Here is a 53655-nt window from a genome sequence, read left to right on the forward strand (position 1 = left end):
TACTTGCCTTCTCTTCTGTTGATGGTTGTTCTGTCGTACTTTCTTCAGTTGCCTTCTCTTCTGTTGATGGTTGTTCTGTTGTACTTTCTTCAATTGCCTTCTCTTCTGTTGTCGGTTGTTCAGCTGTTGCTTGTTCTGTAGTTTCTACTCCTGTGTTTGCTGTTTCAGAAGAAGATTGAGCCGATTCATTTGAGTTACTTGTAACTCCTTCTTCAGTTTTAGTGTCTTCAGCTGCTTTCGCTTCATCATGCGCTACGCCGAAAATTAATGTTGCACCAACTAAAATTGATGCTGTCCCTACTGTAAATTTTCGAATTGAATATTTGTTATTGATATTAGGTAAGAAATCTAATCTTTTATTTTACTTTTTCTTCAAATAACTCACACCCCTATTTTTCAAATTAATTGAACACAACACTCATGTAAAACCTATCATGTTTTATATGTAGTTACAATATAAATTTCCGTTTTTTTTAAATATTTACAATTTTATAATAATTTTTTTATTCAATTATATTTAATTTTCGTTATTCTAATTTACTAAGCATAATAAAAATTGTTCCCTAATTCTATTTAAATAAAATGTCCATAGCATACTCAAATTAAGTATGCTACGGACACATTTTTACTTAAAAATTAATTATTTTTTATTCTTAAATCATGAATAATAAGGTGGTTGTGCTACACTTCTATATTTTTTATAAATGGTTTGCTAAAATATTCTTTTTTTAAACAATAAAAAAAGAACGATAATTATCGTTCTTAAAAAACTAGTTTCTACTATTATATATATGTGTTTTTTTAGGTAATTAAAATTTATTTTAAATGTTCGTACGGACTGTTATTCACAAATGATACAATTTGGTCTACAAATAATTTTGCACGCAACTGAAATTGGTCATCATCAAGATATAATGTACCATCGTCAAGTTTACTGTAGTCTGAGTCATGTGTAGCAATTTGTGTAGGCACAGCGATACCTAATAAACTGCGCACAATAACACGTAAATGTGATAATGGTTCTGAACTTACGATACCTCCGCTATTACCGATTAATCCTACTGGTTTCATTTTGACATAATCCATATTGATATGATCTAATGCATTTTTTAAGATGCCAGAATATGAACCATGATAATTAGGAGTTCCAAGTACTAAGAAGTCTGCTGCCATTACTTTTTCTTGAAAATCTTTAATATTGGTTTTAATTTCATCGATATACGGCGTTGTCCCAGAAAAGTCTAATTGATTTAATGGGCGTTCTGCTAAATCATAAATATCAACATCTAAATCATGTGTATCAAACTGTCCCACTAAATATTTAGCTAACGCATTTGTATGTGAGCCAACTTTGGCACTACCAACAATTATAAGTCCTTTCATTTCTACTATACACCTCTTAATATTAATTATTTTCTTCTTTCAATAACTTCATTATGGCTTTTCCAACACCACTATTTTCATTTGTGTCCGTTATGTATTTAGCAACTGCTTTAACTTCAGGCATAGCGTTTTCTACTGCAACAGGATAACCTACACGCTCTAGCATTGATACGTCATTCAAGTTATCGCCTAAAGCCATAACGTCTTTTAAATCAATATTTAATTGATTAGCAATAGACTCTAACGCTATTCCTTTTTGCGCGTCAAAATGTGTAATCTCAAGATTTCCGCGTGAAGATGATGAAATAGCTAAACTTGGAATAGCTGAAAGTTCTGCTCCAATGGCATTAATTTTCTCTAAATCCGGATTAAAAGCTAACACTTTCATGATTAATTCGCCCGGGATATCTTCAATTTCTTCATAACTATTTACAACTTTTAATGTCCCATTATTTATGCGCTTTTGAATGCCTTGTTTAATCTTTTCAACATCCGCTTCTTGTCCTGCTTGTTTAGCAATATCTAAGTAAATATCTAAATCTTTGGTTGGATCTTCTGTATAAATCCCTCTATTAGTATAAATTTGATAATATACGTCATTTTTATCTAGAATTGATTTAATGCGTTCCACTAATTCATGATTTAAATTAGACGTATTCATAATATTAAATGATTCATCACGTACTTCTGCACCATTTAAACAAATATATGGTACGCTTAAATCTGTCTCAGCTACAGGTGTATTTGCCTCATAAAATGCACGACCTGTCGCAATGGCAACTGTTATCCCTTGTGATTGTGCATATTTTATTGCATCAACATTTTCTTGAGAAATTTCATGTGCAGCATTTAACAATGTGCCATCCATATCTGTTGCTATTAATTTAATCATACAGTTACCTCGTTTCATTCTCTTAATTAATTGCTATTTATCTTAAAAAAACATCTTAAAGTTAAAATTTAAAATCTCAACTTGAACACTTAATTCACGTGTATTATTTTAACAAATATAGCTCAATTTGTACGCTTACATGTTCCCTTTAGACTTCTTTAATCTTAGCTCACGGAAGAAGTTTCGTAATAAATCACCACATTCTTGCTCAAGTACGCCTTTAATAACTTCAGCTCTATGATTAAATCGAGATTCTTCTAATAGATTCATCAAGCTACCACTACATCCACCTTTAGGATCAGTGGCGCCGTATACCACTTTAGGAATTCTACTCATCACAATGGCACCGGCACACATGACGCACGGTTCAAGTGTCACATATAATTTGCATTCTTCTAAACGCCAACTTCCAACTACTTTTGAAGCACGTTCAATAGCGATATGTTCTGCGTGAGCCGTAGTTAGCTGCGCAGTTTCTCTTAAGTTATGTGCGCTTGCTATGACTTCATTGTTTTTAACTATGATTGCGCCTATAGGAACTTCTCCAAGTTTTTGAGCTTTTTTAGCTTCTTCAATCGCTAATTTCATGTAATATTCATCATTTGCCATGTGTGTTATACCTCACTTATGATACAATACTCATTGTCTATTTTAACATTTGGAGATGTGATTATGAACAAACCATTTATCGCAATTGAGGGCCCAATTGGTGTAGGTAAATCCTCCCTAACTCATAAGCTTAGCCAAACATTAAATTACTATGAAGAAAAAGAAATAATTGATGAAAATCCATTTTTATCTGACTTCTACGATGATATTTCTAAATGGAGTTTTCAAACAGAAATGTTTTTCCTCTGTAATCGATATAAACAGGCAAAAGATATCGCTAAAATGACTCAAGGTGTTGTTAGCGATTATCATATTTATAAAAATAAAATTTTCGCTCGTAACACGTTGAGTAATAATGAATTTGATAAATTTGATCGCATTTTCAATATTTTAACTGAAGATCTTGAAATGCCTAACATGATTATTTTCTTAGATGCTGATTTGGATGTTCTGAAACAAAGAATAGCTCAACGTAATCGTAGTTTTGAACATCATATTGAGGATGACTATTTATTGAATCTCAAAGAAGATTATTTAACATTTTATAATGCCATGAAAAGTGAAGGCGCGAATGTCGTCTTAATTAATACAAGTGAAATTGATTTTGTTAAAAATGACTCAGATTATCAATCAATTTTAGAAAAAATAAGACCTATGATAGGAGCAATTGAACATGAATAATTATAAAGTACCTCAAAACGCAATAATCACCATTGCTGGTACCGTTGGTGTTGGGAAATCGACATTGACACAGGCTTTAGCTGACAAATTGAATTTTAAAACCTCTTTTGAAAATGTTGATCATAATCCTTATCTAGATAAATTTTATGATGACTTTGAACGTTGGAGTTTCCACTTACAAATCTACTTTTTAGCAGAACGTTTTAAAGAACAAAAACGTATGTTTGAATATGGTGGTGGATTCATTCAAGATCGCTCTATTTATGAAGATGTTGATATTTTCGCGAAAATGCATGAAGAACAAGGTACTATGAATGAAGATGATTTTAAAACATATTCTGAGTTGTTCAATGCAATGGTAATGACACCTTACTTCCCTAAACCTGATGTATTAATTTATCTTGAGTGCGACTACAATGAAGTAATTGAGCGTATCAAAGCACGTGGTCGTGATATGGAAATTAATACGGATCCTGAGTATTGGCAAAAGTTATTCAAACGTTATGATAACTGGATAAATAACTTTAATGCCTGTCCGGTCGTGCGCGTTAACATCAACGAATATGATATTCATGAAAACCTAGACTCTTTAGACCCAATTATTGATAAAATTGCTCATGTAATTAATACTTATCGCAAGGTAGATAATCGTTAACATAAACAAGCGCTACACATTTCAAACTCATTGTGTAGCGTTTTTACATTTTTTATCTTATTTGTTTTCAATATATTGTTTTAAGACTTCGGGCACACTCACAGCTGTCTCTATTATCACATCAGCATCTACTAACTCTTCTTTTTTAGCTATACCAGTAAGCACACCAATTGCTAAACCTAATTCAGCATTAACCTTTGTTTTCATGTCGTTATTAGTATCTCCTACTATAACTACATCTTCAGGTTTGACATCATAAGAATCAAACAGTGGGTTTAATACTGCTGGATTTGGCTTTTCCGCTGCATGTGATTCTGTAGAGATAACTAAGTCGAAAGCGTCTTTAGAATTGGTATCCTCAAGAAATTGCAATACGCCTTTTCGTGAATCACTTGTAACAATTCCAATTTTATAGCCGTCTTTTTTTAAAGATTGAATCATATCATACACACCATCAATCCAGTTGTTCTCTGGCACACGTGTATCAACAAGTTCCTGGCTCGTATTACGTGTCCAAGTTGAGACATCTTTACCAACAACGTTATTAAAAGCTTTAATCATTTCATCTAGTGATCCTGAACCCATTACAGAATCAGGAATGATTGCATTATCAAGAACACCTAATTGTCGATGCGCAACTTCTTTATTAGCTACTGGGAATTCATCTAAAAGACTATCCACTAATCTTATACCAATTTTCTCCCAACTCTTATCAAATTCTATTAAAGTCCCGTCTTTATCAAATAATATCCATTCCATTTTCATAACACTCCTGTGAATTATGATTATTAACTCTTCTATTGTAATACAAATTTTTATTTTAGACTCAATAGAATGATTTAATATTCCATCTACCAATTATTCAGTATATGTATCTGTTAGGCGTTTATCTTGATATATAACCATACCAGTTTTCAATTTTTTAAATCCAGCCTTTTGATAAAATTCTAAATTATCGATAGTTGAGATTAAATGGATACATGAAAGTGACCCTATTTCCTTAAGAATGTGTTTAAGCATATGCATAGCAATTTGATTATTTTGAAAATCTTTATTAACAATTAAGTCATAAATAGCTGCATTGAATACACCATCTGATAATGCTCTAGCAAAACCAATGACTTTATTATCATAAATTGCTAAGACTACGTGCGTACTATTCTCAAAAATTTTTCGTATCTTATCTTTATCATGTTTTAACCAACCAACTGATTGATATGTTTCGTAAATTGAATCAATGTAGCTTTCATCGAAATAAGTAATTAGTTTAAATTCCATTCAATCCCCCAATCATCTTTATATTTTAGTATACAAACTTATTTAATATCTTTTAAGTTTCAAAAATACGCGAATCAATACCGTTTCATTTATCATTTGCCTACGTTGATTCAATTAAGCTAAATTTATGATTGTGTAATTTAAAAACCGATATAAATAATTCACCCCGAAAATTAGATTTTTAATCTAACACCGGGGTGATTTTTCATTATAAAAATAATTATTTAGGTTCACCGTGTACTAAAATGCTGCTAATAAAGTCAATCGCTTTGTTTATGAAACCGAATACGTCTGTCATTTGATTCCACTCCTTTATTAATATTTAAATTACACTTTTATTGTAAGCACCTGAGGATAAATTTGGCGTTTATTGCGTAATTGCCCATTAATATTGCGTATTTGTATGCTTAAATATTTCAATTTATATTGTTTTGCATAGAAAGCAATTCTTGTGCGTAACTATCCTTCACCTCGTAAACAACAGGATTACTTTTTAACTTAATTAATTTGCTTTCATATTTTTTATTATTTCATTAACTTTATTTCTTGAATATCCTGCGATATCTTTAACTCCTTTAATAGTAATTCTAGAATATTTACTTCCAAAAATTTTATGTTGAAGTAATATAAAGAGAACATCTGAATCTTATTTATTCAATTCTTGTTGATCAAGTGCCATTGCAAGTCTTTTAATGATTTCTGTATTATTTTCAAAAGTTTCTATCTATTTCTAATAATAAATCAGCAATCTTATATTTAATCCTTCGCAATAAAACAAAAAAACTAGAAACCTCGATTCCTCAGGATTTCTAGTTCTTTAAACTTACCTTATTTATATTCTGGGACAACTACACGCCAACCATGTGTATCTTCTAATTTACCACTTTGGATACCAGTATATGTGTCGTATAATTTTTTAGTAATTTCTCCTGGCTCGTTATTGTTAATAACGATTTCTCTATCTTCATACTTTAATGTACCGACTGGAGAAATAACTGCTGCTGTACCTGAACCGAATACTTCAGTTAATTCACCTTTGTCGTAAGCTTCGAATAATTCATCGATTGACACTTTACGTTCTTCAACCTCATAGCCTAACTCTTTAGCTAATTCAATGATTGATTTACGTGTAATACCTGGTAAGATACTTCCATTTAAAGCAGGTGTAACTAATTTACCATTTTCAACGAAGAAGATGTTCATACTACCAACTTCTTCAACATATTTTTGTTCTACACCGTCTAACCATAATACTTGATCATAGCCTAAATTATTAGCATTTGTTTGTGCTAATAAGCTTGCAGCATAGTTACCTGCTACTTTAGCGAATCCTACACCACCGCGTACGGCACGAACATATTCATCTTCAACGTAAATTTTAGTTGTTTTTAAAGTGTCTCCGCCATAATATGCGCCTGATGGAGATAAAATAATTAATAATTTGTATTGATGAGATGCTCTTACTCCTAAAATGCCTTCAGTCGCAAATACAAACGGACGGATATATAATGATTGTCCTTCTCCCTCCGGTACCCAATCACGTTCAACGTCTACTAATTGTTTTAAACCTTCTAGTAATAATTCTTCATCTACTTTAGGCATTTCCAATCGTGCTAATGAATCATTAATACGTTTGAAGTTTTGGTCTGGTCTAAATAATACAACTTCTCCTTCATGTTTGTATGCTTTTAAACCTTCAAATACCGCTTGTCCATAGTGAAGACCTTGTGCAGCTGGTGAAACTTCAAATGGTGCGTAAGGAACAATTTTTAAATCATGCCAACCTTTATCTACATCATAATCAAAACTTAACATATAATCTGTAAAGTATTGACCGAATCCTAAATTACCTTCTGGTTTTTCTTTAAGCGAGTCGCTTTGTTCAAATTTAACTTTTTCTGACATGATGAAAGCCTCCTAAATAAATCTTAGTTAGTAATAGTATATTAAATTATAGCAATCTCGTAATGTTGATTCAATGAATTTTCTAAAAATTCAAACTAAACACTAATTGTAAACCCTTTCTTTAAAAATAACATACTTTAGTAAATTTTTAATGGCCGTTACTAACTAATTTCGGATAAAAAAGAAAACCTCAAACATTTCGTCTGAGGTTCTGTGTTATATGACTTGTATGACAGTCAAATTTTATTTATTTTGTTCTTTTTCTTCAATTGCTTTTAACATTAATTCAGTCATACCAGCTAAATCGTATTTAGGGTTAAAGCCCCACTCTTTACGAGAATAACTTGTATCAATATTATCTGGCCAGCTATCAGCAATTGCTTGACGTACTGGATCTACTTCATAATCTAATGCGAAGTCAGGATAATGTTTTTGGATTTCAGCTTTAATTTGCTCAGGTTCAAAACTCATAGCACTTAAGTTATAGCCATTACGTGTTACAAGTTTGTCGCTATCTGCTTCCATTAATTTAATAATTGCATCAATTGCATCATCCATATACATCATATCCATGTATGTGTCTTTAGCAATATAGCTTGTGTAACGACCTTTTCTAACCGCTTCAAAATAAATTTCAACAGCATAATCAGTAGTACCGCCACCTGGTTCTTTAACATGAGAGATAAGTCCTGGGAATCTCACACTACGCGTATCGACACCAAATTTTGTGAAATAGTATTGGCATAATAACTCACCAGCAACTTTGTTCACACCATACATTGTAGTAGGTTGTTGAATTGTATTTTGTGGCGTATCTTTCTTAGGCGTTGAATCACCAAATGCACCAATTGAACTTGGTGTGAAGAAATGTAATTCATACGTTCTAGCTGTTTCTAATGCGTTCATTAGACCGCCCATATTTAAATCCCATGCTAATAAAGGATTTTTCTCTGCAGTCGCTGATAATAATGCAGCCATATGCATTAACGTATCTGCTTTAAAGTTCTCAACGATTGCCATCATAGCTTCACGATTTGTAACATCTAATACTTCAAACGGACCATTGTTAACTGGTGAATCTTCTTCCGGCTCTCTAATATCCGTAGCTAATACATTGTCATTTCCGTAAATTTCTCTGCATTTTAATACCAACTCAGTACCAATTTGACCAAGTGCTCCTGTAATTACGATTCTTTCCATAAATAAAAAACTCCCTTTGTGTGTTTACCACGAATAATTGTCCTTCTAGGGTGTACATACTCCCTATTTACATGCTTATTATAATATAAAAGCGCTTTCTTGTATACTCACAAAGTACACTCTTTTAAATTCATTTTATTTTTGAAAAGTCAGAGATACATACTCTTCATAACGTTATATTTATTAATTGTTTTTAAAATTATTGTAAATAATTTAATGAGTAAGCTTAAGGCTTTGCGACTTATGCTAATATGAGAATGTAAATTTCATCTAATAAAGGAGGCAAATATGAAGCGATATCTTATTCCACTTTTAGTTTTATGTTTTATCGTATTTAGTATTACCACTGGTATCTCTTATGCAGCTGAATCACAGACAACTCAAGCCACTAACACAACAGCTACCGCAGAAGTACCACAATCTGCTTCAAAAGAAGCATCATCAGCTAACATTGAATCTACTAATAAACCTTTATCTCTTGAGTCAAACAACGTTTCACATAATTACCAAGCCACACCTTCGTCTGAAACAACTTCACATCTTAATGTTGAAACGTCTACAACACAAAACACTATTTCAGAGAAGCATAATAATTCATCTCAAGGTTCTGTCTTTTCACAAGAAAAAGCTACACCTGAACCTGCTACAAGCGAAAATAATACATCTTCACAAGAAAAAGCATCGTCTGAATCCACTTCAAATGAAAATAATACATCGCAATCCCATGATACGGAGGTGAAACATTCTCCTTCGACGTCGGAGCAAAGCAAGTCTATGCAAGTAGAAACTACAAAAGAATCTACTTCCACTAAAGTTAAACAAACACCTCAAGAATCAACTCAACAACAGCAAAAGCGTAATGTTCCAGAATCACAACAATCTACACCTGCTTCAAAGCAAGTATCTAAAAATAGCAATATTACATCAGAACAAGCAGCACCGAAATCTCAACATGTGACTGTCAACAAAAGAATGGCAACTACTTCTGACAGCACAAATGAACATACAATTTTACATACAAATGATATTCATGGCCGATTTGTAGAGGATGATGGAAGAGTCATCGGTATGGCTAAAGTAAAAGGTCTTAAAGACAAATATAATCCGGATTTAATGGTGGATTCAGGAGATGCTTTTCAAGGTTTACCTGTTTCTAACAATTCAAAGGGAGAAGAAATGGCCAAAGCTATGAATAGCGTTGGCTATGATGCAATGACTGTCGGAAACCATGAATTTGACTTTGGTTATGACCAATTACTTAAATTGCAGAAACAATTAAACTTTCCCATTGTTTCTTCTAATATCTACAAAAATGGTAAACGCGTATTTGATCCTTCAACTACAGTAACTAAAAACAATGTCCGTTATGGTATTGTAGGTGTCACGACACCTGAAACAAAAACTAAAACGTCGCCTACTGCTGTTGAAGGTGTTGAATATAAAGACCCATTATCTAGTGTCAAACAAGCCATGAATGAGATTAAAAACAATGTCGATGCATTCGTTATCTTATCGCACTTAGGTGTAGATAAATCGACGCAAAAAACTTGGCGTGGAGATTATTTAATTGATCAACTTACGAAAGACGGTTCATTTAAACAACCTATCTTCGTATTAGATGGTCACTCACATACCGTGATTGATAACGGTGAACATTATGGTACCAATAATCTACTCGCTCAAACTGGTACTGCACTAGCAAATGTAGGACGTGTGGATTTTACTTTTCAAAATCAAAAAGCGTCTGATATCAAAGCATCATTAATCAATGTAGCGGACGCCAAAGATATCACACCTGACTCACAAATTGATGCACAAACTAAAAAGGCAAATGACGACTTCTTAAAAGAAACATCAACAGTTGTTATACCTAATAATACAGTGACGTTAAATGGTGAACGTGCTCAAGCGCGCACGCAAGAAACAAACCTAGGTAACCTAATTACGGATGCTATGGAAGCATATGCCTCTAAGAACTTCTCACACCAACCTGATTTCGCAATCACTAACGGTGGTGGTATTCGAGCTTCAATTGAAAAAGGTGAGGTTACTGAAAATGACATCATAACAGTGTTACCATTCGGTAATTTAATTTCTCAAATTCAAGTGAAAGGTTCAGATGTTGAAAAAGCATTTGAACACAGTTTAAGTGCTGATACTGAAACTCATGACGGTAATAGGGTCTTAGGTGCAAATGGAGGATTCTTACAAGTATCTGACTCACTCAGAGTGTATTATGATATCAATAAAGCATCTGGCCAACGCATTAATGCAATCAAGGTACTGAATAAAGAGAATGGAGAATATGAAAATCTAGATCCTAACCGTACTTACTATGTAACTACCAATGACTTCACAGCTAATCAAGGAGATGGCTATGATATGTTTGGTGGACAACGTGAGGAAGGCATTTCTTTAGATGCAGTTGTCGCTCAATATATTAAGAATACAGATTTAAATCAATACAATACCGAAGAACCTGTACGTATCATTAATGGTCTACCGGAAAGTAATGAACAACCAAATACTGGTAAAGAAGATAATGATAATAATCATTCAACTAATGGACAAAATGGCCAACAACAAACACCAGATTCAAGCAATGATGACAAAGACAATACTGGTCATATTAATGATAATGATGACAATACTAAAGACGATAAACAAGCTGATTCTTCTAATAAAGATAATGTCATTGAATTCCCTAATAAAGACCATCAAAAAGATAATGACAACGTAATTGAAATCCCAGCTAACAATAATCAAACTCATAATAGCACTGATGATAATATTGTCATTCCAAGCGCTACCGACAAGATGCATACTAACAACATAAAAGGAAATGCAATCGAACATCACCCTACTTCAAACTTAGTGAGTATTTCTAATAACAACAAAGGAACACGAGACCAATTGACTGGTAATGCAAGTCATTCACAACATTGTAAAGATGTCATTAAATTCCCAGTTCAAATGAATCCTAAAGATAATTTTTATAATGAGACACTAATAACTACTAATAGTAATGCTTCTAAAAATTCAAATCTTATGTTTACACAAGAACATGACGCCATCACATCATTACCAAATGCAGGTATGAAAGATAATAGTTTAGAACATGGTATCGCTATTATATTAGTAGTAACAGGAACAGGATTAATTTACATCCGAACTCGTAAAAAATCAGCATAATTACAAATTTAAAACCGTGTAGATGACAATTAACAATATGTCATTTACATGGTTTATTCATAATTTTTAAAAAGTGTAGGTACTCACAGTAAGTTATTTAATGTGAATACTTTAATTTTTAGTGGCCCGGCAGCCTATTTATTTAAAATTACATACTTACACTTGCAATTTCCTTACAATATTAAAACTACTTCTGCATTATACTTCTTTATTTGCTACTGCTTTTTTATAGAAATAATTAGCAACAACGATATCTACAATTGCTAACCCTACTGATTTAAACAGCGTTACTTCCTTATCATCTTCACGTCCTGAAACTTTACCAGCTACGATATCCCCTAATTCTCCATGTAATGAATCTTTCGTTATAATGCCTTCTTCTTGAGGTACCTTTAAATCGCCAGTTTCTTCCATCGCAGCTTCTACTGACTCAACAACAATTTTATTAGCTACTAACATAGACTCTGATGGTAATTCCTGCATATCTGGTTTAAATGAGCCTACTGCGTTTAAATGAACGCCGGGGTGTAATGAATGTGAATATACCGGATGATTAGAATTTGTCGCAGTTACAACAACGTCAGCCTCTTCCATCGCATCATCCGCTTCTTCAAAGACTTTCGTCGATACATTATAATTATTAGCTACTTCTTGAGCTAAACGTTCTGCATTTTCCTTAGTACGACTCGAAAAGTGAATTGTATCGATATGTCTAACTGCCATTAGTGCAGCAATTAGTCCTTGTGCTTGATCACCAGAACCAATAACACATAGTGTTTTAGCATCTTCTCGTGCTAAGTATTTAGTTGCTACTCCAGAGATAGCACCTGTACGAATCTTAGTTAAATAACTGCCATCTAATACAGCTAATGTTTCCCCAGTTTCATAATCACTTAATAACACTGATCCTGTAATTGTCTTTTTACCTTTTTTAGGATTATCTGGCGCAAATGTAACTGTTTTAATACCAACCACTTTAAGATCATCAGATAATGCTGGCATAACTAAATATCTATTACTTTCATTAAACGGTAAGACATACCTTAACGGTGTGTCTGTCTTCCCCTCTGAAAACGCCTTTAATGAATTCGCAACCTCATCAATGACTTCTTTCATGTCTAATAATGATTGCTGGTCTTGTTCATTCAAAACTAACATGTCTGATACCTCCACTTTATATTTAATATCTATTTATCTTTTACCCATCAAAACCCCAAATTGTCATTGTTAAATGGCATTATTAATACAATTATTTCAAAAATATGTATATGTTAAGTTAGTTTGATTAAAGTATTAATTTAGTATTGTGCTTATATGTTAATGGTGCTATCTTATTACTATAAATAAAAGGTTTGCACAGAAGTGTAGCCTTGAGATTTCATGCTTATTATGAAACTATTTATAAACTTTTGACGCCTAGAGTGGCACGACGAAATCGTTGTGCCACTCTAATTTGCTTTATTCATTAATCTTTTAAATTCTTTAGCTAGATTTCACTCTTAAATGTACTAAAAATTTTGATGTGTTTGATTTAAGTGTCTTTTCAGTTGAGTTAGCTTCTGCAAATGTACTATGAATGATTAAAATATTATATTTGGCTCATCCTCTTTTTCACATTTCAATCCACGAAACCCTCATCATAATAAGTAGCCTTATTATTTAAAAACGCATTCAAACTATGATGATAATAGATTAACTTTTCATCAGCTTCTGGAACCGAGAACCAACCTAATGTCGAAATTTCATCTTTCATTTGTATGTCTGTTGTATAATCTTGAACCTGTGCTTTGAACATGATAAAAAGTGTATGAACATTCATCTGTGTCGATTTACCCTCATTAACACTTACTATGTCGTTAACTTCAACGAATAATCCTGTTTCTTCTCTAACTTCACGCTTTAGCGCTTCAACTAAAGTTTCACCGTATTCAACTTTGCCACCTGGTAATGACCATCCGCCACCATCTGTATTATGAACTAATAACACGTTTCCCTCTTCATTTTGTATCAATGCATATACTACTTTTAAATCCTTCATTCATCTAACCTTCAATCATTAGGAATTTCAAACCGACTGACCAAATTTCCATTCTTTTTAACGTAAGATTCAATTTCATAACCACCACTATGTTTGATCACTTTTTGAGAGGCAACGTTTTTGGGATTTGTAGTCATTAACACTTTATCTACGCCTATTTCTTTTAAAAAAGCTTTAGCCTCTTGCAGCATCAACGAAGCAATACCTTGTCCTCTACGTGACTTACACACTCCGTAACCTACATGACCACCTATGTTTACTAAGCGTTGATTCAAGTAATGACGAATATCGACTGCACCAACAATCATCTCATCCTCGAAGCAAAATAATGTTGTCGTCGGTACCCAGTCTTCATCAACTTCAGTACTGTTTAGACGGTCTACCATACTCTCAAATGATTCATACCTTGACATGTCAGTGTTTGAAGGCACTATTGGTTCACCATTCACATACCATTCTTGGAGGTACTTCGTTAAAGCATCTTTATCTGCATAACTCAATTGTCTTAAACGTAACACGAGTATCCCTCCTTCTGCACTATAAGCTTATATTGTTTTAGTTTCTCACTTCATATTTTAAAATTATTTGTTATAAATCAATTTTACCAAAATACTAATCTGTTCCTCACATAAAAACAAAGCATAAATTTCAAAATCAGCTTTTTGTCACAATAAAAAGACTGGGACAATGAATATCATCCCAGTCTAAAAATTCTATCTTCCATTTTAATTTATTTAATAGTACCTAATTCTTTACCAACTTTTTCATAAGCAGCAATTGCTTTATCTAACATTTCTTTTGTATGCGCTGCTGTAGGCATGTTTCTTACACGACCTGTACCACGAGGTACTGTTGGGAATACGATAGATTTTACATACACACCTTCATCTTTAAGACGTTTACTAAATTCTTGAGTTTCTTTTTCATCACCAATAATAACTGGTGTAATTGGTGTTTCTGATTCACCAGTATTGAATCCAAGTTTTTCTAAGCCATCTTTTAAATATTTAGCGTTATCCCATAATTGATCGTGTAATTCAGTAGAAGCCATTAATTTCTTCACAGCTTCTGTAATTGCTTTTGTATCTCCAGGTGCTAAAGAAGTTGAAAATAAGAATGGACGTGATTGAGCTTTTAACCAATCAATTAATTCTTTAGTTCCTGCTACGTAACCTCCAACTACACCGATAGCTTTAGAAAGTGTACCGATTTGGAAGTCAATTTTATCTTGTAGGCCAAAATGTTTAACCGTACCTGCACCTTTACCCATAACGCCTGAACCATGTGCATCATCAACATAAGTAATCAAACCGAATTCTTCAGCAATTTCAACTATTTCTGGTAATTTAGCAACATCTCCATCCATACTGAATACACCATCAGTAATGTACATTACTTTATTATATTGACCAGATTCTACAGCTTCTTTTGCTTTAGCTCTTAAGTCATCCATATCAGAGTGATTAACACGGATGATTTTAGCTTTAGATAGACGACAACCATCAATAATTGAAGCATGGTTTAATTCATCTGAAAGAATCGCATCGTTTTTGTTCATTACTGCTGAAATAGCTGCCATGTTACAGTTGAAACCTGATTGATAAGCGATAGCTGCTTCAGTACCTTTGAATTTAGCTAAAGTCTCTTCTAATTCATCGTGTAGGTCTAATGTACCGTTGATTGAACGTACGGCACCAGCACCAACACCGTGTGAATCGATAGCATGTTTAGCAGCAGTTTTTAAATCTTCATTTGTCGCTAGTCCTAAGTAGTTGTTTGATGATAAGTTAATATATTGTTTCCCATTGATTGTGATTTCTGGACCATTAGCACCTTCGATAGAATCGATTTCGTTATATAATCCATTATCTTTTAAATATTGAATATTTTCTTCTAAGAAATTGTGTAGTGATTGAACCATATTCATATCCCCTTTGTATTTTTTATATCAACATAATCATAACTGATTTTCCTCCAACATGAAAGCACTATCATTCCAGTAAATTCAATATATTGCATATTCTTCACCTCATGTACAATTGTTCATACAACATGTAATTTTCACTTCATTTTTCAAAAAATAAATAATTAAACTATTGAGTTGTATTAGAATTTGGTATACTAAAATTCATAATAATTAGGAAGAAGTGGTTAATGTGTTAGATTGGTTTCAATTAGCCAGTAATAAGGAAAATAGAATGATACAGATGCGCAGATATATGCATCAATATCCTGAACCTTCTTTCGAGGAAACTTGGACGCATAATTATATTCTAAATCAGCTCAGTCATCTTGATTGCGAGATCGAATCACCTATTGGGCGTAATGGTATTAAAGCAACGTTTAAAGGAAAAGAAAATGGCCCTACTGTGGCCTTTCGCGCTGACTTTGATGCTTTGCCGGTACAAGAACTTAACGATGTACCCTATAAATCTAAAAATGATGGATTAATGCATGCATGTGGTCATGACGGACATACAGCAATTTTATTAGGTGTCGCTGAAATTGTGCATGAACACCGTCATTTATTAAAAGGAAATGTGGTCTTTATCTTCCAATATGGTGAGGAAATTATGCCTGGTGGTTCTCAAGAAATGATTGATGATGGTTGCTTAAATGGTGTAGACAAAATTTATGGTACACATTTATGGAGTGGTTATCGTACTGGTACAATATATTCCAGACCTGGTGCTATTATGGCATCACCAGATGAGTTCTCAGTTACAATTAAAGGTAAAGGTGGACATGGTGCTAAGCCACATGAAACCATTGACCCTATCGTCATCATGGCAGAGTTTATCCTAAGTGCGCAAAAGATCATCTCTAGAACAATTGATCCTGTAAAAGAAGCAGTGCTCACATTCGGAATGATTCAAGCAGGATCATCGGATAGTGTTATTCCTGATAGTGCCTTTTGTAAAGGAACTGTGCGAACATTCGACACAGAACTTCAAACTCATATACACAATAAAATGGATAAGTTATTACAAGGACTTGCGTTAGCAAACGACATAACTTATGACTTGGAATACATTCGTGGTTATTTACCTGTACATAATCATGTAAATGCATATGAAGTTGTTAAACAAGCAGCGAATGATTTACATTTACGTTTTAATGAATCTGAATTAATGATGATTGGTGAGGATTTCTCTCACTATTTAAAAGTACGTCCAGGTGCGTTTTTCTTAACTGGCTGTGGTAATCCAGACAAAGGCATAACAGCGCCACATCATAACCCTCACTTTGACATCGATGAGTCTGCATTTAAGTATGCGGCTAGTGAGTTTTTAAAAATTTTAGAAATTGAACAAGTATTTTAAAATTGAATAAATTTATTTAGATTCTGTATGTCTATGATTACTTTTATATTGAGTTGATCATAGGCATTTTTTATTATTATTAAAAATGAGATTGAAAAAGTATAATCTGAAAACTAGAAATGAGATTAAAATGTAAATATGACATTTACAAAAATAAAAAAAGACTCCCAATAGGGAGTCTCATTTAGAAATAAGGAATAATTAAAATTATTCGAAGATTTCAGTTACAACGCCTGATCCTACAGTACGTCCACCTTCACGGATTGAGAAACGAGTACCGTCTTCAATCGCGATAGGAGCGATTAATTCTACTGTCATTTCAACGTTGTCGCCAGGCATAACCATTTCTGTACCTTCTGGTAAGTTAACAACACCAGTTACGTCAGTAGTACGGAAATAGAATTGTGGACGATAGTTTGTGAAGAATGGAGTGTGACGTCCACCTTCGTCTTTAGATAAAACGTATACGTCTGCTTTGAATTTTGTGTGTGGTGTGATTGAACCTGGAGCAGCTAATACTTGACCACGTTGTACGTCTTCACGAGCAACACCACGTAATAATGCACCGATGTTGTCACCAGCTTCAGCGTAGTCTAATAATTTACGGAACATTTCTACACCAGTAACAGTTGTTTTAGAAGTGTCATGGATACCAATGATTTCAACTTCTTCACCAACTTTGATTTGACCACGTTCAACACGGCCTGTAGCAACAGTACCACGACCAGTGATTGAGAATACGTCCTCAACTGGCATCATGAATGGTTTGTCAGAATCACGTTCTGGAGTTGGAATGTAATCATCAACTGCTTGCATTAATTCTAAGATTTTTTCTTCGTATTGAGCATCGCCTTCTAAAGCTTTTAATGCTGAACCAGCGATTACAGGTACATCGTCACCTGGGAAGTCGTATTCAGATAATAAGTCACGTACTTCCATTTCAACTAATTCTAATAATTCTTCATCGTCAACCATGTCAACTTTGTTTAAGAATACTACTAATGCCGGTACACCAACGTTACGTGATAAAAGAATGTGTTCACGAGTTTGTGGCATTGGACCGTCAGCAGCAGATACTACTAAGATACCGCCGTCCATTTGGGCAGCACCAGTGATCATGTTTTTAACATAGTCAGCGTGTCCTGGGCAGTCAACGTGAGCATAGTGACGTTTGTCAGTTTGATACTCGATGTGTGCAGTATTGATTGTGATACCACGTTCTTTTTCTTCTGGAGCGTTGTCAATCATGTCATATGATTGTGCTACAGTGTCACCATTTTTTGCTAATACAGTTGCGATAGCAGCTGTTAAAGTAGTTTTACCATGGTCAACGTGACCGATAGTACCAATATTGGCATGTTCTTTTGAGCGATCAAATTTTTCTTTTGCCATTATTAAATCTCTCCTATTCTAGTAAAAGTTATTTCAATATTATCTCTCATGATAGTTTCTCACCATCATGAGACATAATGATTGTTAGAATTCATAATTCATTTATAATGCATTTTCAGTAAAAAATCAATTCATAAAGATGTTCACTTAATTAATAAGCTTACGCTGTATTTTACCTAGAAATTCTAGCTAAAACAAGTTTAATTATTCACCTTTATTTTTTTTGATGATATCATCAGCAATTGATTTTGGAACTTCTGCATAGTGATCAAAGTACATAGTGTAAGTACCGCGACCTTGAGTGTTAGAACGTAATGAAGTTGCGTAACCGAACATTTCTGAAAGTGGTACATAAGCGTTAACAACTTGTGCATTACCACGAGGTTCCATACCATCAACACGTCCACGACGAGCTGTTACGTCACCCATGATATCGCCCATGTATTCTTCAGGCATTTCGATTGTTACTTTCATCATTGGTTCTAAGATAACTGGATCACATTTTTTAGCAGCTTCTTTAAGTGCTAATGATGCAGCAATTTTGAAGGCCATTTCAGATGAATCGACATCATGGTATGAACCATCAAATAATTTAGCTTTAACATCGATTAATGGATAACCAGCTAATACACCGTTTTCCATAGCATCTTTAAGACCAGCTTCAACTGATGGAATGTATTCACGAGGAACTACACCACCAACGATAGCGTTTTCGAATTCGAAACCTGCGCCAGTTTCGTTTGGAGTGAATTCAATGTGAACATCACCGTATTGACCACGACCACCAGATTGACGAGAGAATTTACCTTGAACTTGTGCAGATTGCTTGAATGTTTCACGATATGAAACCATTGGCGCACCTACATTACATTCAACGTTGAATTCTTTCTTCATACGGTCAACTAAGATGTCTAAGTGTAACTCACCCATACCACCGATGATAACTTGTCCAGTTTCTTCATCTGTGTGTGCATGGAAAGTAGGGTCTTCTTCTTGTAATTTAACTAAAGCTTGAGTCATTTTATCTTGGTCAGCTTTAGATTTTGGTTCTACTGATAAGTGGATAACTGGTTCAGGGAATTCCATTGATTCTAAGATAATGTCATTCTTTTCACCACATAATGTGTCACCAGTACCTGTATCTTTAAGACCAACTGCAGCAGCGATATCGCCTGAGTAAACAGTGTCGATTTCTTGACGTGAGTTAGCATGCATTTGTAATAAACGACCTACACGTTCACGTTTGTCTTTAGTTGAGTTCTTAATGTAAGAACCTGATGTTAAAGTACCTGAATATACACGGAAGAAAGTTAATTTACCAACGTAAGGGTCAGTCATAACTTTGAATGCTAATGCAGCAAATTCAGCTGAATCGTCTGGTTTAGCAATTACTTCTTCTTCAGGATTTTCAGCACGATGGCCTACGATTGGTTTAACATCTAAAGGTGATGGTAAGTAGTCAATTACTGCGTTAAGCATTAATTGAACACCTTTGTTTTTGAATGCTGTACCGCAAAGTACTGGGTAGAATTCTACGTCAGTAGTTGCTTGACGAATTGCATCTTTTAATTCTGGTACTGAAATTTCTTCATCACCAAGATATTTTTCCATTAATTCATCGTTAGTTTCTGCAACTGCTTCGATTAAATTAGAACGAGCTTCTTCTGCTCTTTCTTTGTGATCTTCAGGAATTTCAATTTCTTCAATTTCAGTACCTAAGTCATTAGTATATTTGAAGCATTTCATTTCTACTAAGTCGATGATAGCTTCAAATTCGTCTTCGGCACCAATTGGTAATTGGATAGGTGCAGCGTTAGCATCTAAACGATCATGTAATGTACTTACAGAATAGTCGAAGTTAGCGCCTAATTTATCCATTTTGTTTACGAATACGATACGAGGTACACCATAAGTTGTAGCTTGACGCCAAACTGTTTCAGTTTGAGGTTCTACACCTGATTGAGCATCAAGTACAGTAACCGCACCATCAAGTACACGTAAAGAACGTTCAACCTCAACAGTGAAGTCTACGTGTCCTGGAGTATCGATAATGTTTACACGGTGGCCATCCCATTGAGCTGTTGTAGCAGCTGATGTGATTGTAATACCACGGTCTTGTTCTTGTTCCATCCAGTCCATTTGTGAAGCACCTTCGTGTGTTTCACCAATTTTGTGGATACGACCTGTATAGTAAAGAATACGTTCAGTCGTAGTTGTTTTACCAGCATCAATGTGAGCCATGATACCGATGTTACGAGTGTTTTTCAAAGAAAAGTCTCTAGCCATTGTTTTTCTCCTTCCAGTAATTACTGAATAAGTACTATTGAATATGGCGATGCCCTAAGCATGAGCCATCTTATTTGGTAAACCAATGTGACGGAACACACTCAGGGTTAAAGCTTTAATCTTACCAGCGGTAGTGAGCGAATGCTTTATTCGCTTCAGCCATTTTGTGAGTGTCCTCACGTTTCTTAACGGCACCACCTGTATTATTAGCAGCATCTAAGATTTCGTTAGCTAAACGATCTTCCATAGTTTTTTCACCACGAAGACGAGCGTAGTTAACTAACCAACGTAATCCTAGAGTAGTACGACGTTCTGGGCGAACCTCAACTGGTACTTGGTAGTTTGAACCACCCACACGACGAGCTTTTACTTCTAATACTGGCATAATGTTGTTGATTGCTTCTTCAAATACTTCTAAAGCATCACGACCACTGCGTTTGTTCTACAAGGTCAAATGCTGAATAAAGAATTCTTTGTGCTGTTCCACGTTTACCATCTAACATGATTTTGTTGATCAATTTTGTAACTAATTTAGAGTTATGAATTGGATCTGGTAATACGTCTCTTTTAGGTACTGATCCTTTACGAGGCATAATTAAAATCCTCCCTTCCTATTATAGTATATTATTAAAAATTGAAATTAAAATTTACACAATCTTAAACTTAATTTTTAGGTTTTTTAGTTCCGTATAATGAACGGCCTTGTCTACGTCCGTCGACACCTGAAGTATCAAGTGCACCACGTACGATGTGGTAACGCACACCAGGTAAGTCTTTTACACGTCCACCACGTACAAGTACTACACTGTGTTCTTGTAAGTTATGGCCGATACCAGGGATGTATGCGTTGATTTCAATATTGTTTGATAAACGCACACGTGCATATTTACGTAACGCTGAGTTAGGTTTTTTAGGTGTCATAGTACCTACACGAGTACAAACACCACGTTTTTGAGGTGAATTTAAGTTAGTAAATTGTTTCTTTTTACTATTAAAACCTCTGTTTAAAGCTGGTGAATCTGATTTTTTAGATTTGCTTTGTCTAGGTTTACGTACTAATTGGTTAATAGTTGGCATTGAAATGTCCTCCTCTCTTCACTTTTTAATTCCACACATCCAGGTGGTTCATTTTTAGGTTAAATAAAATTTAGTAAGCAATATACTTACTAATTCTCATTCAATAATGCAACAATTGTCGCATTAACGTTAATACCTACATAACTTCCTAAAGCATGCTTGCTTTGAAAATAAATAATAGGTATATTTTTATGATTGATTAAACTAAATACGTGAGCTAACAAATGTACCTCAACGTCTTGAGCAATAATCAAAGATGCAACTTGATCTCTATTTAACGCTTTAAGCGTTTCTTTAAGACCAACTACATAGTGTTGTTTGTTAAAGCGTGCAACTTTTTCATTAGACATTAAAATATCCTCCAAAGTTCTGCTTGCATCAACCTTTACAATAATAACACTTAAATCAGTATTAAGTCAACATATTTTGCAGGCTTTTTACTAATTATAAAAAATAAAGAACGAGAGCGAGACTATCGTCTTAAAAGATTGATAAGTCCCGTCTCGTAGATATTGAAATGAATATGAATTCAGTATTATTTCATTTATTATTCAATGATTTCTGCTTCTTCAGTTTCAGTAACTGGTGTTTCAGCTTTATCATATTTAACGTCACTATAACGTCTCATACCAGTACCAGCTGGAATTAACTTACCAATAATAACGTTTTCTTTAAGTCCAAGTAAGTCGTCACGTTTACCTTTGATTGCTGCATCTGTAAGTACACGAGTTGTTTCTTGGAATGATGCTGCTGATAAGAAGCTTTCAGTTTCAAGAGAAGCTTTTGTAATACCAAGCAATACTGGTTTAGCAGTTGCTGGACGTTTACGTTCTTTAAACGCTTCTCTGTTTGCATCTGTAAAGCTATGAATGTCAACCAATGAACCAGGTAATAACTTAGTATCACCAGCTTCGATGATTCTAACTTTACGTAACATTTGTCTTACCATTACTTCAACGTGTTTATCGTCAATTTCTACACCTTGCATACGATAAACTTTTTGAACTTCTTTAAGTAAGTAGCTTTCAGTCGCATTTAAACCAGCAACAGCTAGGAAGTTCTTAGGTTCGATTGAACCTTCAGTTAATACTTCACCACGTTCAACTGATTGACCGACTTCTACTTTTAATCTAGAAGTACCTGAAGCTAAGTAAGATCTTGTTTCATTAGCACCTTTAACAACAATTTCTTGTTGGCGATCTTTTGCTAATTTAATATCTTCAACGACACCTTCGATTTCAGTAATCACAGCTTGACCTTTTGGATTACGTGCTTCGAAGATCTCTTGGATACGTGGAAGACCTTGAGTGATATCGCTACCTGCTACACCACCTGTATGGAATGTACGCATTGTAAGTTGGGTACCAGGTTCACCGATTGATTGGGCAGCGATTGTACCAACTGCTTCACCCACTTCAACTTTTTCACCAGTAGCAAGGTTCTTACCGTAACATTTTTCACATACACCGTGACGTGTGTTACATGTAAATGCTGATCGGATGTACATTTGTTCAATACCGGCATCAGTAATTTTTTTAGCGATTTCAGCAGTGATTAATTCGTCTGGACGGATGATGATTTCATCAGTTTCAGGATGACGAATTGTTTCTTTAGAATAACGTCCTTCAATACGTTCGATGAATGGTTCGATCATTTCTGTACCTTCTTTGATATCAGAAACTAGTAAGCCGCGGTCTGTGCCACAGTCTTCTTCACGAACAATAACGTCTTGAGCAACGTCAACAAGACGACGAGTAAGGTAACCAGAGTCAGCTGTTTTAAGGGCTGTATCGGCAAGACCTTTACGCGCACCGTGTGTAGAGATGAAGTATTCTAACACTGTTAAACCTTCACGGAATGAAGATGTGATTGGTAACTCAATAATTTTACCTGATGGTGCGGCCATTAAACCACGCATACCAGCTAATTGTGTAAAGTTAGATGCATTACCACGTGCACCAGAATCACTCATCATGAAGATTGGGTTTGTTTTCTCAAGAGATTGCATTAATTCGCCTTGAATTTGATCTTTGGCATCTGTCCAAATTTCAACAACGGCATTATAACGTTCATCTTCAGTAATTAAACCACGATTAAATTGTTTAGATACACGTTCTACTAATTTTTCGTGCTTATCTAAAATGTCTTGTTTATCTGGAAGTACCACAATATCTGCTACACCAACAGTGATACCAGCTTTAGATGAGAATTTGAAACCTAAATCTTTCATACGATCAAGCATCATAGATGTATCAGTGATACTGAATCTATTGAAGACTTCGGCAATAATATTACCTAAGAATTTTTTATTGAACGGTTCAATAAGTTCTTGTTCTTCAAAGTATGCTTTAAGTCCACCTTCACCTAATTGAGTTGGATCAATAAAGTATTTGTCAGGTGTTTTACCTTCAAGATTTGTTTGACTAGGTTCATTGATGAATGCGAATGAATCAGGAATGATTTCATTGAAAATTATTTTACCTACTGAAGTAGCTAAAATTTTGTTGTTTTGAGCTTCTGTGAATGTAGGGTTGTTAAATGATTTCGCGTGTACACCAATACGAGTGTGTAAATGAACATAGCCATTTGCATAAGCTTTAAGCACTTCGTTTGTATCATTAAAGATAGTACCAGTGTTCACTGCATCTTTACGTTCTAATGTTAAGTAATAGTTACCTAATACCATATCTTGTGATGGTGTTACGACAGGTTTACCATCTTTAGGGTTCAAGATGTTTTGAGCAGCTAACATTAACATACGTGCTTCAGCTTGTGCTTCTTTAGATAAAGGAACGTGAACGGCCATTTGGTCACCGTCAAAGTCCGCGTTGTAAGCTGTTGTTACAAGTGGATGTAGACGGATAGCACGACCTTCAACTAATGTAGGTTCGAATGCTTGGATACCTAATCTGTGAAGTGTAGGTGCACGGTTAAGTAATACAGGGTGTTCTCTAATTACATCTTCCAATACGTCCCATACTTCATCGTCCATACGCTCAATTTTACTTTTAGCATTTTTGATGTTAGTAGCAATTTCACGTTGAACTAATTCCTTCATTACGAATGGCTTGAACAATTCAAGTGCCATTTCTTTAGGTAATCCACATTGATACATTTTTAAGCTTGGACCAACAGCGATAACTGAACGACCTGAATAGTCAACACGTTTACCAAGTAAGTTTTGACGGAAACGACCTTGTTTACCTTTCAACATATGTGAAAGTGATTTCAATGGTCTGTTACCTGGACCAGTAACTGGACGACCACGACGACCGTTATCGATTAAAGCATCAACTGCTTCTTGCAACATACGTTTTTCGTTTTGAACGATGATGCCAGGAGCACCTAAGTCTAATAAACGCTTTAAACGATTATTACGGTTAATAACACGACGGTATAAATCATTTAAATCACTTGTTGCGAAACGTCCTCCATCTAACTGAACCATTGGACGGATTTCAGGTGGAATAATTGGAAGTACGTCTAAAATCATCCATGCTGGATTATTACCAGAGTTTCTGAATGATTCAACAACTTCTAAACGTTTAATCGCACGTGTCAATCTTTGACCAGTTGCAGATTCTAATTCGTCACGTAATGATTTTAATTCTTCGTCTAAGTTAATTTCTTCTAATAGGTCTTTAATACCTTCAGCACCCATTTTAGCTACAAATTGACCTGGGTATTTATCATAATATTCTCTGAATTCAGCTTCAGATAATAATGATTTTTTCTCTAAGCCTGTTGGACCTGGATCTACTACAACATATGAAGCGAAATAAATAACTTCTTCTAATGCTCTAGGAGACATGTCTAATAAAAGACCCATACGACTTGGAATACCTTTGAAATACCAAATATGTGAAACTGGAGCAGCTAATTCAATGTGTCCCATTCTTTCACGACGTACTTTAGATTTAGTTACTTCTACACCACATCTGTCACAAACCATGCCTTTGTAGCGTACACGTTTGTACTTACCACAACTACATTCCCAGTCTTTTGTAGGTCCAAAAATTCTTTCACAGAAAAGACCATCTTTTTCTGGTTTCAATGTACGATAGTTGATTGTTTCTGGTTTTTTTACTTCACCGTATGACCATGAACGGATTTTTTCAGGTGAGGCTAAACCGATTTTCATATAATGGAAATTATTTACATCAATCAAGGAGCCTACCTCCTTCAATTTAGATTAGCTGTGCTATTTGATTGATTTACATCTATTGAAACTAAAACAAGTCATATGATTGTAGGGAAGAAATCAGCACGATTAGCTTATTTTAAGTTTAAATCGAACTGAGTTTCTAATCCCTTACTTTTTTTATAACTTCAAATTCTAATTAGTCAGTAGTTTCTTTTTGAGTTTCAGGAACATCTTTTTGTTGTAAATCTACTTTGCGCTCAGTTGCATCTTCATCATCAACATCAGCCATTTCGATTTCATTATCTTGTTCATCCATAACTTTGACATCTAAACCTAAACTTTGTAATTCTTTCATCAATACGCGGAATGATTCTGGAACACTTGGTCTAGAGATGTTTTCACCTTTAACGATAGCTTCGTAAGTTTTAACACGTCCTACTGTATCGTCAGATTTGTAAGTTAAGATTTCTTGTAATGTGTAAGCAGCACCATATGCTTCTAGTGCCCATACCTCCATCTCACCGAAACGTTGTCCACCGAATTGTGCTTTACCACCAAGCGGTTGTTGTGTAACTAGTGAGTATGGACCAGTTGAACGAGCGTGTAATTTATCGTCAACCATATGTGCAAGTTTAAGCATGTACATAACACCAACAGAAATACGATTATCGAATGGTTCACCAGTTCTACCATCGTATAAGACTGTTTTACCGTCACGAGCCATACCTGCTTCTTCGATTGTTGACCATACATCATCATCGTTCGCACCATCGAATACTGGAGATGCAACATGGATGCCTAAGTTTTTAGCAGCCATACCTAAGTGTAATTCTAATACTTGTCCGATGTTCATACGAGATGGTACACCAAGTGGGTTTAACATGATATCAATTGGACGTCCATCTGGTAAGTAAGGCATATCTTCTTCAGGTACAATCTTAGAGATAACCCCTTTGTTACCATGACGACCACACATTTTGTCCCCAACATGGATTTTACGTTTTTGTACGATGTATACACGTACTAATTGGTTAACGCCTGGAGATAAAGTATCATCGCCTTCTTCACGGTTAAACACTTTAACATCTAGAACGATACCACCAGCTCCGTGAGGTACACGTAATGATGTATCACGTACTTCACGTGCTTTTTCACCGAAGATAGCGTGTAATAATCTTTCTTCAGCTGTTAATTCAGTCACACCTTTAGGCGTTACTTTACCTACTAAGATGTCACCGTCTTTAACTTCAGCACCAACGTAGACAATACCACGATCATCTAAGTTTTTAAGTGCATTTTCTGAAACGTTTGGAATATCACGAGTGATTTCTTCAGGTCCTAGTTTAGTATCACGAGCTTCAGATTCATATTCTTCAATATGAATTGAAGTATAAACGTCATCTTTAACTAGACGTTCACTCATAATAACAGCATCCTCATAGTTGTAACCGTCCCAAGTCATGAAACCAACGACAACGTTACGACCTAATGCCATTTCACCTAATTCCATTGATGGTCCGTCAGCTAAAATTTCATTATATTCAACGACATCGCCAACTGAAACAATTGGACGTTGGTTGTAACAAGTACCAGTGTTTGAACGTTTGAATTTAGCTAATGGATAACGATCTAATTCACCTTCATGTTCAGTACCGTTTTCTTCTACTAAACGACGAACTAAGATTTCTTTAGATTCAACATGTTCAACGCGACCTCTATATTTAGCTGTAATTGCAGCGCCTGAGTCACGTGCAGCAACATGTTCCATACCTGTACCAACAAATGGTGCTTCTGTGTTCATCAATGGTACTGCTTGACGTTGCATGTTTGCACCCATTAATGCACGGTTAGAGTCATCATTTTCAAGGAAAGGAATACATGCTGTCGCAGCTGAAACTACTTGTTTAGGAGATACGTCCATGTAGTCCATTTTCTCTTTAGCCATAACTGTGTTATTACCACGGAAACGACATACGACTTCATCATCTAAGAAACGACCATTTTCATCTAAGCGAGAGTTCGCTTGAGCAACTACATAGCTATCTTCTTCATCAGCTGTTAAGTAGTCGATTTGATCTGTAATAGAGTTAGTGTCTAAGTCTACTTTACGATATGGTGTTTCAATGAAACCAAATTCATTCACACGTGCATAACTTGATAATGAGTTAATCAAACCAATGTTTGGTCCCTCTGGAGTCTCGATTGGACACATACGACCATAGTGAGAGTAGTGAACGTCACGTACTTCCATTTGAGCACGTTCACGTGTTAAACCACCAGGTCCTAATGCAGAAAGACGACGTTTATGCGTTAACTCAGCTAATGGATTGGCTTGGTCCATGAATTGTGATAATTGAGAGCTACCGAAGAACTCTTTAATTGACGCAATAACTGGACGGATATTAATTAATTGTTGTGGTGTGATAGAGTCTGTGTCTTGAATTGACATTCTTTCACGTACAACACGTTCCATTCTTGACAAACCGATACGGAATTGGTTTTGTAATAATTCACCAACTGAACGTAAACGACGGTTTCCTAAGTGGTCAATATCATCTGTATAACCAATGCCATTTAACAAGTTAAAGAAATAACTCATTGAAGCAATAATATCTGCTGGTGTAATACATTTAACTTCTGAATCTGGTAATGCATTACCAATTACAGTAGTCGTACGACCTTCTTCATCATTTGGTACGTAAACTTTGATTGATTGAATCTCAACAGGTTCATCAATAACTGTACCTTCTAATTCAAACACTTCACTATTAGCATTTGTTTCTAAAACTTCCATAATTTCGTCTAATTTACGACGGTCTAAAACTGTACCTTCTTCGGCAACAATTTCACCAGTTTCGCTATTAACGATTGGTTCTGCTAATTTTTGGTTAAATAAGCGGTGTTTTAAGTGTAATTTTTTATTAGCTTTGTAACGACCAACACTTGCTAAATCATAACGTTTAGGGTCGAAAAAGCGTGAATAAAGTAAACTTTTCGCATTTTCAACTGTTGGTGGCTCACCAGGACGTAAACGTTCGTATATTTCTAATAATGCTTGCTCAGTATTTTCAGTGCCATCTTTTTCAAGCGTATTACGTAAATATTCACTGTCTCCTAATAAATCAATAATTTCTTGATCATTTGAGAAGCCTAAAGCACGTAATAATACTGTTAATGGTAATTTACGCGTTCTATCAATACGTACATAAACTACATCTTTAGCATCTGTTTCATATTCTAACCATGCACCACGGTTAGGGATAATTGTCGCATCATAATTTTCACGACCGTTTTTGTCAATTTTCTCATTGAAATAAACGGATGGTGAACGTACTAATTGAGACACGATTACACGTTCTGCACCATTGATTACGAATGTACCTGTATCTGTCATTAATGGGAAGTCACCCATAAATACTTCTTGTTCTTTAACTTCGCCAGTTTCTTTGATTATTAGACGTACTTTAACACGAAGAGGTGCAGCATAAGTAGCGTCACGGTTTTTTGATTCTTCTAAATCATATTTTGGTTCACCTAATCGATAATCTACAAACTCTAAAGAAAGGTTACCTGTGAAATCTTCAATTGGAGAAATATCACGGAACATTTCTAATAAACCTTCTTTTAGGAACCAGTCGTAAGATTTAGTTTGAATTTCTATTAAGTTTGGTAATTCTAATACTTCTGAAATTCTCGCATAATTTCTACGTTTACGATGTCTTCCATATTGGACAACTTGACCTGCCAAACAGATTCACCCCTCAAATATTGTGTGATGAACCAATACGCGTAAAAATCGTATAACAAGACAAAAAGAAAACGGCAACACAGTTGATGACACCATTTTCGATTCTACATTTATTCTTGTTTATCGTACTCTTTTCGCGTAAAAGTACACACTTATTGAACATAATTTTTTACATTTTATAACTATATCAGAATACAACTTTGAAATCAACCTTTTCGGCTTTTCAATATATAGTATCCTTTATTCTTGTTAACAACTTCGACATTATTGAAAATTTCTTCCATTTTCTTTTTAGCAGAAGGCATACCTTGTTTCTTTTGAATCACAACGTACAACTCACCTTGTGAATTTAACTGTTGATATGCTTCTTCAAAAATACGATGAACAACTTCTTTGCCAGCTCTAATGGGAGGATTGGTTAGTACATAATTAAAATGACTATCCTTTAGTTGTGATAAACCATCACTTTCTTTGATAATGACGTTATCAATTTGATTTGCTTTTTTATTCTTTTCAGCAAGATTTAAGGCACGATGATTCACATCAACCATAGTAATTTGATGATGTGGCGAAACTTTTGCAATCATTAATCCTATCGGACCATACCCGCATCCGACATCAGCAATCGTCTTACTTGGTCCAGGAGGATGCTCGTTTAAAAATGTTTGTACTAACGTATCTGATCCAAAATCTACTTGTGCTTTTGAGAACACACCTGCATCTGTAGTTAAATTTAATTGATGGGAATGATAATGATATTGAATAACTCTTTCATCACTTTGTACATTTGGATTTTCATCATAATAGTGTCCCATAACGTCACCTCTTTTTTCATTGTTCATCTTTATTTTACTAGAAAATGAAGTAAAAACCCCGTTATCGTGATAACGGGGTTTTAATTTCTCAAAGAATTCGGGTTAGTTCTGATAATGCATTATTAATACATCAAAAACACATAACCTTCGATATTAAGTTAAGATACTAGAATTATTTTAATTCTACAGTAGCTCCAACTTCTTCTAATTGTTCTTTAAGTTTTTCAGCTTCTTCTTTAGCAACGCCTTCTTTGATTACTTTAGGTGCGTTATCTACTAATTCTTTAGCATCTTTTAAGCCTAAGCCAGTTGCTTCTTTAACTGCTTTAACAACTTTGATTTTTGAAGATCCAGCTGAAGTTAACTCAACGTCAAATTCAGTTTTTTCTGCTGCTGCGTCTCCGCCACCAGCTGCACCAGCTGCTGCTACAGGAGCTGCTGCTGTTACACCAAATTCTTCTTCAATTGCTTTTACTAAATCGTTTAATTCTAATACTGACATTTCTTTAATTGCTTCAATGATTTGTTCTTGATTAGCCATTTTATATTTCCTCCAATTATTTTAATTTTTTATGCGCAATTATTCAGCGCTTTCTTCTTTTTGTTCTCCAACAGCTTTAACCGCATAAGCGAAGTTGCGTACTGGAGCTTGTAATACTGATAAAAGCATAGAAACAAGACCATCGTGTGAAGGTAATGAACCAACAGTTTTAACTTCTTCTGCTGAAATAACGCTACCTTCCATAACGCCTGTTTTGATTTCTAAAGCTTCATGTTCTTTAGCAAATCCTGCGATAACTTTCGCTGGTGCTACTACATCTTCAGTTGAAGTTGCAACAGCTGTAGGACCTGTTAAGAATTCATCTAAGCCTTTGATACCTGCTTGTTCAGCTGCACGACGAACCATAGTGTTTTTGTAAACTTTGTACTCAACACCAGCTTCACGTAATTGTGAACGTAGTTCAGTTACTTCTGCAACTGTTAAGCCACGGTAGTCAACGATAACAGTTGAAACTGAATTTTTAAGTTGTTCAGCAATAACATCAACTTGTTGTTTTTTAGCTTCGATAATAGCAGACATTCAGACACCTCCATTTTTATTTTTGGTGCTTTTTAAATTTCTCAATAAAAAAAGCACTTTCTACCCACGGCAAAAAGCGCTTGAAAGATCATTTTTATGATCACACGTTCAAGTCAATTTTAGCCTCGGCAGGATAATTTTTAAGTTATACTATAACTCCTACTGTCTTAGGTAAAATAATCACAATAAATAATATAACCTCATTATTGTAATATGTCAATCACTTTTCCAATTTTTTCTATAAAATGAGATAAAGTTATTACTTCTCTATCGACTACTTGTTTCTTCGCCATCATATATAAAGACATAGACTTCAATATGCTCGGAATAAATAAATCCCATTTATAGATAACATCATGTTCACACAAAAGTTATTTCTGTATATACATAACAATAACCTGTGACATTCGAAAGTCACAGGTTCTATAATTAAATAAGTTTACACTTAATTATAATTTGAATGATGAAGTATCAATTTTAACTCCAGGACCCATTGTTGTAGTTACAGCAACAGATTTGAAGTAAGTACCTTTAGCAGATGATGGTTTAGCTTTAGCTAATACATCTTGTAAAGTTTTGAAGTTTTCAACTAATTTTTCATCGCTGAATGAAACTTTACCGATTGAAGCATGTACAATACCTGCTTTTTCAGCACGGTATTCAACTTTACCAGCTTTGATTTCTTCAACAGCTTTTTTAACGTCCATAGTTACTGTACCAGTTTTAGGGTTTGGCATTAAACCTTTAGGTCCTAATACACGACCTAATTTACCTACTTCGCCCATCATGTCTGGTGTAGCTACTACTACGTCAAAGTCGAACCAACCTTGTTGGATTTTTTGTACGTATTCAGATTCACCTACGTAATCTGCGCCTGCTTCTTCTGCTTCAGTGATTTTGTCACCTTTAGCAAATACTAATACACGTTGTGATTTACCAGTTCCGTTTGGTAATACTACTGCACCACGGATTTGTTGGTCATTTTTACGTGTATCAATTCCTAAACGGAAAGCAACTTCAACTGATGCGTCAAAGTTAGCAATGCTTGTTTCTTTAGCTAAGCTGATTGCTTCTTCAACACTATAATGTTTAGTACGATCAACTTTATTAGCTGCTTCTTGATACTTTTTACCTTTTTTAGCCATTTATTGTTCCTCCTTTAGTGGTTTTAGCGGAATTTCCTCCCACGCTTACTTGTGCCTAACACAAGTTAAGAGCAGATAACAGATGAATGTCTAATGTTTGAGTAATCTTAAGAAAGATTACTAGTCACCCAGACTAATCATAGACAATATTGTCGTTGTCATTTCTGTTACCTGCTATCGTCTATCAGTTTATTTCAAAATTAAACTAACTTTGTATTCATTAATTATTGTACAGTGATACCCATACTACGAGCAGTACCTTCGATAATACGCATAGCTGCTTCTTCGTCTGCAGCGTTTAAGTCTTGCATTTTAGTTTGAGCAATTTCACGTACTTGATCTTTAGTTACTGTAGCAACTTTAGTTTTGTTAGGTTCACCAGAACCTTTTTCTACGCCAGCTGCTTTTTTAAGTAGTACTGGAGCCGGTGGAGTTTTAGTAATGAATGTAAATGAACGATCTTCATAAACACTGATTTCTACCGGAATGATTAAACCTGCTTGTTCTTGTGTACGTGCGTTGAATTCTTTACAGAATCCCATGATGTTCACACCTGCTTGACCTAATGCTGGACCAACTGGTGGTGCTGGGTTCGCTTTACCTGCAGGAATTTGTAATTTAACTACTTTTTCTACTTTTTTAGCCACGATGTGCACCTCCTTGATATCGTGATGTGGTCACAGGGCTCAGTTTTGCCCTCCCACTCATAAACATTTCGTGACGAAATGAGCGCTATAAAAACGCGACCACATTATTTTAACACTGAACCAACTTAAAAAGCAATAGTAAAATTTCATCTTTTTTGTTGTTCGATGTTTTTAAAATTTAATTGATTATAGTTTTTCTATTTGATCAAATTCAACTTCAACTGGTGTTTCTCTTCCAAACATATCAACTAATACTGTTAATTTAAATTTATCAGGTTCGATTTCTTGAACTTCTCCAACTTGATTAGCGAACGGTCCAAATTTAATACGAACTTGTTCTCCGACTTCTAATTCTACGTCGATTGTTTTTTCTTTAAGTCCCATTTGTTTTAAAATGAATCGCATTTCTTCAGGTAATAATGGGTTTGGTTTAGAACCTGCTCCAGCTGAACCAACGAAGCCTGTAACACCAGGTGTGTTACGTACTACATACCAAGATTCATCAGTCATCACTAGTTCTACAAGTACATAACCAGGGAACGTTTTTTTAAGTTGCTTTTTAGCTTTACCATCTTTAACTTGTGTTTCTTCCTCTTCAGGTATGACAACTCTAAAAATCTGTTCTGTCATATTCATTGATTCTACTCTTTTTTCTAAATTCTTCTTAACTTTATTCTCATATCCAGAATACGTATGCACAGCATACCAACGCTTTGCGCCAACCTCTTCAGACATGTTGTCACTCCTTATTCTTATCTAAATAGTTCAATTAAATTCCCAATACCTATATCTAATACCCAGAAAAAGACCATAAAGAAGATTACTGTAGAAACTACAATTACAGTATATTTAAAAAGTTCTTCTTTTGTTGGCCAACTCGTTTTTTCCATTTCACTTTTAACGCCTTGGAAGAAACTATCTTTTTCTTTGTTTGTGCCCTTATCTTTAGCCATCAAAATTACCTCCATACTCACAGTTAGTTAACCGTTAACTCTAATAGCAGTACTTTCACTATTATTTAGACTCTTTATGAATCGTATGTGCATTACATCTCGAACAATATTTTTTTATTTCTAGTCTCGTTGCAGAAGTTTCTTTTTTCGGTACGTTATAATTTCTAGTACCACAAACCTCACAAATTAAAGGTACTTTTTTCAAATCAGTTCACCTTTGCTCATTTTAATACCAGTATACTATACATAAACCTAACATTAAATGTCAAACAAGCGCCGTTATGTATGAGTTGATACAACTTAATAAAGACGCCTCAATAAATAGTACTTCATTTTCATTTTACAACGTTGAATACTATTGTAAACCACTTTATCTTTAATACCTAGCTGTTTTGCAATTTCATTAGGTGAATAATCAGACATTAGTAATTCAGCTACGCTTCGCTCGAATCGACTTAATACTGTTAAACTACTCGCTAGCAATTCTCGCTTCTCTTTTATCATACAGATATCTTCAATATGTTTACTTGATTGATTCAATTTGTAGTCAATAACATAGTCATTAATGATGCTTTCGTGCTTATCAGTCTCAATGTATTTTCTTCTCCAAAAATCATTTCGCATCGATCGTACGATACAATTCAAATAATGTTCGAAGGGAACGTCTGTACTAAAATCAAATGTATGAAGTGCTAAATAAATCCTGATTAAAGTTTCTTGTACTAAATCTTCAATATCTTCATTTTTCATTCCATAATTTTTAAATTTTATAAAAAGTTTAGGTTGTATGTGGTTTACTATATCTATAAATAATCTCTCTTGTTCGTGACTACTACGACTATTTTGGAATGCTTTAAAGATCTTCTCTAGTTGTATAAATTGATGCGCCATAAACCTTACCTTTCAAATTAAGTTAGGCAAAGTTTATATGAAGTCATTTTCAAAAGACAAGTGGACGATTTTAATCTTTGTTATGATTTCCACGTCTAATCTTTTCAAATTCTGCTAATACATCATTTGATAACGAAATGCGAGTTCTCGGTTTACTTTCTGTGAAATCATCTAATGACTTACTCACAGTGATTTCATTTTCTCTTAAATCACGCCACATCTCTCTCGAAGATAAACGATATGCGCCAGCACCAAATATTGCATGTTGCTCGCTCATATCACTGGTTACAACGGTAATATGTGTCGTGTGCTTGTTATATAAGTTATAAACATAACGTTCTATATAGCTATCCGCAGTCTCTTTTTCTTTTGTAAATACTGTTTTTACACCATGATAAATGTATTCTCTTTCTATACCTGTTTGTTCATACGCATCAAACACACATACAATTTCATCAGCTACAACAGCATTATAGTTTGCTATAGCATCTAATAATTGCTCTCGTGCTTCTTGCAAATTATCTTTTGCAATTTTACCGAGTTCAGGTGACTGTCCAATCATATTGTAGCCATCAATTATCAAATATTTATCTTTCATGCGTTATCTCCGATTTGATGACGTTTACGATATACTTCATACATCATTAAACTAGCAGCTACCGATGCATTGAGGCTATTAACATGTCCAACCATAGGTATTTTAATGTAAAAATCACATTTATCTTTCACTAATCTACTCATGCCTTGTCCTTCACTACCGATAACGATAGCTAATGGCATATCCGCCGCCATTTCTCTATAGTCTGTTGCATTATCCGCTTCAGCACCTGCTACCCAGTAGCCATGTTCTTTTAATTCGTCAATTGTTTTTGCTAAATTCGTAACACGCATAACTGGAACATGTTGTATCGCACCTGTTGACGCTTTAGCAACTGTTTGCGTTAATGCTACTGAACGTCTTTTAGGAATAATAACACCATCAACACCGCTAGCATCTGCCGTTCTCAATATAGAGCCTAAGTTATGCGGATCTTCAAGGCCATCTAAAATCACTACAGTTGATAAACCTTCTTTATCCTTTTGAGATTGAATAAATTGATCGAAATCAGCATATTCATATGGTGCAATAAGTGCAGCAACACCTTGATGAGGTGCATTTGCTAAATTATCTAATTTGGATTTTGGAACTGTTTGCACAATCAATTTTTGCTCTTTAGCATTTTGTAAAATATCATTGATTTGTTGCTTTCTGATTCCCTCTTGTATCCAAATTTTATTAATTGTATGGCCAGAAACAATCGCTTCTTTAACAGCATGCCTACCGACAATAACGATATCTTCCACTGTTTTCACTACCTTTCATTGACTGTTTGAACAATCATATCAAGTAAATTTTCCAATCTTTCTTCTTGATGATCTAAATATAAATATCCAATGACTGCTTCTAAACCAGAACTTTTACGATAAGTTTGAATATCCGTATTTTTAGCCTTAGTGTGACTTTTAGCATTACGACCTCTTTTAACAATATCTAATTCTTCATCCGTGAACCAACCCATTTCAAATAATGTTTCTAAAGTTTGCGCCTGACTTTTCGCAGACACATAACTTTTCGAAACTTGATGCAATCGATTAGGCTTACTTTGTAATTTAAGAACGATATATTCTCGCACGTGCTGGTCCAACACTGCGTCACCCATGTAGGCTAATGTTAACGGGTTTAACAATTTAATATCCATATTATCCACGTTTAAAGCGTACACCTTGTGGCGTATCCTCTAATATAATGTTTTGTTCTTTAAGCATATCTCTTATTTCATCTGCACGTGCAAAGTCTTTATTTTTACGCGCTTCATTACGTTCTTCGATAAGCTTTTCAATATCTTCATCAAGTAACATATCTGATTTATTACCTTTTAGTGGAACTCCAAGTACATCACTAAATATCTGATAAACTTCTTTGAATCGAGAAATGACTTGAGTAGATGTATTGTTCTCTAAAACATATTTATTCGCAAGTTTAGATAAATCGTACCAAGCCGTAACAGCATTAGCAGTGTTGAAATCATCATCCATTACTGTCTCAAATTGCTCTAAAATAGCATCGATTTGTTCGATATATTTAGATTGGTCAACGATGTCTGTCGCGATTGTTTCACGTTCTTCTATCAATTGATAGCTATTACGAATGCGTTCTAAACCACTCTTAGCTGCATTAACAAGTTCTAGATTATAGTTAATAGGACTTCTATAATGTACGCTAATCATGAAGAATCGTAGTACGTCAGGATCTACTTCTTTTATGATGTCATGAACTAGTATAAAGTTACCTAACGATTTACTCATTTTCTCGTTATCTATATTTATAAAACCATTATGCATCCAGTAATTAGCAAATGGGGCATGATTATGCGCTTCTGATTGCGCAATTTCGTTTTCGTGATGAGGGAATTGTAAGTCAGAACCACCAGCATGAATATCAATTGTTTTGCCTAGTTCATGAAACGCCATTACTGAACATTCAATATGCCAACCTGGACGCCCTTCACCAAAAGGACTTTCCCAACTAATTTCACCTGGTTTTGCTTTTTTCCATAAAGTAAAGTCTAAAGCATCTTCTTTTTGTTCCCCAGCTTCTATTCTTGCTCCTACCTTTAAATCATCTAATGACTGATGGCTTAATTTACCGTAACCTTCAAATTTGCGTGTTCTAAAGTAGACATCGCCGTCACTCTCATAAGCGTAACCTTCATCAACTAGCTCTTTAATAAAATCAATAATCTCATCCATATGATTCATTACACGTGGATTCGAAGTCGCTTTCTTAACGTTTAATGCACCAACATCTTCATAAAATGCTTTAATGTATCTATCTGCAATATCCGGTACACTCTCATTCAATTCCTTAGAACGGTTTATTAATTTATCGTCTACATCTGTGAAGTTTGAAACATAAATCACTTCGTATCCTTTATATTCAAAATATCTACGTACAACATCATAATTTATGGCAGGACGTGCATTACCAATGTGAATATAATTGTATACTGTCGGACCACAGACATACATTTTCACCTTACCTGGTTCGATAGGTTCAAATGTCTCTTTTTGACGCGTTAATGTATTATATAATGTAATCATCTTTAATCTCTCCGTTCTTCGCTTTTTCAAGTTGTTTTTCTAGTTGCTTAATTTGTTCATATAAAGGGTCAGGTAAATTACGGTGATCAAATGTTTTACCGATACGTTTACCCTCTTGTTTAATAATATGTCCAGGAATACCGACTACAGTCGTGTAACTTGGAACTGATTGTAATACCACTGAATTCGCACCAATATTCACATTCGAATCAATTTGAATATTACCTAACACTTTTGACCCAGCTGCGATTAATACATTATCGCCAATATCAGGGTGACGCTTTCCTTTTTCTTTACCCGTACCACCCAGTGTTACACCTTGATAAATAGTCACATTATCACCAATTGTACAAGTCTCACCAATTACTACACCCATACCATGGTCTATAAATAAGCGTTTGCCAATTTTCGCGCCTGGATGTATTTCAATACCTGTAAAGAAACGTGATACTTGAGATATAATTCTCGCCAATACGTAGCGTTTCTTATTATATAGTTTGTGTGCAATAAGGTGACTCCAAACTGCATGTAATCCAGCATATGTTGTAATAACCTCAAATGTTGTACGAGCTGCTGGGTCTTGTTCGAATACCATTTTCACATCGTCTCTCATTCTTTTTATCAAGACTGTCGCCCCCCTCATTTTTTTGAAAAGTTGAAAAATTTCCAAATTTAATAACAAAATACTTAAATACACTCTAAATAAAATAATTAGCGCCCCTAACACTTAAGATGCTAGAGGCGCTATTGCACGGTTCCACTCTGTATTCTAGATAAATGCAAGCTAGTATATCTATATAACTATAGGTTACTAGATTCACTTTATCATACTCATTTACTATATTTAGTTGGTTATACAAAGGTGCATTCAACATCGTCTATGGCGTACTCACAGCAACCGTACACTCTCTGAAATCATAGTCCAATATTTACTAATCCTTCGCCTTTAAATACTCATACCAAAATGGCTTCGCCATCTTTAACATTATCATATTTGCTTTAATGTGAAATTTCAAGTGTTAGATAAGTTAAATTAGCATCTCATTCGTGCAACTTGCCTGATGTCCTTTACACGAATTTTTTCAATCGTAAAAGTACTTTATCTTTACCTAATACTTCAATTGTATTAGGTAACTCAGGACCATGCATTTGACCAGTTACGGCAACACGAACAGGCATGAATAATTGTTTACCTTTAATACCTGTTTCCTTTTGTACTTCTTTAATTGTTTTCTTAATGTCAGCCGCTTCAAATGGCTCTAAAGCTTCTAATTTACCATATAAATGTGTCATCAATTCAGGAACTTGTTCTCCATTAATGACTTCTTGTTCTTCTTCTCCTAATTCAGGCATTTCATGGAAGAACATTTCAGATAAAGGTACAATTTCGCCAGCATAGCTCATTTCTTTTTGATATAGTGCCACTAATTTGCGACCCCATTCTTTATCATCTTCACTTGGAGATTCTGGGATTAAATTAGCTTTAATAAGATGAGGCAATGCAAGTTCAAATACTGTGTCAGTATCTTTTGTTTTCATATATTGGTTATTAACCCATGCTAATTTTTGTCTATCGAACATCGCTGGTGATTTAGAGAGACGTTTTTCATCAAAGATCTTAATAAATTCTTCTTTAGAAAAGATTTCTTCCTCTCCTTCTGGAGACCAACCTAATAATGTAATAAAGTTAAATAACGCTTCTGGCAAGTAACCTAAATCACGGTATTGCTCAATAAATTGTAAAATTTGGCCATCACGTTTACTTAATTTTTTACGTTCTTCATTAACAATTAGCGACATATGACCAAAGCGTGGCGCTTCCCAACCAAATGCTTCATAAATCATAAGTTGTTTTGGTGTGTTAGAAACGTGGTCGTCACCACGAATAACATCGGAAATTTCCATGTAATGATCATCGATAGCTACAGCAAAGTTATAGGTAGGGATTCCATCTTTTTTAACGATAACCCAGTCACCTATATTGTTTGAATCGAATGAAATTTCACCTTTAACCATATCATTAAACGTATACATTTGATCTTGAGGCACACGGAATCTAATTGATGGGCGACGACCTTCAGCTTCAAATTGTTGACGTTCTTCTTCAGTTAAATGTGCATGTTGACCACCGTAACGAGGCATTTCACCACGTGTGATTTGATCTTCACGTTCTTTTTCAAGCTCTTCTTCAGTCATGTAACATTTGTACGCTTTATCTTCGTCCAATAATTGTTGAATAAGTGGATTATAGATATCACCACGTTCTGATTGGCGATAAGGTCCATAACCTTTGTCTTTATCGATTGATTCGTCCCAATCTAATCCTAACCATTTTAAGTTATCAAATTGAGATGACTCACCATCTTCAAGATTACGTTTACTATCCGTATCTTCAATACGCACTACGAAATCACCATCATAATGCTTAGCAAATAAATAATTAAATAATGCAGTTCTTGCATTACCAATGTGTAAATATCCAGTTGGACTTGGCGCATATCTCACTCTAATGCGTTCACTCATCGTATTCACTCCTATAAATATTAGTTATGTTTTAACTTCGAATTTATACGCTTTATCTAATACAGGCTACAAACTTTACACTCTAACCGAGTCGTTCTACGCCAGTAAGAAACACCTTCAAACCATTAGAAAAAAGCTATTCTAAACTATCATTTTAGACATGTTCCCGAATAACTTTCCACTTTACATTAACCTTAGATAAAAGTTCGCATTTCTTCATTATTGTAGCACTAAATCAACACTTTGATAAGTCACTTGTTTGCGCTATAGATTATCATTAATTCATAAATCTACTTTATGTAAATAGGTTCCATGCTTCGCTTCTTGAAAAGAGTGCCCTCCACATTTAGCGTTTCACATGAAACCTAATCACCTACAATAATTTAATTTTTTTATAATTGAACATATCTTCTTAATCTCTAAGTTTAAAGATCATATTTATCATTACTCTGAATCGTCTATTTTTTTAGCGAAAATAATACGTCCTGATGATGTTTGTAATAAACTGATGACTTCTAAATCTACATATTTACCTACAAGTGATTTCGCATTGTCAACGACTACCATTGTGCCGTCATCTAAATAGCCTACACCTTGACCAGGCTCTTTACCCATTTTAGTCAATAGAATATTAATGCAGTCACCTTGATGAACATTCGGTTTAATTGCTTCAGATAAGTCGTTTACATTTAAAGCTTTAATTCCTTGAACGTGACATACTTTATTTAAATTAAAATCGGTAGTAATCACATGCGCATGATAAGTCTGTGCTAACTTTACCAATAGTTCATCAATATCACTGTGAGACTTTTGTGGATGTATCACACGTGTAGGATACTCTAAGTCATACAATTCATTTAATATATCTAAACCGCGTTGTCCTTTCTCACGTTTCACACTATCATTCGCGTCAGCTACAACTTGAAGTTCATTAATAACACCTTGCGGGATAAGGATTTCACCATCTATAAAACCACAACGAATGACATCTAAAATACGTCCATCGATAATTGCACTTGTATCTAAAAGTTTAGGTACAGCACTAATATTACTTTTAGACATAGAGCGTGCCATATTTTCCGGCAAGAACATTAACATTTCGTCACGCTTTTTCAAACCAAATTGGAAACCTAAATAACATAGCAATAATGTAATAATAAGTGGTACTAGATGATTTAATATCGTGTTTCCAATCATTTCTAGAATAAACGAAGCCATAACTGATATAAATAATCCAATGATAAGTCCAAGTGTTGCAAATAAAATTTCAACAGCACTGCGTTGCATAATCCAATGTTCAATGGCTTTAAAAGTTTTCGTAACTTTATTAATAAAGATGCCAAAAATCAAGAAAAATACTACTATTCCAATTAAGCCATCAATATAATAGTTATGTAAAAATGGGTAACCATCAATATTAAAATCCTTGAGTATTTCAGGTATTAACAAAATACCAAGTGCGGCACCTAGAATAATATATATGATGATTACAATTCCTTTTAATACTTTCATAAGTCTCACCTCTTTTTCACTTTATTTACGATTTGAATGCATATTTTAGTGCATCATGTACTGTAGACACTCCTACTACTTTAATGCCCTCAGGAAATTGCCATCCACCGATATTTGTCTGTGGAATAATAACACGTTCAAAGCCTAATTTAGCTGCTTCTTGAACACGTTGTTCAATTCGAGAAACACGTCTCACTTCACCGGTCAAACCTACTTCTCCAATATAACAATCAAGCCCATCTACTGCTTTATCTTTAAAACTTGAAGCTGTTGCTACTATAACACTTAAATCAACTGCCGGCTCTGTCAATCGAACGCCACCAGCTACTTTAATATATGCATCTTGTTGTTGTAATAAATAGTTTTCTTTTTTCTCTAATACAGCCATTAATAAACTCAAACGATTATGATCTATACCTGTTGCCATACGTCTAGGGTTATTAAATGTTGTAGGCGTCACTAAGGCCTGAACTTCTATTAATAGAGGTCGTGTACCTTCCATAGTTGCTACAATCGTTGATCCCGGCACATTGGTAGAACGTTCCTCTAAGAACATTTCAGAAGGATTATGAACGCCTTTTAACCCGCTTTGTTTCATCTCAAAAATGCCCATTTCATTAGTAGAACCAAAACGGTTCTTAACCGCTCTCAAGATACGATAAGCATGATGCTCATCTCCCTCAAAGTACAGTACAGTATCAACCATATGTTCTAATAGACGCGGTCCTGCAATTTGACCTTCTTTTGTAACATGTCCGACGATAAATGTTGCAATATTCATTTGTTTAGCAATATTCATTAAACTCTGTGTACTTTCTCTAACTTGAGACACAGAACCAGGTGCCGAACTAATTTCAGGATGATATATTGTTTGAATGGAATCCACAACTAAAATATCAGGTTGTGCTTGTTGAACTGTTTGATGTATTACCTCTAAATCTGTTTCTGCTAACACATTTAAATTACTCGAATCTTCATCTAGTCGATCGGCGCGTAATTTAGTTTGATTTAGTGATTCTTCACCTGTAATATACAGTACATTTAATTTTTGTGACAATGATGCACAAATTTGCAGTAATAACGTTGATTTACCGATACCAGGATCTCCACCTATTAACACTAAAGAACCACTCACAATGCCACCACCTAAAACGCGGTTGAACTCTTTTGATTCTGTCTGAACTCTCGGTGTTACTTCATTCTTGATATCATTTAATTTCTGGACTTTTGCGCTAGACGTTGATGTCTTTACGCCGTGTTTAGGATTTGAAGCTTTTTCAACAATTTCCTCCATTTGATTCCATGACCCACAATTAGGACACTTTCCCATCCATTTTGGAGATTGATAGCCGCAAGCCATACACTCAAAAATTACTTTCTTTTTGGCCAAAATTGCACCCCCGATTTTTCTTTGAACAAATCTATTTTATATGTAACGTTGCACAATGACAAATGTAAACTTAAGCAAATTAGTATAAATTTGATTATATTTATTTTAGTGATAATTAATACTTATAATGATTAAAATTGATTCATTGAAATCAAAAAAATATAAGCTGAGACATTCGAATATGATATGTCTCAGCTTATATTTAACATTAATTTTATTGTATTATGCTTCAGTTTCAGTTACTTCGTTGTCTTCATCTGAAATACCATTATTTTTTTCATTGATATTATATTTAAATTCATCACCATCATGGTCGATGACAACTTCTTTACCTTCAATTTGGTTACCGTCTAAAATTAATTCACTCAAGTTATCTTCAACTGTTTTTTGAATAGCTCTGATTAATGGACGGGCACCGTATTCTGGATCATAGCCTTCTTCAGCAATTTTTTCTTTTGCTTTATTAGTTACAACAATATTAATATCTTGCTCAGATAGTCGTTGTGTTAGTTTATTAACCATCATTGTAACGATTTCTTTCAATTCATCTTTAGAAAGTTTGTGGAATACGATGATGTCGTCAACACGGTTTAAGAACTCTGGGCGGAATGAATTTTTCAATTCTTTCATCATTGTCTTGCGAATTGTTTCATAGTCATGACCTTCAGAACTGCCACCGAAACCAGCAAAGCGTTGATCTTGTAATTCTTGAGCACCAACATTTGAAGTCATGATAATCACTGTATTTCGGAAATCAACTTGACGTCCTTTTGTATCAGTTAAATGACCATCGTCTAGAACTTGCAATAGAATATTAAATACATCTGGATGCGCCTTTTCGATTTCATCAAATAAGATAACTGAGTATGGTTTACGTCTTACTTTCTCAGTTAATTGGCCACCTTCATCATGACCTACATAGCCTGGAGGCGCTCCAACTAAACGACTCACAGCATGTTTTTCCATAAACTCACTCATATCAACGCGAATCATTGCATCTTCTTCACCAAACATTGATTCTGCTAATGCTCTAGCTAATTCTGTTTTACCTACACCTGTTGGACCTAAGAAGATAAAACTACCGATTGGACGTTTAGGATCTTTCAATCCTGCACGAGCACGGCGTACCGCTTTACTAATAGAAGTTACAGCATCATTTTGGCCTATAACTCTATCATGTAACGTTTGTTCAAGATTTAATAATCGATCTGATTCAGTTTCATTAATTTTTGTAAGCGGGATACCTGTCCAACCTGCAATGACTTCACCAATATCTTCTTTAGATAGAGAAGTGGATTGATCGCCTTGAGTTGTTTTCCACTCATTTTTGGCATCTTCATATTGTTTTTCAAGTTTAGTTTGTTTATCACGTAAATTAGCAGCATTTTCGAATTCTTGAGCATGAACTGCTGCGTCTTTTTCATTTTTTACTTTTTCAATTTCTTGCTCAATTTCTTTCAAGTTGTTAGGTGTTGTATGACTTTTCAGTCTTACTTTTGAACTTGCTTCATCAATTAAATCAATTGCTTTATCGGGTAAGAAACGATCTGATACATAACGATCACTTAATTTAGCAGCCGCTTCAAGTGCTTCATCTGAAATATTGATGCGGTGATGTGCTTCATAACGGTCACGTAATCCTTTTAAAATTGCAATTGTGTCTTCAACTGTTGGTTCATCAACTTGAATAGGTTGGAAACGACGTTCTAACGCTGCATCTTTCTCGATGTTTTTACGATATTCATCTAATGTTGTCGCACCGATACATTGTAATTCACCACGTGCTAATGCTGGTTTTAATATGTTTGACGCATCGATTGCGCCTTCAGCTCCACCAGCACCAACTAATGTGTGTAATTCATCAATGAATAAGATTACGTTACCAGCTTGATGAATTTCTTCCATTACTTTTTTCAAACGTTCTTCAAATTCACCACGATATTTAGTACCAGCTACAACTGTTCCCATATCAAGTGACATCACGCGTTTACCTTTAAGAGTCTCAGGTACTTCATTATTAACAATAGCTTGAGCAAGGCCTTCTGCAATTGCAGTTTTACCTACACCGGGTTCACCAATTAGTACAGGATTGTTTTTAGTACGACGACTTAACACTTCAATTACACGAGTAATTTCTTTATCTCTACCAACAACTGGATCTAACGTTCCATCTTTGGCAATGACAGTTAAATCACGTGCTAATCCATCTAATGTAGGGGTATTATTTGATTTATTTGCTGTAGCATTTTTATTGCTCATTTCAGGACTACCTAGTGCTTTGACGACTTGGGCACGCGCTTTTGTAATATTTAAATCAAGATTAGCAAATACGCGAGCAGCTACGCCTTCATTTTCACGAATTAAACCTAGTAATATGTGTTCTGTACCTACAAAGTTATGGTGTAACTTTCTTGCTTCATCCATTGAAAGTTCAATTACTTTCTTAGCTCTTGGTGTATAATGTAATGTTCCTGTTTGATCTTGTCCGTGACCGATTAATTTTTCGACTTCTTCAATCACTTTATCTTCGGTAATATTAAAGCTTTCTAATACTTTAGCAGCAATACCTTCTGGTTCTTTCATTAAACCTAATAACAAATGTTCTGTACCTATATTAGAATGATTTAAACGTATTGCTTCTTCTTGTGCGTGTGCTAGGACACGTTGTGCACGTTCAGTTAATCTACCAAATAGCATATATTTTTGTACCTCCTATTGAGTATATTCTCTTAATATATTTGCTCTCTTTTCATTTACAGAGATTGTTTCATCTTCATCGTTATAGATAAACGCTGATTGAATACTTACCATTAATTCATTAAATTTAAAATCACTCAATGTTAAATACCCTAAATCGATACCTAATTTCACTTCACTTAAACGATAAGAAGCTTCTTCCATTGAAATGATTCGACTATTTTGTAAAATACCCAATGACCGATAAATACGGTCTAGCGTTTCTAATTCATTGTATTGAGTTAAACGTTCACGAATTTGCATTTCTTCATTTATGATTTGTTGAACAACTTCAGTTAAATTATCTATGATTTCATCTTCAGTCTTACCAAGTGTTAATTGATTTGAGATTTGATAAATATGGCCATACACTTGCGAGCCTTCTCCATATATACCTCGAATTGTAAAACCGAAACGATTAATTGTCTGTGCAATACGATTCATACGTTTCATAATGGATAATCCTGGCAAGTGTAACATCACACTTGCTCGCATACCTGTACCAATATTTGTTGGACACGTAGTTAAATATCCTAAATGTTCATCATAACTAATGTCTAGTGATTGATCTAAAGTATCATCAATCTCACTAGCTTTGTTATATAAGTCGTGTAAAGATAAATCGGTGCCCATTGCTTGTATGCGTATATGATCTTCTTCATTAATCATAATACTTATTGATTCATCTTTATTCAATAACACTGCTGATGCGGGTTGTTTAATCAGTTCAGGACTAATTAAATGTTTTGCAACAAGTTTCATTTTGTTTTGTTGATCCATTGTATCCAAACGCATTAAATCTAAATCAGGCAATACATCTTGTACTTCATTTATAACTCTGAAGCCATCTTGTTCTGATGGAAACATGAGTGGGTGAACGTGATTTTCTAAATTTCTAGCCAATCGAACTCTTGATGACATAACAATTGGAGATTCTTCAGTTTCCTTCATCCATTCACTGATATGTGCATTCATATCACTCATTGCGTTCCACCCCGCTCTCGTCTTTCAATGCTTTTATTTCGTCTCTAACGATAGCAGCCTCTTCAAAGTTTTGTTCATCTATTAGTACATTGAGATATTTTGTTTTTTCCTCAATTTGTTTCTTGATGGCAAGTTTCTTATGAGACGAACGAGGCGTTTTACCTACGTGTTCAAATTGTCCACCTTGAACGCGTCTTACTATATCTACGATGTCATCTTTGAAAGTGGCATAACAATTTGCACACCCGAATTTCCCTACATGCGCAATATCTTTTAATGTCATCTTACACGTTGGACATCGCTTCTCTTCTTGAAAAGCTACTTCATGGAAATTAATACCATGTTTCGTTGCCAAATGTTGCAATATTTGTTTGACGACAAATGCTTCTTCAATATCGTCTTGAAACTGAGAATGCGGGGATGGCGTTTCATTTTGTTGCCAAGGGTTTTCACCTTGAGCACATATAGAACATACCCATTTCTCAGAAGTGCCTTCTTTACTTTTTACTGTAAGTTTAACCTCTGCTTCATTTAAATGGCAGTTTTCGCAAAGCACACATAGACACCTCGCTTTTCTATTAATAAAAACTAATGATTGGTAACAAACGTTTTAAAATATTCGCTCTAATAATATCTCGAGCAACAACATCCATTTTCAAAGTCTCTCGATCAACTATAACTTGAATCATTCTTGCTTCTCTTTCACTAATGAGACCTTTATCTAGCAAACCATCTAAAATATAGTAAGCTTGTTGCTGGGAAATGGATGGCCCAATGATTTGCAACAGATGATTAATATACCCCGTTACATCTTTATTTTCAATTTTGGTGATTCGGATATAACCTCCACCACCTCGTTTACTTTCTATTTCATAACCATGTTCGTTTGTGAATCTAGTTTTAATGACATAATTTAATTGAGAAGGTACACAGTCGAACCGTTGAGCAATATTTGCTCGTTGAATTTCTACCACGTCTTCATTACTTTCTTCGAATAACTTTTTAATGTATTGTTCTATGATGTCAGACATGTTGTGCATGATTTACCACCTCTTTTGACCTTCTTTGACTATATTATATGAGCATCTTTGACCTTTTTCAACCAATTTGTTTTTTAATTTTCTAAAATTATTGATGTTACATGTAAGAATTTATTGTATTATATTAGTTAAGTAAATTTAAAGGAGTAGAATTATGCATATTCTTATTGGGATTATAGGGATAATTTTCTTTTTGGCACTTGCATTTTTGTTTAGCTCTGACAGAAAAAATATCCGCTGGCAATATGTTGGTATTTTATTAGTTATCCAACTTGTGTTCGCGTTTATTTTATTGAAAACGACAGCAGGTATTACAGTTATTGGGGGCATTTCGGAAGGATTTAACTACTTATTACAAAAAGCTGCAGAAGGGGTTAACTTCGTGTTTGGCGGATTTAAGTTCGTAGATCCTAAAAACCCACCATTCTTCTTCAGTGTGTTACTACCAATTGTATTTATTTCAGCATTAATTGGTATCTTACAATATACTCGAATCTTACCATGGATTATTAATGTTTTAGGATTCTTAATTTCTAAAATTAATGGTATGGGACGTTTAGAATCATACAATGCAGTTGCTGCTGCAATCTTAGGTCAATCTGAAGTATTCATTTCATTGAAACAACAGTTACCTTACATACCTAAACAACGTTTGTACACATTAACAGCTTCAGCAATGTCTACAGTATCAGCGTCAATTATTGGTGCATACTTCACATTGATTGAACCTAAATATGTTGTTACAGCTGTTGTATTAAACTTATTTGGTGGTTTCATTATTGCTTCAATCATTAACCCTTATAAAGTTAATGAAGAAGACGATAAACTATTAGTAGACGAAAGCGAAACTAAAAAACAGTCATTCTTCGAAATGTTAGGAGAATACATTTTAGATGGTTTCAAAGTAGCAGTAATCGTAGGCGCAATGTTAATTGGTTATATTGCAATCATCGCATTATTAAACGGTTTAGTAAGTGGTGCATTTAGCTTAGTATCAGGTGGCGCAATTAAATGGGACTTCCAAACATTAATCGGATTTGTCTTTGCACCATTAGCATTCTTAGCTGGTGTACCTTGGGAAGACGCTGTTAAATCAGGTTCCGTTATGGCAACTAAATTATTATCTAATGAATTTGTTGCAATGCAATCATTAGGTAACTTAAAAGATATATCTGAACATACGAAAGGTGTAACGTCTGTATTCTTAGTATCATTCGCAAACTTCAGTTCAATCGGTATTATCTCAGGTGCCATTAAATCACTTAACTCTGAAAAAGGTGATGTCGTAGCGCGCTTTGGACTTAAGTTATTATTTGGTGCAACATTAGTATCATTCATTTCAGCTGCAATTGCTGGTTTCTTTATCTAATATCGAAATTAAATAACCTAGAACTTCCAATTTATAAAGAAGTTCTAGGTTGTTTTTTTTGCAAATTGAAGACTTTTAAAACGTCCCTAAAATTGCCATTATTCATTTATTTAACCATATGATCAATAAAGTATTGCGTTACTCTGTAATCATCTGTTAATTCCGGATGGAATGATACGCCCAAATATTTGCCTTGCTTTACTGCTACAATCTTATCGCCAACTGTGCTTAATATTTCTACGCCCTCTTCAACACTAGCGATATGAGGTGCTCTAATAAATACACCTTCAATGTCTTCAGCAATACCTTTAATGTCTAACTCTGCTTCAAAACTATCTACTTGTCGTCCAAATGAATTACGTTCAACAGTTATGTCTAATTTCTTCAAATAGCCAGTTTCACCTTCGACATCTTTCGCTAGTACGATAAGACCTGCACATGTGCCAAACATTGGTAAATCAGATTGTTGTAATTTTTCTTTAAATCCATATAAATCCATTAATCTTCGCAATGTAGTAGATTCGCCACCTGGAAGAATTAACCCATCTATCTCATCTAATTGTTCAACCTTTTTAACTGCAATACCTTCGTGACCACTAAGTTCAATATGACGGATGTGTTCACGTACGGCACCTTGCAATGCTAATACACCAATCTTCATATATTACCAACCACGCTCTTGCATACGTTCTTCTAATGAGATTTGATTAATATCTAAACCTTTCATTGCTGTGCCTAATTCTGAAGCTAATTTGCCAATAAGCTCATAATCTTGGTAATGCGTTGTAGCTTGAACAATTGCTTTAGCAAATTTCTCAGGATCTTCAGATTTGAAAATACCTGAACCAACAAATACACCATCAGCACCTAATTCCATCATTAAAGCAGCATCTTGAGGTGTAGCAACACCACCAGCTGCAAAGTTAACTACTGGTAAACGTCCGTGATCTTTGATTTGTTTTAAAACTTCATAAGGTGCACCAAGTTCTTTAGCATAAGTCATAATTTCATCGTCATTCATCACAACTAAGCGACTAACTTCTGAATTAACTTTTCTCATATGTCTAACTGCTTCTACAATGTTACCAGTACCAGGTTCACCTTTAGTACGTAACATTGCAGCACCTTCACCAATACGACGCGCAGCTTCACCTAAGTTACGACAACCACATACAAAAGGAACCGTAAATTGATCTTTTCTTAAATGATATTCTTCATCAGCAGGTGTTAACACTTCTGATTCATCAATATAATCTACGCCCATAGCTTCTAACACACGCGCTTCAGTAATATGACCAATACGTGCTTTCGCCATAACTGGAATTGATACAGCATTCATTACTTCTTCAACAATTTTAGGATTAGCGCTACGTGCTACCCCACCAGCTGCTCTGATGTCAGATGGTACACGTTCTAAAGCCATAACCGCAACTGCGCCAGCTTCTTCTGCAATTTTAGCTTGTTCTGCATTAACAACGTCCATAATAACGCCGCCTTTTTGCATCTCAGCCATTCCTCGTTTAACTCGATCTGATCCTACGATTTTTGACATAAAATTAACCCCTTTTCCAATTTGATTAAATTCATTTTAAGTTATAAACTGATATTTAAAAAGGTACAATTTATTTATAAAATTAGGGGTCAGTTATTAAAATGAAAAAGCAAAAATTATATATATCACTTTATGAACAATTAAAAAACCAAATTATAGAAGGTCAATACCAAGCACAAGACAAATTTCCATCGAAACGCCAGTTAAGTGAACATTTATCTCTTAGTCATACAACGATTGAACACGCCTATCAACTCCTACTTGATGAAGGTTTTATATACTCTAAACCACGTTCTGGCTATTATGTTTCCGATATTCAGTCATTACCTGTCATCAATATTAATAATCAATTTATAGAAACCGAACCTAAGACACCTGAGAGTAAACAATACAAGTATGCTTTTAATTTAGCTGAAATTGATGCAGAATACTTCCCCCTCAACCTTTTCCGAAAGTATGCAAAAGAAGCCTTTGAAGATAATGAATTAGCACTTTTAGAAAAAGGGGATATCCAAGGAGAATTAAATTTACGTCAACAAATTGCCCATTATCTATTTAATAGTAGAGGGGTTTCGTGCCATCCCAATCAAATCGTCATTGGATCTTCTACAGAGCAACTGCTAAACATGATTACAGATTTACTTAAAACATCATCTTTTATAATAGAAAAACCAAGTTATCCGCCCATAAAACATGTTTTAGATAAAAACAAGCATGATTATATACAGGCAACAGTTGAAAAAGATGGAATTAATATGATTGACATTATAAATTCTAATAACGATATTGTTTATATAACACCGTCACATCAGTTTCCTACAGGATATGTCATGAATTTAAAGAAACGAACACAGTTAATTAAATGGGCACATCAACAAAATAGCCGATATATAATTGAGGACGATTATGATTCAGAATTTAGATATTACGGTAAACCTATTCCAGCTTTACAAAGTTTAGATAAAAATGACAAAGTGATTTATATTAGTACATTTTCAAAGTCACTTTACCCGAGTTGCCGTATTGCTTATATTGTTTTACCTCAAAAATTATTACAATCTTATCTGTCAATGCCTTATAAAGAAAGCAACACAGTACCTGTGCATATCCAACAAATTATTGCTAACTTCATGTCATCTGGAAGTTTTGAGCGTCATTTAAATAAAATGAGAAAGATTTATAGAGAGAAACTAAATTATATATTAGAACGTTTGAAGCCACATGAAGATCAACTAAAAATCGAAGGTGCTTTAACAGGAATGCATTTTACTATAACTGTTGATAATGGACTTACAATGTCTCAATGCCTTCACAATGCTGAGAAACTGAAATTAAAATTAAACGTTTACAATTATGCGGAAGAAAATGAACTACTTCCAAAATTTATTATTGGATTTGGTGGTATTCCGAATCATAAACTTAAAGAGCATACTGACGTTTTAATAAAATCATTAACTGTATAGCAAAAAAAGCACGTCGATAAGTTACAAACTTATCGACGTGCCATCGTTTATATTAAGTAATAATTAGTCATTAATAGTTTCTTAATACAGTTCAAGTGCTTTCTTCCAATTATAAGAAATCAATACGGCTACACTCATCACCAATAGTATAATCACAAGTTCAGATGTCATATAATCTTGTGACAGATGGACAGTAAATTAAAGCTCCAAGCATAATTACGATAAAGCCGGCAGCTACATAATTAGCAAATAAACCAATGTCATTAAAATGCCTCCGATGAATTCAAATAATCCTAAAATAACGCCGAAGAAGGCAGGGAAACCTAAATCAGACCTCATTGCCATTGGCTCTTTAAAGCCACCAAATACTTTTTGAGCACCATGTATTGTAAATGTAATACCTAACATAAGCCTTATTAATAATAAACCAATATTCTTAATTCATCGACTTCAAATGCTTGCTCTTCGTAAAGCTATAACACTTTTATTTGTTGTTATCTTATTAAACCTTCGGTTTTTTTTATGCATAAAAAAAGAGACCTTCCGGTCTCGATATCGGCTCATCGCATCCATACGATTTGCCTGGCAACGTCCTACTCTAGCGGAACGT

46 protein-coding genes, 3 pseudogenes and 1 other annotated feature are annotated in these 53655 nt (G+C 34.5%); of the genes and pseudogenes, 6 read left to right on the forward strand and 43 right to left on the reverse strand.

What is annotated here, in order from left to right; genetic code table 11:
• Window positions 1-226: 226 nt before the first annotated feature.
• From HMPREF2737_RS11955 to tadA, 4 genes and pseudogenes are all read right to left on the reverse strand, one after another.
• A pseudogene (locus HMPREF2737_RS11955) lies at window positions 227-334 on the reverse strand (YSIRK-type signal peptide-containing protein); the annotation flags it as partial.
• Between the two features lie 482 nt (window positions 335-816).
• Complete coding sequence (locus tag HMPREF2737_RS02885) at window positions 817-1383, reverse strand: NADPH-dependent FMN reductase (protein ID WP_037552044.1); 567 nt, start codon at window positions 1381-1383, stop codon at window positions 817-819.
• 22 nt (window positions 1384-1405) lie between these two features.
• Window positions 1406-2275: a Cof-type HAD-IIB family hydrolase gene (locus HMPREF2737_RS02890; protein ID WP_037552046.1), complete on the reverse strand. Its 870-nt coding sequence runs from the start codon at window positions 2273-2275 to the stop codon at window positions 1406-1408.
• A 135-nt stretch (window positions 2276-2410) separates the two neighbouring features.
• Window positions 2411-2884, reverse strand: coding sequence for a tRNA adenosine(34) deaminase TadA (tadA, locus tag HMPREF2737_RS02895; protein WP_037552048.1), 474 nt, complete (start codon window positions 2882-2884; stop codon window positions 2411-2413).
• Between the two features lie 63 nt (window positions 2885-2947).
• On the opposite strand from tadA, the gene HMPREF2737_RS02900 reads away from it, so the two are divergent.
• Both HMPREF2737_RS02900 and HMPREF2737_RS02905 read left to right on the forward strand, forming a co-directional pair.
• Window positions 2948-3565 (forward strand): deoxynucleoside kinase, encoded by a 618-nt coding sequence (locus tag HMPREF2737_RS02900; protein WP_037552050.1) that lies wholly within the window; start codon window positions 2948-2950, stop codon window positions 3563-3565.
• Entirely contained in the window at window positions 3558-4220 is a 663-nt protein-coding gene (locus tag HMPREF2737_RS02905) for a deoxynucleoside kinase (RefSeq protein ID WP_037552052.1), read from the forward strand. Before HMPREF2737_RS02900 ends, HMPREF2737_RS02905 begins: the two co-directional genes overlap by 8 nt.
• Window positions 4221-4277: 57 nt before the next feature.
• Here HMPREF2737_RS02905 and HMPREF2737_RS02910 read toward each other — a convergent pair whose 3' ends face one another.
• From HMPREF2737_RS02910 to HMPREF2737_RS02925, 4 genes are all read right to left on the reverse strand, one after another.
• Complete coding sequence (locus HMPREF2737_RS02910) at window positions 4278-4979, reverse strand: HAD family hydrolase (protein ID WP_037552054.1); 702 nt, start codon at window positions 4977-4979, stop codon at window positions 4278-4280.
• Window positions 4980-5078: 99 nt separating this feature from the next.
• Complete coding sequence (locus HMPREF2737_RS02915) at window positions 5079-5498, reverse strand: GNAT family N-acetyltransferase (RefSeq protein WP_037552057.1); 420 nt, start codon at window positions 5496-5498, stop codon at window positions 5079-5081.
• Between the two features lie 828 nt (window positions 5499-6326).
• A complete protein-coding gene (locus HMPREF2737_RS02920) occupies window positions 6327-7403 on the reverse strand; it encodes a branched-chain amino acid aminotransferase (protein WP_037552059.1) in 1077 nt (358 codons plus the stop codon).
• 243 nt (window positions 7404-7646) lie between these two features.
• Window positions 7647-8603: an L-threonine 3-dehydrogenase gene (locus HMPREF2737_RS02925; RefSeq protein WP_033079552.1), complete on the reverse strand. Its 957-nt coding sequence runs from the start codon at window positions 8601-8603 to the stop codon at window positions 7647-7649.
• Window positions 8604-8891: 288 nt separating this feature from the next.
• On the opposite strand from HMPREF2737_RS02925, the gene HMPREF2737_RS02930 reads away from it, so the two are divergent.
• Window positions 8892-11795 carry a 5'-nucleotidase C-terminal domain-containing protein gene (locus tag HMPREF2737_RS02930; protein ID WP_037552061.1) on the forward strand — a complete coding sequence of 968 codons (2904 nt, stop codon included), beginning with the start codon at window positions 8892-8894 and terminating at the stop codon, window positions 11793-11795.
• Window positions 11796-11993: 198 nt separating this feature from the next.
• Here HMPREF2737_RS02930 and HMPREF2737_RS02935 read toward each other — a convergent pair whose 3' ends face one another.
• From HMPREF2737_RS02935 to HMPREF2737_RS02950, 4 genes are all read right to left on the reverse strand, one after another.
• Window positions 11994-12953 carry an ornithine cyclodeaminase family protein gene (locus HMPREF2737_RS02935; protein WP_037552063.1) on the reverse strand — a complete coding sequence of 320 codons (960 nt, stop codon included), beginning with the start codon at window positions 12951-12953 and terminating at the stop codon, window positions 11994-11996.
• A gap of 460 nt (window positions 12954-13413) precedes the next feature.
• Window positions 13414-13833: an NUDIX hydrolase gene (locus HMPREF2737_RS02940; RefSeq protein ID WP_037552065.1), complete on the reverse strand. Its 420-nt coding sequence runs from the start codon at window positions 13831-13833 to the stop codon at window positions 13414-13416.
• 11 nt (window positions 13834-13844) lie between these two features.
• Entirely contained in the window at window positions 13845-14351 is a 507-nt protein-coding gene (locus HMPREF2737_RS02945) for a GNAT family N-acetyltransferase (RefSeq protein ID WP_011276710.1), read from the reverse strand.
• A gap of 212 nt (window positions 14352-14563) precedes the next feature.
• Window positions 14564-15754, reverse strand: coding sequence for a glycine C-acetyltransferase (locus HMPREF2737_RS02950; RefSeq protein ID WP_037552067.1), 1191 nt, complete (start codon window positions 15752-15754; stop codon window positions 14564-14566).
• 235 nt (window positions 15755-15989) lie between these two features.
• Between HMPREF2737_RS02950 and HMPREF2737_RS02955 the strand changes: the two genes are divergently transcribed.
• Entirely contained in the window at window positions 15990-17156 is a 1167-nt protein-coding gene (locus HMPREF2737_RS02955; RefSeq protein WP_037552069.1) for a M20 family metallopeptidase, read from the forward strand.
• A gap of 207 nt (window positions 17157-17363) precedes the next feature.
• On the opposite strand, the gene tuf is transcribed toward HMPREF2737_RS02955, so the two are convergent.
• The 28 genes and pseudogenes from tuf to HMPREF2737_RS03090 all read right to left on the reverse strand — a co-directional run bounded on the left by tuf (window position 17364) and on the right by HMPREF2737_RS03090 (window position 48661).
• Complete coding sequence (tuf, locus tag HMPREF2737_RS02960; protein WP_037552072.1) at window positions 17364-18548, reverse strand: elongation factor Tu; 1185 nt, start codon at window positions 18546-18548, stop codon at window positions 17364-17366.
• A gap of 204 nt (window positions 18549-18752) precedes the next feature.
• A complete protein-coding gene (gene fusA / locus HMPREF2737_RS02965) occupies window positions 18753-20834 on the reverse strand; it encodes an elongation factor G (RefSeq protein WP_037552074.1) in 2082 nt (693 codons plus the stop codon).
• A gap of 121 nt (window positions 20835-20955) precedes the next feature.
• A pseudogene (rpsG, locus tag HMPREF2737_RS02970) lies at window positions 20956-21427 on the reverse strand (30S ribosomal protein S7).
• A 70-nt stretch (window positions 21428-21497) separates the two neighbouring features.
• A complete protein-coding gene (rpsL, locus tag HMPREF2737_RS02975; RefSeq protein WP_016931318.1) occupies window positions 21498-21911 on the reverse strand; it encodes a 30S ribosomal protein S12 in 414 nt (137 codons plus the stop codon).
• 89 nt (window positions 21912-22000) lie between these two features.
• Complete coding sequence (locus HMPREF2737_RS02980; protein ID WP_037552077.1) at window positions 22001-22261, reverse strand: ribosomal L7Ae/L30e/S12e/Gadd45 family protein; 261 nt, start codon at window positions 22259-22261, stop codon at window positions 22001-22003.
• Between the two features lie 197 nt (window positions 22262-22458).
• Window positions 22459-26052 (reverse strand): DNA-directed RNA polymerase subunit beta', encoded by a 3594-nt coding sequence (rpoC, locus tag HMPREF2737_RS02985; RefSeq protein WP_161510996.1) that lies wholly within the window; start codon window positions 26050-26052, stop codon window positions 22459-22461.
• 199 nt (window positions 26053-26251) lie between these two features.
• Window positions 26252-29803, reverse strand: a complete 3552-nt coding sequence (rpoB, locus tag HMPREF2737_RS02990) for a DNA-directed RNA polymerase subunit beta (protein WP_037552082.1) — start codon at window positions 29801-29803, stop codon at window positions 26252-26254.
• 206 nt (window positions 29804-30009) lie between these two features.
• Window positions 30010-30618, reverse strand: coding sequence for a class I SAM-dependent methyltransferase (locus HMPREF2737_RS02995; protein WP_037552083.1), 609 nt, complete (start codon window positions 30616-30618; stop codon window positions 30010-30012).
• 172 nt (window positions 30619-30790) lie between these two features.
• On the reverse strand, window positions 30791-31159 hold the full coding sequence (gene rplL, locus HMPREF2737_RS03000) for a 50S ribosomal protein L7/L12 (RefSeq protein WP_011276720.1): 369 nt from the start codon (window positions 31157-31159) through the stop codon (window positions 30791-30793).
• 39 nt (window positions 31160-31198) lie between these two features.
• On the reverse strand, window positions 31199-31699 hold the full coding sequence (rplJ, locus tag HMPREF2737_RS03005; protein WP_037552084.1) for a 50S ribosomal protein L10: 501 nt from the start codon (window positions 31697-31699) through the stop codon (window positions 31199-31201).
• 38 nt (window positions 31700-31737) lie between these two features.
• Window positions 31738-31889, reverse strand: a sequence feature (ribosomal protein L10 leader region).
• A 259-nt stretch (window positions 31890-32148) separates the two neighbouring features.
• A complete protein-coding gene (rplA, locus tag HMPREF2737_RS03010) occupies window positions 32149-32844 on the reverse strand; it encodes a 50S ribosomal protein L1 (RefSeq protein ID WP_011276724.1) in 696 nt (231 codons plus the stop codon).
• A 224-nt stretch (window positions 32845-33068) separates the two neighbouring features.
• Window positions 33069-33491: a 50S ribosomal protein L11 gene (rplK, locus tag HMPREF2737_RS03015; RefSeq protein WP_001832298.1), complete on the reverse strand. Its 423-nt coding sequence runs from the start codon at window positions 33489-33491 to the stop codon at window positions 33069-33071.
• A gap of 186 nt (window positions 33492-33677) precedes the next feature.
• Window positions 33678-34226, reverse strand: a complete 549-nt coding sequence (nusG, locus tag HMPREF2737_RS03020; RefSeq protein WP_037552085.1) for a transcription termination/antitermination protein NusG — start codon at window positions 34224-34226, stop codon at window positions 33678-33680.
• A 17-nt stretch (window positions 34227-34243) separates the two neighbouring features.
• On the reverse strand, window positions 34244-34444 hold the full coding sequence (gene secE, locus HMPREF2737_RS03025; RefSeq protein WP_011276726.1) for a preprotein translocase subunit SecE: 201 nt from the start codon (window positions 34442-34444) through the stop codon (window positions 34244-34246).
• Between the two features lie 61 nt (window positions 34445-34505).
• Window positions 34506-34649, reverse strand: a complete 144-nt coding sequence (gene rpmG, locus HMPREF2737_RS11180; RefSeq protein ID WP_016931334.1) for a 50S ribosomal protein L33 — start codon at window positions 34647-34649, stop codon at window positions 34506-34508.
• 95 nt (window positions 34650-34744) lie between these two features.
• Window positions 34745-35335 (reverse strand): sigma-70 family RNA polymerase sigma factor, encoded by a 591-nt coding sequence (locus HMPREF2737_RS03030; RefSeq protein ID WP_037552086.1) that lies wholly within the window; start codon window positions 35333-35335, stop codon window positions 34745-34747.
• A 70-nt stretch (window positions 35336-35405) separates the two neighbouring features.
• Window positions 35406-35933 carry an NYN domain-containing protein gene (locus HMPREF2737_RS03035; protein WP_037552087.1) on the reverse strand — a complete coding sequence of 176 codons (528 nt, stop codon included), beginning with the start codon at window positions 35931-35933 and terminating at the stop codon, window positions 35406-35408.
• Window positions 35930-36679: a 23S rRNA (guanosine(2251)-2'-O)-methyltransferase RlmB gene (rlmB, locus tag HMPREF2737_RS03040; protein ID WP_037552088.1), complete on the reverse strand. Its 750-nt coding sequence runs from the start codon at window positions 36677-36679 to the stop codon at window positions 35930-35932. The genes HMPREF2737_RS03035 and rlmB overlap by 4 nt, the downstream gene beginning before the upstream one ends.
• 8 nt (window positions 36680-36687) lie before the next feature.
• The gene (locus tag HMPREF2737_RS03045) at window positions 36688-37074 is read right to left on the reverse strand and encodes a Mini-ribonuclease 3 (protein WP_029376688.1); all 387 of its coding nucleotides are present in this window, start codon (window positions 37072-37074) and stop codon (window positions 36688-36690) included.
• A gap of 1 nt (window position 37075) precedes the next feature.
• Window positions 37076-38476, reverse strand: a complete 1401-nt coding sequence (gene cysS, locus HMPREF2737_RS03050) for a cysteine--tRNA ligase (protein ID WP_033079759.1) — start codon at window positions 38474-38476, stop codon at window positions 37076-37078.
• Window positions 38460-39119 carry a serine O-acetyltransferase gene (cysE, locus tag HMPREF2737_RS03055; RefSeq protein WP_176744055.1) on the reverse strand — a complete coding sequence of 220 codons (660 nt, stop codon included), beginning with the start codon at window positions 39117-39119 and terminating at the stop codon, window positions 38460-38462. The genes cysS and cysE overlap by 17 nt, the downstream gene beginning before the upstream one ends.
• 425 nt (window positions 39120-39544) lie before the next feature.
• Window positions 39545-40999 carry a glutamate--tRNA ligase gene (gene gltX, locus HMPREF2737_RS03060; RefSeq protein WP_037552090.1) on the reverse strand — a complete coding sequence of 485 codons (1455 nt, stop codon included), beginning with the start codon at window positions 40997-40999 and terminating at the stop codon, window positions 39545-39547.
• Window positions 41000-41443: 444 nt separating this feature from the next.
• Window positions 41444-42511: a PIN/TRAM domain-containing protein gene (locus HMPREF2737_RS03065; RefSeq protein WP_037552092.1), complete on the reverse strand. Its 1068-nt coding sequence runs from the start codon at window positions 42509-42511 to the stop codon at window positions 41444-41446.
• 25 nt (window positions 42512-42536) lie between these two features.
• Entirely contained in the window at window positions 42537-43901 is a 1365-nt protein-coding gene (radA, locus tag HMPREF2737_RS03070) for a DNA repair protein RadA (protein WP_011276735.1), read from the reverse strand.
• 222 nt (window positions 43902-44123) lie between these two features.
• Window positions 44124-46598, reverse strand: a complete 2475-nt coding sequence (locus HMPREF2737_RS03075) for an ATP-dependent Clp protease ATP-binding subunit (RefSeq protein ID WP_070650041.1) — start codon at window positions 46596-46598, stop codon at window positions 44124-44126.
• A gap of 15 nt (window positions 46599-46613) precedes the next feature.
• Window positions 46614-47621, reverse strand: coding sequence for a protein arginine kinase (locus HMPREF2737_RS03080; RefSeq protein ID WP_037552094.1), 1008 nt, complete (start codon window positions 47619-47621; stop codon window positions 46614-46616).
• Window positions 47614-48177: a UvrB/UvrC motif-containing protein gene (locus HMPREF2737_RS03085; RefSeq protein ID WP_011276738.1), complete on the reverse strand. Its 564-nt coding sequence runs from the start codon at window positions 48175-48177 to the stop codon at window positions 47614-47616. Before HMPREF2737_RS03085 ends, HMPREF2737_RS03080 begins: the two co-directional genes overlap by 8 nt.
• Before the next feature lie 22 nt (window positions 48178-48199).
• Window positions 48200-48661, reverse strand: a complete 462-nt coding sequence (locus HMPREF2737_RS03090; protein WP_037552095.1) for a CtsR family transcriptional regulator — start codon at window positions 48659-48661, stop codon at window positions 48200-48202.
• Between the two features lie 154 nt (window positions 48662-48815).
• Between HMPREF2737_RS03090 and HMPREF2737_RS03095 the strand changes: the two genes are divergently transcribed.
• Window positions 48816-50030: a NupC/NupG family nucleoside CNT transporter gene (locus tag HMPREF2737_RS03095; protein WP_037552096.1), complete on the forward strand. Its 1215-nt coding sequence runs from the start codon at window positions 48816-48818 to the stop codon at window positions 50028-50030.
• Window positions 50031-50136: 106 nt separating this feature from the next.
• Here HMPREF2737_RS03095 and pdxT read toward each other — a convergent pair whose 3' ends face one another.
• Both pdxT and pdxS read right to left on the reverse strand, forming a co-directional pair.
• Complete coding sequence (gene pdxT, locus HMPREF2737_RS03100; protein ID WP_037552097.1) at window positions 50137-50691, reverse strand: pyridoxal 5'-phosphate synthase glutaminase subunit PdxT; 555 nt, start codon at window positions 50689-50691, stop codon at window positions 50137-50139.
• A gap of 3 nt (window positions 50692-50694) precedes the next feature.
• Window positions 50695-51582, reverse strand: a complete 888-nt coding sequence (gene pdxS, locus HMPREF2737_RS03105; protein WP_011276742.1) for a pyridoxal 5'-phosphate synthase lyase subunit PdxS — start codon at window positions 51580-51582, stop codon at window positions 50695-50697.
• A 101-nt stretch (window positions 51583-51683) separates the two neighbouring features.
• On the opposite strand from pdxS, the gene HMPREF2737_RS03110 reads away from it, so the two are divergent.
• Complete coding sequence (locus HMPREF2737_RS03110; protein ID WP_037552098.1) at window positions 51684-53045, forward strand: MocR-like pyridoxine biosynthesis transcription factor PdxR; 1362 nt, start codon at window positions 51684-51686, stop codon at window positions 53043-53045.
• A gap of 81 nt (window positions 53046-53126) precedes the next feature.
• On the opposite strand, the pseudogene HMPREF2737_RS03115 reads toward HMPREF2737_RS03110, so the two are convergent.
• Window positions 53127-53477: pseudogene (locus HMPREF2737_RS03115) on the reverse strand (DoxX family protein).
• Window positions 53478-53655 lie beyond the last annotated feature (178 nt).

Source organism: Staphylococcus sp. HMSC069D12 (assembly GCF_001810405.1).
GTDB lineage: Bacteria > Bacillota > Bacilli > Staphylococcales > Staphylococcaceae > Staphylococcus > Staphylococcus haemolyticus.

Coding starts and splice junctions, on each gene's coding strand:
- HMPREF2737_RS02885 (WP_037552044.1), bottom strand. CDS start 1,383: ATGAAAGGACTTATAATTGTTGGTAGTGCCAAAGTTGGCTCACATACA.
- HMPREF2737_RS02890 (WP_037552046.1), bottom strand. CDS start 2,275: ATGATTAAATTAATAGCAACAGATATGGATGGCACATTGTTAAATGCT.
- tadA (WP_037552048.1), bottom strand. CDS start 2,884: ATGGCAAATGATGAATATTACATGAAATTAGCGATTGAAGAAGCTAAA.
- HMPREF2737_RS02900 (WP_037552050.1), top strand. CDS start 2,948: ATGAACAAACCATTTATCGCAATTGAGGGCCCAATTGGTGTAGGTAAA.
- HMPREF2737_RS02905 (WP_037552052.1), top strand. CDS start 3,558: ATGAATAATTATAAAGTACCTCAAAACGCAATAATCACCATTGCTGGT.
- HMPREF2737_RS02910 (WP_037552054.1), bottom strand. CDS start 4,979: ATGGAATGGATATTATTTGATAAAGACGGGACTTTAATAGAATTTGAT.
- HMPREF2737_RS02915 (WP_037552057.1), bottom strand. CDS start 5,498: ATGGAATTTAAACTAATTACTTATTTCGATGAAAGCTACATTGATTCA.
- HMPREF2737_RS02920 (WP_037552059.1), bottom strand. CDS start 7,403: ATGTCAGAAAAAGTTAAATTTGAACAAAGCGACTCGCTTAAAGAAAAA.
- HMPREF2737_RS02925 (WP_033079552.1), bottom strand. CDS start 8,603: ATGGAAAGAATCGTAATTACAGGAGCACTTGGTCAAATTGGTACTGAG.
- HMPREF2737_RS02930 (WP_037552061.1), top strand. CDS start 8,892: ATGAAGCGATATCTTATTCCACTTTTAGTTTTATGTTTTATCGTATTT.
- HMPREF2737_RS02935 (WP_037552063.1), bottom strand. CDS start 12,953: ATGTTAGTTTTGAATGAACAAGACCAGCAATCATTATTAGACATGAAA.
- HMPREF2737_RS02940 (WP_037552065.1), bottom strand. CDS start 13,833: ATGAAGGATTTAAAAGTAGTATATGCATTGATACAAAATGAAGAGGGA.
- HMPREF2737_RS02950 (WP_037552067.1), bottom strand. CDS start 15,754: ATGGTTCAATCACTACACAATTTCTTAGAAGAAAATATTCAATATTTA.
- tuf (WP_037552072.1), bottom strand. CDS start 18,548: ATGGCAAAAGAAAAATTTGATCGCTCAAAAGAACATGCCAATATTGGT.
- fusA (WP_037552074.1), bottom strand. CDS start 20,834: ATGGCTAGAGACTTTTCTTTGAAAAACACTCGTAACATCGGTATCATG.
- rpsL (WP_016931318.1), bottom strand. CDS start 21,911: ATGCCAACTATTAACCAATTAGTACGTAAACCTAGACAAAGCAAATCT.
- HMPREF2737_RS02980 (WP_037552077.1), bottom strand. CDS start 22,261: ATGTCTAATGAAAAAGTTGCACGCTTTAACAAACAACACTATGTAGTT.
- rpoC (WP_161510996.1), bottom strand. CDS start 26,052: ATGAAAATCGGTTTAGCCTCACCTGAAAAAATCCGTTCATGGTCATAC.
- HMPREF2737_RS02995 (WP_037552083.1), bottom strand. CDS start 30,618: ATGGGACACTATTATGATGAAAATCCAAATGTACAAAGTGATGAAAGA.
- rplL (WP_011276720.1), bottom strand. CDS start 31,159: ATGGCTAATCAAGAACAAATCATTGAAGCAATTAAAGAAATGTCAGTA.
- rplJ (WP_037552084.1), bottom strand. CDS start 31,699: ATGTCTGCTATTATCGAAGCTAAAAAACAACAAGTTGATGTTATTGCT.
- rplA (WP_011276724.1), bottom strand. CDS start 32,844: ATGGCTAAAAAAGGTAAAAAGTATCAAGAAGCAGCTAATAAAGTTGAT.
- nusG (WP_037552085.1), bottom strand. CDS start 34,226: ATGTCTGAAGAGGTTGGCGCAAAGCGTTGGTATGCTGTGCATACGTAT.
- secE (WP_011276726.1), bottom strand. CDS start 34,444: ATGGCTAAAGATAAGGGCACAAACAAAGAAAAAGATAGTTTCTTCCAA.
- HMPREF2737_RS03030 (WP_037552086.1), bottom strand. CDS start 35,335: ATGGCGCATCAATTTATACAACTAGAGAAGATCTTTAAAGCATTCCAA.
- HMPREF2737_RS03035 (WP_037552087.1), bottom strand. CDS start 35,933: ATGAAAGATAAATATTTGATAATTGATGGCTACAATATGATTGGACAG.
- HMPREF2737_RS03045 (WP_029376688.1), bottom strand. CDS start 37,074: ATGGATATTAAATTGTTAAACCCGTTAACATTAGCCTACATGGGTGAC.
- cysS (WP_033079759.1), bottom strand. CDS start 38,476: ATGATTACATTATATAATACATTAACGCGTCAAAAAGAGACATTTGAA.
- cysE (WP_176744055.1), bottom strand. CDS start 39,119: ATGAGGGGGGCGACAGTCTTGATAAAAAGAATGAGAGACGATGTGAAA.
- gltX (WP_037552090.1), bottom strand. CDS start 40,999: ATGAGTGAACGCATTAGAGTGAGATATGCGCCAAGTCCAACTGGATAT.
- HMPREF2737_RS03065 (WP_037552092.1), bottom strand. CDS start 42,511: ATGAAAGTATTAAAAGGAATTGTAATCATCATATATATTATTCTAGGT.
- HMPREF2737_RS03075 (WP_070650041.1), bottom strand. CDS start 46,598: ATGCTATTTGGTAGATTAACTGAACGTGCACAACGTGTCCTAGCACAC.
- HMPREF2737_RS03080 (WP_037552094.1), bottom strand. CDS start 47,621: ATGAGTGATATGAATGCACATATCAGTGAATGGATGAAGGAAACTGAA.
- HMPREF2737_RS03090 (WP_037552095.1), bottom strand. CDS start 48,661: ATGCACAACATGTCTGACATCATAGAACAATACATTAAAAAGTTATTC.
- HMPREF2737_RS03095 (WP_037552096.1), top strand. CDS start 48,816: ATGCATATTCTTATTGGGATTATAGGGATAATTTTCTTTTTGGCACTT.
- pdxT (WP_037552097.1), bottom strand. CDS start 50,691: ATGAAGATTGGTGTATTAGCATTGCAAGGTGCCGTACGTGAACACATC.
- pdxS (WP_011276742.1), bottom strand. CDS start 51,582: ATGTCAAAAATCGTAGGATCAGATCGAGTTAAACGAGGAATGGCTGAG.
- HMPREF2737_RS03110 (WP_037552098.1), top strand. CDS start 51,684: ATGAAAAAGCAAAAATTATATATATCACTTTATGAACAATTAAAAAAC.